General features: G+C 71.7%; 55 protein-coding genes (1 of these 55 running past the window's edge). 24 read left to right on the top strand and 31 right to left on the bottom strand.

All coding sequences use genetic code 11. The annotated features are described in order from the left end of the window. From ABEB12_RS05020 to ABEB12_RS05040, 5 genes are all read right to left on the bottom strand, one after another. The coding region (locus ABEB12_RS05020) for a hypothetical protein (protein ID WP_345702576.1) at positions 1-232 on the bottom strand (232 nt) is incomplete at its 3' end. Positions 233-267: 35 nt separating this feature from the next. After that, positions 268-1,266: a 2,3-diaminopropionate biosynthesis protein SbnA gene (gene sbnA / locus ABEB12_RS05025; protein ID WP_185062596.1), complete on the bottom strand. Its 999-nt coding sequence runs from the start codon at positions 1,264-1,266 to the stop codon at positions 268-270. A 203-nt stretch (positions 1,267-1,469) separates the two neighbouring features. Next, complete coding sequence (locus ABEB12_RS05030; RefSeq protein WP_185062597.1) at positions 1,470-1,838, bottom strand: hypothetical protein; 369 nt, start codon at positions 1,836-1,838, stop codon at positions 1,470-1,472. A gap of 29 nt (positions 1,839-1,867) precedes the next feature. Beyond that, a complete protein-coding gene (locus tag ABEB12_RS05035; protein ID WP_185062598.1) occupies positions 1,868-3,256 on the bottom strand; it encodes a wax ester/triacylglycerol synthase family O-acyltransferase in 1,389 nt (462 codons plus the stop codon). Positions 3,257-3,259: 3 nt separating this feature from the next. After that, positions 3,260-4,525: a cytochrome P450 gene (locus tag ABEB12_RS05040; protein WP_185062599.1), complete on the bottom strand. Its 1,266-nt coding sequence runs from the start codon at positions 4,523-4,525 to the stop codon at positions 3,260-3,262. A 120-nt stretch (positions 4,526-4,645) separates the two neighbouring features. Between ABEB12_RS05040 and ABEB12_RS05045 the strand changes: the two genes are divergently transcribed. After that, on the top strand, positions 4,646-5,233 hold the full coding sequence (locus ABEB12_RS05045) for a TetR family transcriptional regulator (RefSeq protein WP_185062600.1): 588 nt from the start codon (positions 4,646-4,648) through the stop codon (positions 5,231-5,233). Here ABEB12_RS05045 and ABEB12_RS05050 read toward each other — a convergent pair. The 6 genes from ABEB12_RS05050 to ABEB12_RS05075 form a co-directional block, all read right to left on the bottom strand. After that, complete coding sequence (locus ABEB12_RS05050; protein WP_185062601.1) at positions 5,196-5,552, bottom strand: hypothetical protein; 357 nt, start codon at positions 5,550-5,552, stop codon at positions 5,196-5,198. The two genes, ABEB12_RS05045 and ABEB12_RS05050, sit on opposite strands and share 38 nt — an antisense overlap. Positions 5,553-5,631: 79 nt before the next feature. Next, on the bottom strand, positions 5,632-6,780 hold the full coding sequence (locus ABEB12_RS05055) for an FAD-dependent oxidoreductase (RefSeq protein ID WP_345702577.1): 1,149 nt from the start codon (positions 6,778-6,780) through the stop codon (positions 5,632-5,634). Positions 6,781-6,788: 8 nt separating this feature from the next. Continuing rightward, on the bottom strand, positions 6,789-7,187 hold the full coding sequence (locus tag ABEB12_RS05060; protein ID WP_185062603.1) for a nuclear transport factor 2-like protein: 399 nt from the start codon (positions 7,185-7,187) through the stop codon (positions 6,789-6,791). Between the two features lie 29 nt (positions 7,188-7,216). Further along, the gene (locus tag ABEB12_RS05065; RefSeq protein WP_345702578.1) at positions 7,217-7,792 is read right to left on the bottom strand and encodes a TetR/AcrR family transcriptional regulator; all 576 of its coding nucleotides are present in this window, start codon (positions 7,790-7,792) and stop codon (positions 7,217-7,219) included. Positions 7,793-7,938: 146 nt separating this feature from the next. Further along, the gene (locus tag ABEB12_RS05070) at positions 7,939-9,585 is read right to left on the bottom strand and encodes an AMP-binding protein (protein WP_221498211.1); all 1,647 of its coding nucleotides are present in this window, start codon (positions 9,583-9,585) and stop codon (positions 7,939-7,941) included. Beyond that, entirely contained in the window at positions 9,582-11,354 is a 1,773-nt protein-coding gene (locus ABEB12_RS05075) for a DUF3556 domain-containing protein (protein ID WP_185062604.1), read from the bottom strand. The genes ABEB12_RS05070 and ABEB12_RS05075 overlap by 4 nt, the downstream gene beginning before the upstream one ends. A gap of 164 nt (positions 11,355-11,518) precedes the next feature. Between ABEB12_RS05075 and ABEB12_RS05080 the strand changes: the two genes are divergently transcribed. Then, positions 11,519-12,823: a helix-turn-helix domain-containing protein gene (locus ABEB12_RS05080; RefSeq protein WP_185062605.1), complete on the top strand. Its 1,305-nt coding sequence runs from the start codon at positions 11,519-11,521 to the stop codon at positions 12,821-12,823. A gap of 1 nt (position 12,824) precedes the next feature. On the opposite strand, the gene ABEB12_RS05085 is transcribed toward ABEB12_RS05080, so the two are convergent. The 4 genes from ABEB12_RS05085 to ABEB12_RS05100 all read right to left on the bottom strand — a co-directional run bounded on the left by ABEB12_RS05085 (position 12,825) and on the right by ABEB12_RS05100 (position 15,704). Continuing rightward, entirely contained in the window at positions 12,825-13,490 is a 666-nt protein-coding gene (locus ABEB12_RS05085) for a winged helix-turn-helix transcriptional regulator (protein ID WP_185062606.1), read from the bottom strand. Between the two features lie 248 nt (positions 13,491-13,738). Next, positions 13,739-14,731 carry an amidohydrolase family protein gene (locus tag ABEB12_RS05090; RefSeq protein WP_185062607.1) on the bottom strand — a complete coding sequence of 331 codons (993 nt, stop codon included), beginning with the start codon at positions 14,729-14,731 and terminating at the stop codon, positions 13,739-13,741. After that, positions 14,731-15,258 (bottom strand): 3-hydroxyanthranilate 3,4-dioxygenase, encoded by a 528-nt coding sequence (locus ABEB12_RS05095; protein WP_185062608.1) that lies wholly within the window; start codon positions 15,256-15,258, stop codon positions 14,731-14,733. The genes ABEB12_RS05090 and ABEB12_RS05095 overlap by 1 nt, the downstream gene beginning before the upstream one ends. 5 nt (positions 15,259-15,263) lie before the next feature. Then, positions 15,264-15,704: a Rid family hydrolase gene (locus tag ABEB12_RS05100; RefSeq protein ID WP_185062609.1), complete on the bottom strand. Its 441-nt coding sequence runs from the start codon at positions 15,702-15,704 to the stop codon at positions 15,264-15,266. Between the two features lie 76 nt (positions 15,705-15,780). Between ABEB12_RS05100 and ABEB12_RS05105 the strand changes: the two genes are divergently transcribed. Further along, complete coding sequence (locus ABEB12_RS05105; protein WP_185062610.1) at positions 15,781-16,731, top strand: LysR substrate-binding domain-containing protein; 951 nt, start codon at positions 15,781-15,783, stop codon at positions 16,729-16,731. Here the strand turns inward: ABEB12_RS05105 and ABEB12_RS05110 are convergent. Further along, positions 16,715-17,338, bottom strand: coding sequence for a TetR/AcrR family transcriptional regulator C-terminal ligand-binding domain-containing protein (locus ABEB12_RS05110; protein ID WP_185062611.1), 624 nt, complete (start codon positions 17,336-17,338; stop codon positions 16,715-16,717). The two genes, ABEB12_RS05105 and ABEB12_RS05110, sit on opposite strands and share 17 nt — an antisense overlap. Positions 17,339-17,445: 107 nt before the next feature. Here ABEB12_RS05110 and ABEB12_RS05115 point away from each other — a divergent pair, with 107 nt between their 5' ends. The 3 genes from ABEB12_RS05115 to ABEB12_RS05125 are packed head-to-tail and all read left to right on the top strand — an operon-like array spanning position 17,446 to position 19,715. Then, positions 17,446-19,038, top strand: coding sequence for a DHA2 family efflux MFS transporter permease subunit (locus tag ABEB12_RS05115; RefSeq protein WP_185062612.1), 1,593 nt, complete (start codon positions 17,446-17,448; stop codon positions 19,036-19,038). A gap of 14 nt (positions 19,039-19,052) precedes the next feature. Then, positions 19,053-19,418, top strand: coding sequence for a biotin/lipoyl attachment domain-containing protein (locus ABEB12_RS05120; protein WP_185062613.1), 366 nt, complete (start codon positions 19,053-19,055; stop codon positions 19,416-19,418). 12 nt (positions 19,419-19,430) lie between these two features. After that, positions 19,431-19,715 carry an HlyD family secretion protein gene (locus ABEB12_RS05125; protein ID WP_185063105.1) on the top strand — a complete coding sequence of 95 codons (285 nt, stop codon included), beginning with the start codon at positions 19,431-19,433 and terminating at the stop codon, positions 19,713-19,715. Here ABEB12_RS05125 and ABEB12_RS05130 read toward each other — a convergent pair. From ABEB12_RS05130 to ggt, 3 genes are all read right to left on the bottom strand, one after another. Further along, a complete protein-coding gene (locus ABEB12_RS05130; RefSeq protein WP_185062614.1) occupies positions 19,712-21,472 on the bottom strand; it encodes an acyclic terpene utilization AtuA family protein in 1,761 nt (586 codons plus the stop codon). The genes ABEB12_RS05125 and ABEB12_RS05130 overlap by 4 nt on opposite strands. Positions 21,473-21,719: 247 nt before the next feature. Next, on the bottom strand, positions 21,720-21,941 hold the full coding sequence (locus ABEB12_RS05135) for a hypothetical protein (protein ID WP_185062615.1): 222 nt from the start codon (positions 21,939-21,941) through the stop codon (positions 21,720-21,722). Next, complete coding sequence (gene ggt, locus ABEB12_RS05140; RefSeq protein ID WP_345702579.1) at positions 21,942-23,786, bottom strand: gamma-glutamyltransferase; 1,845 nt, start codon at positions 23,784-23,786, stop codon at positions 21,942-21,944. Positions 23,787-24,401: 615 nt separating this feature from the next. Here ggt and ABEB12_RS05145 point away from each other — a divergent pair. Next, positions 24,402-25,160, top strand: coding sequence for a methyltransferase domain-containing protein (locus ABEB12_RS05145; protein ID WP_185062617.1), 759 nt, complete (start codon positions 24,402-24,404; stop codon positions 25,158-25,160). A gap of 120 nt (positions 25,161-25,280) precedes the next feature. After that, positions 25,281-26,159: a hypothetical protein gene (locus ABEB12_RS05150; RefSeq protein WP_345702580.1), complete on the top strand. Its 879-nt coding sequence runs from the start codon at positions 25,281-25,283 to the stop codon at positions 26,157-26,159. A gap of 14 nt (positions 26,160-26,173) precedes the next feature. Here ABEB12_RS05150 and ABEB12_RS05155 read toward each other — a convergent pair whose 3' ends face one another. Next, positions 26,174-27,013 carry an alpha/beta fold hydrolase gene (locus ABEB12_RS05155; RefSeq protein ID WP_185062619.1) on the bottom strand — a complete coding sequence of 280 codons (840 nt, stop codon included), beginning with the start codon at positions 27,011-27,013 and terminating at the stop codon, positions 26,174-26,176. Positions 27,014-27,104: 91 nt separating this feature from the next. On the opposite strand from ABEB12_RS05155, the gene ABEB12_RS05160 reads away from it, so the two are divergent. Both ABEB12_RS05160 and ABEB12_RS05165 read left to right on the top strand, forming a co-directional pair. After that, positions 27,105-27,707: an ABATE domain-containing protein gene (locus ABEB12_RS05160; RefSeq protein WP_185062620.1), complete on the top strand. Its 603-nt coding sequence runs from the start codon at positions 27,105-27,107 to the stop codon at positions 27,705-27,707. 7 nt (positions 27,708-27,714) lie between these two features. After that, the gene (locus tag ABEB12_RS05165; RefSeq protein ID WP_185062621.1) at positions 27,715-28,764 is read left to right on the top strand and encodes an esterase-like activity of phytase family protein; all 1,050 of its coding nucleotides are present in this window, start codon (positions 27,715-27,717) and stop codon (positions 28,762-28,764) included. On the opposite strand, the gene ABEB12_RS05170 is transcribed toward ABEB12_RS05165, so the two are convergent. Then, positions 28,724-29,332, bottom strand: a complete 609-nt coding sequence (locus ABEB12_RS05170; protein ID WP_185062622.1) for a TetR family transcriptional regulator — start codon at positions 29,330-29,332, stop codon at positions 28,724-28,726. The two genes, ABEB12_RS05165 and ABEB12_RS05170, sit on opposite strands and share 41 nt — an antisense overlap. Before the next feature lies 1 nt (position 29,333). After that, complete coding sequence (locus ABEB12_RS05175; RefSeq protein WP_185062623.1) at positions 29,334-30,773, bottom strand: aldehyde dehydrogenase family protein; 1,440 nt, start codon at positions 30,771-30,773, stop codon at positions 29,334-29,336. A 329-nt stretch (positions 30,774-31,102) separates the two neighbouring features. On the opposite strand from ABEB12_RS05175, the gene ABEB12_RS05180 reads away from it, so the two are divergent. Then, positions 31,103-31,870 (top strand): maleylpyruvate isomerase N-terminal domain-containing protein, encoded by a 768-nt coding sequence (locus tag ABEB12_RS05180; protein ID WP_185062624.1) that lies wholly within the window; start codon positions 31,103-31,105, stop codon positions 31,868-31,870. 279 nt (positions 31,871-32,149) lie between these two features. Beyond that, positions 32,150-33,811: an HNH endonuclease signature motif containing protein gene (locus tag ABEB12_RS05185; protein WP_185062625.1), complete on the top strand. Its 1,662-nt coding sequence runs from the start codon at positions 32,150-32,152 to the stop codon at positions 33,809-33,811. A gap of 89 nt (positions 33,812-33,900) precedes the next feature. Here ABEB12_RS05185 and ABEB12_RS05190 read toward each other — a convergent pair whose 3' ends face one another. Then, complete coding sequence (locus ABEB12_RS05190) at positions 33,901-35,382, bottom strand: flavin-containing monooxygenase (RefSeq protein ID WP_345702581.1); 1,482 nt, start codon at positions 35,380-35,382, stop codon at positions 33,901-33,903. 93 nt (positions 35,383-35,475) lie between these two features. On the opposite strand from ABEB12_RS05190, the gene ABEB12_RS05195 reads away from it, so the two are divergent. Continuing rightward, a complete protein-coding gene (locus ABEB12_RS05195) occupies positions 35,476-36,708 on the top strand; it encodes a helix-turn-helix domain-containing protein (protein WP_221498213.1) in 1,233 nt (410 codons plus the stop codon). A 112-nt stretch (positions 36,709-36,820) separates the two neighbouring features. Here the strand turns inward: ABEB12_RS05195 and ABEB12_RS05200 are convergent, their stop codons facing one another. Then, entirely contained in the window at positions 36,821-37,600 is a 780-nt protein-coding gene (locus tag ABEB12_RS05200; protein WP_185062627.1) for a methyltransferase, read from the bottom strand. A 94-nt stretch (positions 37,601-37,694) separates the two neighbouring features. Between ABEB12_RS05200 and ABEB12_RS05205 the strand changes: the two genes are divergently transcribed. Beyond that, positions 37,695-39,635, top strand: a complete 1,941-nt coding sequence (locus ABEB12_RS05205; RefSeq protein WP_185062628.1) for an MFS transporter — start codon at positions 37,695-37,697, stop codon at positions 39,633-39,635. Here the strand turns inward: ABEB12_RS05205 and ABEB12_RS05210 are convergent. Next, positions 39,632-40,543 (bottom strand): LysR substrate-binding domain-containing protein, encoded by a 912-nt coding sequence (locus ABEB12_RS05210; protein ID WP_185062629.1) that lies wholly within the window; start codon positions 40,541-40,543, stop codon positions 39,632-39,634. The two genes, ABEB12_RS05205 and ABEB12_RS05210, sit on opposite strands and share 4 nt — an antisense overlap. Before the next feature lie 73 nt (positions 40,544-40,616). Here ABEB12_RS05210 and ABEB12_RS05215 point away from each other — a divergent pair, with 73 nt between their 5' ends. From ABEB12_RS05215 to ABEB12_RS05225, 3 genes are all read left to right on the top strand, one after another. Beyond that, a complete protein-coding gene (locus tag ABEB12_RS05215) occupies positions 40,617-41,879 on the top strand; it encodes an SRPBCC family protein (protein ID WP_185062630.1) in 1,263 nt (420 codons plus the stop codon). A gap of 76 nt (positions 41,880-41,955) precedes the next feature. After that, entirely contained in the window at positions 41,956-43,110 is a 1,155-nt protein-coding gene (locus tag ABEB12_RS05220; protein WP_185062631.1) for a peptidoglycan bridge formation glycyltransferase FemA/FemB family protein, read from the top strand. Then, complete coding sequence (locus ABEB12_RS05225; protein ID WP_185062632.1) at positions 43,107-44,303, top strand: ATP-binding protein; 1,197 nt, start codon at positions 43,107-43,109, stop codon at positions 44,301-44,303. The genes ABEB12_RS05220 and ABEB12_RS05225 overlap by 4 nt, the downstream gene beginning before the upstream one ends. Before the next feature lie 6 nt (positions 44,304-44,309). Here ABEB12_RS05225 and ABEB12_RS05230 read toward each other — a convergent pair whose 3' ends face one another. From ABEB12_RS05230 to rpe, 3 genes are all read right to left on the bottom strand, one after another. Beyond that, positions 44,310-45,308, bottom strand: a complete 999-nt coding sequence (locus ABEB12_RS05230) for a mechanosensitive ion channel domain-containing protein (RefSeq protein WP_185062633.1) — start codon at positions 45,306-45,308, stop codon at positions 44,310-44,312. Between the two features lie 160 nt (positions 45,309-45,468). Beyond that, entirely contained in the window at positions 45,469-46,413 is a 945-nt protein-coding gene (locus ABEB12_RS05235; protein ID WP_185062634.1) for a phosphoribulokinase, read from the bottom strand. Then, positions 46,413-47,087, bottom strand: coding sequence for a ribulose-phosphate 3-epimerase (rpe, locus tag ABEB12_RS05240; RefSeq protein WP_185062635.1), 675 nt, complete (start codon positions 47,085-47,087; stop codon positions 46,413-46,415). The genes ABEB12_RS05235 and rpe overlap by 1 nt, the downstream gene beginning before the upstream one ends. A gap of 125 nt (positions 47,088-47,212) precedes the next feature. Here rpe and ABEB12_RS05245 point away from each other — a divergent pair, with 125 nt between their 5' ends. Both ABEB12_RS05245 and ABEB12_RS05250 read left to right on the top strand, forming a co-directional pair. Continuing rightward, positions 47,213-47,905, top strand: coding sequence for a response regulator (locus tag ABEB12_RS05245; RefSeq protein WP_185062636.1), 693 nt, complete (start codon positions 47,213-47,215; stop codon positions 47,903-47,905). After that, positions 47,902-49,113 carry a GAF domain-containing sensor histidine kinase gene (locus ABEB12_RS05250; protein WP_345702582.1) on the top strand — a complete coding sequence of 404 codons (1,212 nt, stop codon included), beginning with the start codon at positions 47,902-47,904 and terminating at the stop codon, positions 49,111-49,113. Before ABEB12_RS05245 ends, ABEB12_RS05250 begins: the two co-directional genes overlap by 4 nt. A 73-nt stretch (positions 49,114-49,186) precedes the next feature. On the opposite strand, the gene ABEB12_RS05255 is transcribed toward ABEB12_RS05250, so the two are convergent. Then, entirely contained in the window at positions 49,187-50,182 is a 996-nt protein-coding gene (locus ABEB12_RS05255) for a class I fructose-bisphosphate aldolase (protein WP_185062637.1), read from the bottom strand. Between the two features lie 138 nt (positions 50,183-50,320). On the opposite strand from ABEB12_RS05255, the gene ABEB12_RS05260 reads away from it, so the two are divergent. The 4 genes from ABEB12_RS05260 to ABEB12_RS05275 are packed head-to-tail and all read left to right on the top strand — an operon-like array spanning position 50,321 to position 54,086. After that, positions 50,321-51,751 carry a ribulose-bisphosphate carboxylase large subunit gene (locus ABEB12_RS05260; protein WP_185062638.1) on the top strand — a complete coding sequence of 477 codons (1,431 nt, stop codon included), beginning with the start codon at positions 50,321-50,323 and terminating at the stop codon, positions 51,749-51,751. A gap of 10 nt (positions 51,752-51,761) precedes the next feature. Continuing rightward, complete coding sequence (locus ABEB12_RS05265; RefSeq protein WP_185062639.1) at positions 51,762-52,187, top strand: ribulose bisphosphate carboxylase small subunit; 426 nt, start codon at positions 51,762-51,764, stop codon at positions 52,185-52,187. A gap of 1 nt (position 52,188) precedes the next feature. Beyond that, positions 52,189-53,214 carry a CbbX protein gene (cbbX, locus tag ABEB12_RS05270; RefSeq protein WP_185062640.1) on the top strand — a complete coding sequence of 342 codons (1,026 nt, stop codon included), beginning with the start codon at positions 52,189-52,191 and terminating at the stop codon, positions 53,212-53,214. Next, entirely contained in the window at positions 53,211-54,086 is an 876-nt protein-coding gene (locus ABEB12_RS05275; protein WP_185062641.1) for a LysR substrate-binding domain-containing protein, read from the top strand. The genes cbbX and ABEB12_RS05275 overlap by 4 nt, the downstream gene beginning before the upstream one ends. Positions 54,087-54,089: 3 nt before the next feature. Here ABEB12_RS05275 and ABEB12_RS05280 read toward each other — a convergent pair whose 3' ends face one another. Further along, the gene (locus ABEB12_RS05280; RefSeq protein ID WP_185062642.1) at positions 54,090-54,629 is read right to left on the bottom strand and encodes a MarR family transcriptional regulator; all 540 of its coding nucleotides are present in this window, start codon (positions 54,627-54,629) and stop codon (positions 54,090-54,092) included. Between the two features lie 50 nt (positions 54,630-54,679). On the opposite strand from ABEB12_RS05280, the gene ABEB12_RS05285 reads away from it, so the two are divergent. Beyond that, positions 54,680-55,678 carry an EamA family transporter gene (locus ABEB12_RS05285; protein ID WP_185062643.1) on the top strand — a complete coding sequence of 333 codons (999 nt, stop codon included), beginning with the start codon at positions 54,680-54,682 and terminating at the stop codon, positions 55,676-55,678. On the opposite strand, the gene ABEB12_RS05290 is transcribed toward ABEB12_RS05285, so the two are convergent. Further along, positions 55,589-55,979 carry the 3' portion of a DUF2000 family protein gene (locus ABEB12_RS05290; RefSeq protein ID WP_185062644.1) on the bottom strand. Its footprint extends 86 nt past the window's final position, so the window shows 391 of its 477 coding nt (coding positions 87-477); its start codon lies beyond the right edge, outside the window — the gene reads right to left on this strand; its stop codon occupies positions 55,589-55,591. The genes ABEB12_RS05285 and ABEB12_RS05290 overlap by 90 nt on opposite strands.

A 55,979-nucleotide genomic window follows, 5' to 3' on the forward strand; every position in this document is an offset into this window, starting at 1 on the left:
CGCCGCGCAGCCGCAGGAAACGGGCCATCCGGTTGGCCCAGCCGTCCAACTCCTCGTAACTGAGGGACTTCTCGCCCGCGTCCACCGCGAGCTGCCCGGGCCGCCCGTACTTGCGGACCCAGTCGCAGCGCTCCTCGAACAAGTGATCAAGACGCTCGTCCTGGCGGACCCGCCAACCCTGCGCCTCGTGCTGGTCAACCACGATCAGGTCCGACAGCGACTGTGCCTGCATTGGCCGGCTTTCGATGCTCGGAGCGCTCATCGGGATCACGCGGACCAGGAACGGGTGGGCAGCTCGGCCCCGCCGTCGATGCCGTCGAGCACGTCCTCGCCGTACAGGTCGTGGATCCAGGTGCTCTGGTAGACGGTGTCCAGATACCGCTCACCGAAATCCGGGGCGATGGCCACCGAGGTGAGGTGCTGGGCGCCGCGATCGGCCAGCCACTGAGTAGCGCCGCTGACCACGGTCCCGGTAGACCCGCCGAACAAGAACCCCCGCCGGGCCAGGCGGTGGCAGGCGCGGACGGTGTCCGCTTCCTCCACATACACCACCTCGTCCACGTAGGACTCGTCCAACTGGGGCGGGCGGACGCTGGTGCCCAGCCCGGGGATCATCCGGCGCGCGGGAGGGGCGCCGAAGGTCACCGAGCCCACCGCGTCCACCGCGACGATCCGCACGCGCGGGTGGTGGCGCCGGAAGTAGCGCGCGCAGCCCATCAGCGTGCCGGTGGTGCCCGCCCCGACAAACAGCACGTCCAGGTGCGGGAACGCGGACGCGATCTCGGGCGCGGTGGTCTTGTAGTGCGCCGCCGAGTTGTTCGGGTTGGCGTACTGGTTCAACCACACATACCGGTCATCCGAGTCACACAACGACCGGACGTAATCGATCCGGGCGCCCAGGAAACCACCGGCCGCGTCCGGCTCGGTGACCGTGTGCACCTCACCACCCAGAGCCTCCATCAACCGCCGGGTGGCCAGGTTGCAGCGCGGGTCGGTCACACAGATGAACCGGTACCCCTTGCTCGCGGCGATCATGCTCAACGCCACACCCAGGTTCCCCGACGAGGACTCCACGATCACCGACCACGGCGTCAAAAGCCCATCCCGCTCGGCCGCCTCGACCATCCCAGCGGCCGCCTTCAGCTTGATCGAACCGGCGAAGTTGAAACCCTCACACTTCAAGAACAACGAGCTGCCGAAGATCGACCGCAGGTCGACGAACAGACCCTCTTCGTTGTACTCCTGCGGGAGCGAAATGACCGTCACGACAACTCCCCCTCGTTTGTTGACCTGGAGTTCGTGTTGGTCACAAGGGTGCTGTGGCGGCCGGCTCCGAACCATGGTGAGCACACCCGAACCCGAGGGGGGTGATCCCGATCGGCAGGTAGGGTTGTCCCGAAAACCGCAGGTGAAACTCGCTCAGGCGGGCGGTCATCCCTCGCCGTGGAGTGGAAGGGGCGGGCGCCGGCCTAGGCGCGTTCGGCGTTGCGCAGCGCCAGGGCGACCACCACGTCCGCCACGGTGAGGCCGAGCATCCCGTACATGCCGCCGACGGCCTCGCGCCGGCCATCCGACCGCCGGGCCTCGGCCCGGTAGATGGTCGCCGTGGCCAGGCTGAACGCGGCCCGCGCGGCCATCCACGGCCAGCGCGGACGACCGCGCAGCAGGCCCGGTACCAGGGCCAGGTCCATCACCCCGACCGTCCGGGCGACCGACCGCCGGTCGCCCAGCCCCATCGCCGAGCCGACGGGACCGGGCGCGGCCACCAGCGCAGCTCCGGCCACCAGGGTCACCAGGCCGACCATCTTCGGCGCCCGCTCCAGTGCGGAAGGTCTCATCCGGTGATCCTAAACAGCGCCCGGGTGCTTCATGAGCCGGGCCGGGCGTCCTCGAGATCGCGCAGGGCGTCTTCGAGATGGACCAGCAGCCGTTGCAGGTGCGGGACCGACCGGTGACAGCCGGTGATGCCGAACGACAGCCGGTCGCGGTAGGAGACCAGGGTGATGTTCAGCGCCTGGCCGTCGGTCACTACGGAGATCGGGTAGGCGTCGGTGAGCGCGCACCCGTTGAGGTAGAGCGGCTTGGCCACGGCGGGGACGTTGGAGATGACCAGGTTGAACGCGGGCCGGGGCGGCAGCGGGCCGGGCAGCGTGTTGGGCAGCACCCCGCCGAGCACCGCGCCGCTGAGCGCCGTGGCGGTGACCGGGTCGAGCTCGGACATCAGGCGTTTGCCGCGTCGCATGGAGCAGTGGATGCCCCGCAGCCGGGTGAGGCCGTCGGGGATGTCCGTGCCGAGGTTGCACAGCACGGCGGCCCAGGAGTTGCCGTCACGGGCCGAGGCGGACGGGTCGGTGGAGGACAGCGAGACCGGGACCATGGCCACCAGTGACGACCCGGGCAGGGCGTCCCGCTCGATCAGGTACGCGCGCAGCGCACCGGCGCACATGGTCAGCGCCACGTCGTTCAGGCTGGTGCCGGTGGCCCTGGCGACGTCGACCAGCCGCGCGATCGGCCACGAGTCGCCGGCGAAGCGGCGCGCGGAGCCGACCCGGTTGTTCAGGATGGTGTGCGGCGCACTAAACGGCAGGGTCGGCCCGCCGTCCCGCACCGAGGAGACACCGGCGCCGGCCAGCGCCTTGACGGTGCCACCCAGCTGGTCGGCCACCCGGAGCGCACCCTTCCCGATGGCGGTGACCGTGGGGCGACGGGTCGCGGCCGGGGTGGCGGGCCGGCCGGGCCGGCTCGGCGTGATCCACGGGGCGGCGCAGCCCCGCGCTCCCGGGTCGGGCGAGAGGCCGCCCAGCACGTGCCGGGCCATGTTGACCCCGTCGAAGCTGGCGTGGTGCATCTTGGTGCACAGGGCGAACCGGCCGTCGGCCAGGCCCTCGACCAGGTGGGCCTGCCACAGCGGGCGGTCCCGGGCCAGCAGCGTGGCGTGGAAGTCACCCACGTGTTCCAGCAGCTCGCGGATCCGGCCGGGGCGGGGCAGCGCGACCCGGCGCACGTGCAGCGCCAGGTCGATGTCCTCGTCGTAGGCCCAGGCGTACTGGCCGGCGGTGGCCGCCGAGCGGTAGGGCCGGCGCCGGAACGCCGGTTTGACGGCGTCCCGGTCGGTCATCGCGGCGTACATCTCGTCCAGCAGCTCGGGTCCGGCGTCCGGCGGCGGTTCGAAGATCTGCAGGGATATGACGTGCGCGGGGCTGCGCTGCGACTCGGCCCACAGGTAGAGCGAGTCGGTGGGCGGTACCAGGCGCATCGCTCAGTCCCGGGGGGTGAACGTGACCGGCAGCCGCTTGATGCCGTTGATGAAGTTTCCGGCCAGGTACTCCGGCTCCCCCACCCGCAGGTCCGGAAGCCGGAACAGCAGCTCCCGGAACAGCGCGCGGAGCTGGGTGCGGGCCAGGTGGCTGCCCAGGCAGAAGTGCGGACCGCCGCCGCCGAACCCGATGTGGTTGTTCGGCTTGCGGGCGATGTCGAAGCGCAGCGGCTGGTCGAACACCGCCTCGTCCTGGTTGCCCGAGCGGTAGAACATCACGACCTTCTCCCCGGCGGCGATCTTCTGTCCGCCGACCTCGGTGTCGGTGCGCGCGGTGCGGCGGAAGGTCATCACCGGGCTGGCCCAGCGGACGAACTCCTCCACCGCCGCGCCGATCCGCCCGTCGTAGTCCTCCAGCAGGGCGGCCCGCTGCTCGGGGAAGTCCTGGAGCGCCTTGACGGTGTGGCTGGCGGTCTGGCGGGTGGTGTCGTTGCCGGCCACGCAGAGCAGCACGAAGAACGCGGCGATCTCGGCGTCGGTGAGCCGCTCGCCGTCCAGCTCGGCCTGGGCCAGCGCGGTCATCAGGTCGTCCGCCGGCTCCTCCCGGCGCCGCGCGACCAGTTCGGACGCGCCGCCGTGCAGCGTCACCAGCGAGTTGAACAGCACGTTGATCGGCTCGCCGTCGCCGATGAAGTCCGGGTCGTTCCAGGCGACCATCGCACCGGCGGCGGCGGTGATCCGCTCCCGGTCCTCCATCGGGATCCCGATCATCTCCGAGATCGTCCACATGGGCAGCCGTGCGGCGACCTGCTCGACGAAGTCGATCTCGCCCAGCGGGGCCACCTCGTCCACGATCAGCCAGGCCTGGTTGCGGATCTGCCCCTCGATCTGGGCCACCCGCCTCGGGGTGAACACCGAGCTGATCAGCCGGCGCTGGCGGACGTGCCGGGGCGCGTCCATAGCCAGGATCGAGTGCGCCGCCTCCAGCACCTCGGCCGGCACGTCTTCCAGCATCACCCCGCCGAACTCCTGCCCGGATGCGAACACCTCGGCGTTGCGGCTGGCCTCGACGATGTCGGCGTGCCGGGTCAACGCCCAGAACCCCGGGTCGTCCGAGTTCGGCATCAGATCGGTCTCGGCCGGGCGGTGCCAGGACACCGGGCGCTCGGCCCGCAGCCGCGCGAACCGCTGGTCACGCACCGCCGGCGGCTGCGCCCAGAACGAGTGCGACGAGATGTCCAGCGGGTCGAAGGTTCGCGTGGTCTCCACGGGCCTGCCTCCTCAGCTCGGCGATGGGGTCTGATTCTGACCATAACGTAACTTATGCTATAGTCAATCGGTGCAGGTCAAAGGACCTTGTGCAGCTGCTCACAGCAAGGAGTGCCAGCGATGCCGAGGGAGCCGCGCCACCTCAAGGTCACCCAGGACCAGTACTTCGCGGCCGCACTGGGCCAGCTGGCCGCACACGGGGCCGAGGGGTTGACGATCAGCCGGCTGTGCCAGGCGCTCGGGGTGACCAGCGGGTCCTTCTACCACTACTTCGGCGGCTGGGCGGGGTTCGTCGAGGCACTGCTCGCCCACTGGGAGGACGAGCAGACGCAGCGCATCGTGCGGCTGGCCCGCGCCGAAGCCGGGGTCGAGCAGCGCCTCGGCGTGCTGCGGCGGCAGGCCCTCGCCCTGCCGCACGACGCCGAAGCGGCCATCCGCGCGTGGAGCCGCAGCGACGAGCGGGTCGAGGCAGCACAGCGGAAGGTGGACGCACAACGGCACGCGACGCTGCGGGCGATCATCGTCGACCTGGGCGTACCGGCCCGGGACGCCGACCGCCTCGCCACCACCGGGGTGGCCCTCCTGGTGGGCATGCAACAGCTGCACCGCCCGGTGGACACCGAGCTGCTCAGCACGGTGTTCGACGAGTTCGAGCGCACCATCCGGACCCTCAGTCCTGCAGCGGACGGTTGTCCGCGCGCGGGGTGAGCGCGAACGCCGGGACGAGCTGGTCCCGCCACAACAGCGTGTTCTCCCGGCCGTCGATGAAGTGCATCGTGTAGGTCACCTCGCCCAGCCACTGGCCCCGCGACCCCCGCCACCACCTGGCCAGCAGGCCCCGGGCGCGCCGGTTCAGGTCCAGCCCGTCGACCACCACCTGGCGGCGCAGCTCGGGGTCGTCGGGAAACAGCCGGTCCAGGTGTACCCACACCGCCCGAGCCCTGCTCGGACCGGCCACCCCCGGCTGCCACCACGCTTCCTTGGCCGTCACGTACGGCGGTAACGGACCCTCATCGCTAGAACGCACGTTCGACATGATGACGGTCTCCCGGGTCAAACTCAACGGCGGGGTCCCGAGCTCGGGCCGCGTCCGGCCGACCTCGGATTCAGGACCGGGCGGCCGCGAACCGCTCGACCGACAGGCCGGCAACGCTCTCGGGCACTGTGCCGGAGGTCGCGATCCCCGCGAGGACCTCGCCCATCGCGGACGCGATGCGGAAGCCGCCGCCGGAGAACCCCGCCGCGACGATGACGTTCTCCCGGCCGGGCAACGGACCGATCACGGGGGCGCCGTCGGCGGTGAATCCCTCCATGGCCACGTGAATGCGGTGCGGGTAGTCGTGCAGGCCGGTCAGGGACTCGCGCAGGCGGGCCCGGTCGGTCTCGATCACCGCGTCCTCGAGGTACTGGTCCAGCCGGTCGGTCGGGGCGACCAGGCCGTAGGTGTCCAGCTTGGCGAACTTGACCGAGCTGCCGTCGAGCGCCGGCATGCCGAAGTACTCGGCGCCGGAGCGCGCCCGCCCGGCGCTTTCCCGTACGAAGCAGGGGAACCGCTCCGGGGTGAAGAGGGCCGGGTCGTTGGCCGCCCACCAGGAGAGCGCGCAACGACGGGTGACGACGTGCGGCGCGAGTTCGGGAAGAAGCGTGCTCGTCCAGAGACCGGGAGTGACGACCGCCTTCCGCGCGCGGTAGGTCCGGCCCCCGGCCTCCAACGTCACGCCGGCCGGTCCGGATTCGATTCGCGTCACGGGGTGGCCGGTCACGAACCGCGCGCCGCGTTTCCCGGCGAGCCGCGCGGCCGCCACCACCGCCGGTTCCGACCTCAGCGCCCCGCCCTGGTTCTCGAAGACGGCGAGGTCGTCGGGCCCCACGATGTGCGCGGGATACCGCCGCCGCGTCTCGAGATGGTCGAGCACCTCGAGCCCGCGGCCGCCGCCGGCCAGATCGACCAGGGCTCGCATGCGCGCCGACGACCGCTTGCCGATCACCAGCGTGCCCGATCTGACGTAAAGGGAGTGCCCGCTTTCCTCCTCGAGCTGCTCCCAAAGTTGAATTGCCCGATCGACCAGTGGGGTTGGCCCGGTCCGCGGCTCGAGCGCGCGGAACAATGCGCGGGACTCACCGCCGGCGGCCGTCCGGCGGTCTCCGATCCCGAACTGTTCGAATGCCAGAACATCTGTCCCGGCCGCCGCCAGCTGCCATGCCGCCATCGAGCCCATCGAGCCCAGGCCGACGACCGCTACGTCCGCATCCACGACTGCTCCTAGCCGAAGAATGCGTTGGCCCGCTCGACCGTGCCGCTGTCCCGAACGTGGTTGGTCAGCGTGACCAGCCGCCCGTCGGGCGAGAAAGTGGCCCGGTCCGTGCTGGTCAGGTCCAGGGTCCGCCCGTTGTGACTACCGACGTCGCGGATCACGACCTCGAGGCTCAGCGGACCGGTGACCGTGGTGCTCAGAAATTCGGCTTTCAGTCCGAACCGCGCAATGGCCCGGCCACGCTCGACCGCCTGGTCCGGCCCGACCGTGACACCGGAGAGCAGGTTCGATCCCGGTATGGTCCAGGTGAAATCCGGAACGACCGCCGCCCGCATTTCCGACAAGTTCTGGGTTTCCATGGCACGGCCGAACCTGGTGAAAGACGCGACCATCTGCTCCAGCGTCAAGCCCGCACTCTCGCTCATTTATCCATCTCCTACAGATTTTCGGGCGGCGTGGGCAGTGGCGCGGTGGCCAGCTTCGAAGCTTCTTCGCGCGGGACACTGAGAGCGCACAGGACGAGTACGGCCGTACCCGTACCCGCCTCGCGCCAGGTCTGGTGGCCTTCGAGGACCATCCACATCGCGCTCACGACCGCACCGATCAGCAGCGACACGAAACTCAGCTTCATCTCCGGCGCGACGGCGTAGCGGCCGGCCGTCACCCCCGCCTCGAGGTCGTGCATCGGCGGGCCGATGAGGGCTTCCCGCAGCGACTCCTCGGTCAACCCGAACTGCACCAGGAACCGACCCACAGCGGGGTTCTCGTGCGCCCGGCGCACGATCATGCGGATCGCGGTGGCGAGCCGCAGTGGCGGGTCGAGGTAGCGGTGGTCGTCCATCACCCGCGCGTTGGCGTCATGAAGGTCGGCCACCAGTTGGGCACTGGCCTGCTGGAAGAGCTGTTCGATCGACCGCGCGTTCCGGTAGAGCGTCCCCCGGGCGACGTCGGCCTCCTCGGCCAGATCGCTCATGGTGACGTCCTTGCTGCCCCGCGCGGCGAACAGCCGCAACGCCGCCGCGTGGATGCGTCTCTCAGTTGTATTCACCGTTGACCTTACCCATGCCTGTCCTGTACGTGACATAAGCGTACTGAATGAGACATAGATGTTCAACCGTGAGGCTGGTCGCGCTTAGTACCGCGCGAGGGCACTGATCACTAGCGGGCGTCGCCGGAGGGGTCGGTGGTCGCGCTGGCGGCCCATCTCACCTGGGCCGCGCCGCGGTCCGCGTCCTCGGCCGCCACCGACCGGAGCTCCTTCTTGTCGATCTTGCTCAGCGTGGATCGCGGCAGCTCGCGCACCACATGCACCGCGCGGGGGACCTTGAAGTCGGCCAGCATCCGCCGGCAGGCCGCGCCGACCAGCTCCGCGATGCCGTCCGGGTCGGCGCCGGAAGCGGTGACGAAGGCGATCGGCACCTCGTCCAGCTTGTCGTCCGGGCGCGCCACGACCGCGGCCTCCACCACCCCCGGGACCTGCAGGATGACCCGCTCCACCTCGGCCGCGCTGACGTTCTCCGCGCCGACCCTGAGCATGTCCTTGTCCCGGTCGGCGAAGCTGAGGTGCCCGTCGCCGTGCCAGGTCACCAGGTCACCGGTGCGGAACCAGCCGTCCTCGGTGAAGCTCTCCGCCGTGGCCTCCGGGTTGTCCAGGTACTCGGCGAACAGCGACAGCCCCCGGATGCCGTGGACCTCGAGCTGGCCGGTCTCCTCCGGCTCCACGGGCGTGCGGTCGGCCCGCAGCACGCGCACGCCGTACTCCGGCGCCGGCCGGCCCATCGACAGCGGGCGGCTGGGCCAGTACGGGTCACCGACCACCACGGTGGCCAGCGTCTCGGTCATGCCCCACCAGCCGAGCGTCTTCACCCCGTAACGGGCGTCCGAGTCCAGGTCGCACACCGGGCCGCCGAACAGCCGGTAGCGGTGCCCGGCCGGCACCTCGCTGCCCAGGATGAAGCGCTGGGTCAGGCCCATCAGGGACAGCCAGGTACACCCGTGCCGCAGCGAGACGTCCCAGAACCGGCTGGTGGACCACTTGGGCACCAGCACCATCCGGCCCCCGGTCCACAGGGTGGCCAGCGTGGAGTAGGCCAGCGCGTTGGTGTGGAACAGCGGCAGGTAGGTGAGGTGGCAGTCCTCGGGCCGGAGCGTCTCGTGCGCGGCGTTGGTCCGCGCGGCCCACAGCGCGTTCGCGTGGGTCCACAGCACCCCCTTCGGGCGGGAGGTGGTGCCGGAGGTGTACTGCACGCTCACCGGGGCCAGCGGGTCGGACGGCGCGGCCACCAGGTCGTCCGGGTTACCGGCCAACCCGGCGAACGGGTCCTCGCCGGAGTCGGCCGGGACGCCGCTGTCGTGGTCGGTGCAGGCAATGAACCGCAGGCCGGGGGCCGCCTTGGCGACCAGCTCGGCGAACCGGGGCTGGGTGATCGCCGCGACCGCGCCGCAGTGCTCGGCGTAGTAGGCCAGCTCGTCGGGCGCCGACCGGGTGTTGGTGGTCACCGCGACCGCGCCGAGCGCGGCGCAGGCGAACCAGCTGAACAGGAACTCCGGCGAGTTCTCCAGGTGGATGAGCACCCGGTCACCGGGCCGGACACCCCGCCGGGCCAGCCCGGCGGCCACCGAGGCGGCCTCCCGCGCGAGCTCGCGGTAGGTCCAGGTCCGGGCGGGCGCGTCGAACGGCTGCCAGGTGACGAACGGCCGGTCACCCCCGACTCCGGCGCGGGTGGTCATCAGCCGCCACACGCCCATCCCGTTGAACGGGTGCGGCGAGCCGGCCTCCAGGCGGGGCGCGACCACTGCGCTCACTCCCTCTCGGTGACCGAGGCGCGCGGGTTCTCGTACCGCCGCCCCGGTCCCGTGCTGATGACCTCGACCGGGAAGCTCACGTCGTCCTCGCTCAGCCACGGCTGGCGGGTCAGCATGTCCTTCGTGTACACGTAGCCGGCCTCGATCTCGCCGGTGGCCGCGTCCACGATGCGGTAACGCTGCCGCTGGACGTGGATGGGCTGCGACTCGAGGAAGACCATCACCAGCTCGCCCGGCTCGTACCGGCAACGCTTCTGCACCGCCGCCAGCAGCTGCTCGTTGTGCAGGTGCCCGTCACCGAAGTTCCAGCCGATCAGCGTGCCGGTGATCGGTTCCCCGTCCTGCACCGTGTAGCGGTCGACGTCGTCCAGCGCGCGGGACAGCAGGCCGTTCAGCGCGCGGCCCTGCGGGTGCATGGACCGGAAGGCCCGGAACCGGAAGTTGGTCAGCTCCGAGGTGTCGGCGTCGAACAGTCGGGTGAGCTGCTCGGTCATCAACCCGGACGCCTTGGTGACGCACTCCCCCAGCCGCCGGTCGGCGCCGTCGCGGAAGCACCACAGCCCGATCGCCCAGTTCCCCGCGTAGTACCGCATCGCCGGCAGGAAGGACACCAGGTCGGGGCGCATGTTGCCGACCACCACCGGGGTGAGCAGCGCCAGCAGCACCAGCACGATCAGCGCGGGGTGCTGGACGGACGACAGTCCGAGGTCGGCGTGCGCCCAGAACAGGAACAGCGTTCCGAAGATCATGAACACGTTCCACTCGTTGGGCACGCCCACCGGGATGGTGGAGATGATGTGCAGGTGAAAGATGATCATGAGAGCGACGGCGGCCGCCGAGACCACGCCGCCGTCACCGAGCAGCAGCACCACGGGTAGGCCCAGCTCGATGACCGTGCCGGTGTGCGCGAGCACGCCGGCGGCCAGCGAAGGGCGGATGTCGTGGAGCGGGTCGCGGTACATCATCCGCTTGAACCACCTCGGCCGGAACGGCGAGTTGCTGATCATGACCGACACCACCGAGGGGAAGATGTGGGTCAGCTTCGAGACCCCGGCACCCCACCAGATGGCGACCAGGGCGAACTTCAGCCCGATCATCATGTCGGCGTAGGGGAAGAAGAAGATCAGGCAGGCGATCCAGTACATCTCCGCCCGCGCGGCCAGGTAGACGGTCTTGTCGCGCAGGCCGAGGGCGCCCAGCAGGATCACCACCGGCAGGATCACCGAGGGGGCCAGCAGGCCCACCTCGGCGCCCGGCGGGACCGGCCCGGACCCGGGTGAGAGCAACAGGTGGACCGCCGCCGCGACGAACCCGGCGTACAGCAGCACGTCGACGACCGACCGCCGGTCGCCCGAGGTGAACGGCACCCTGCCCGGCCACGGGGGCAGCCGGATGGTGCCCGGGCGGAAGAAGTGCAGGAAGGCGGTGAACGGCGGCAGGAACTTGAAGAACAGCGGGCCGGTACCGCCGCCGAAGCCGAGAACCTCGAACAGCATGGTGAACACGACCGCCTTCTGGTAGACGATCGGCTCGGTCCACCATTGCGGGAATTCGGTCACCCCGCCAAGGCCCGGTGTCGTGGCGATAATGGCGACGCCACCCCAGCAGTAAGCCACGATCTTCAGGATGTAGAAGATGTGCACCGCGCCCGGCGAGTCGGTGCCGTACTCCACCCACCGCAACACCAGCGGGCGTATCCGGCGGACGTGCGAGAGCCGTTTCCATTCGTCGACGTCGAACGGCGGCTTCGCCACTTTCAGGAGCGCCATAGCCCTTCCCACCTTTTCGGCGACACGTTGGCTCGGGACTCTAAGCGCGCGCCCCACTACCGACCATGGGCCGCTGACCAGTCATCTTGTGCGGCCGTCCAAATCGGCGCCCGACGGTGGGACACACTGGACGGCGACGGATACCGCCGGGCATCATGGCCGCCGTGACCGCGAACCCCGGGCAACCAAACCTGGCCGTCACGGCCGCGGAGCTCATCGCGCACACCGGACAGCCAATTTCCCCACAGGCCCGGGCGGCCATGGAGCCGCTGTCCCGAATCCTTTCCCGCGAGATGGCCCGGTACATCGACAACCAAATGGAGAACATCTACGCCCAGCGGCCGGAATTCTCCACCAATGAGCTATTCGTCGAGACGGTGCGCGAAATATGCCGGTACAACATCACCGCATTCGCCCGGATTATGGCCGGATCGACACCCGCCGAGGAAGCGGCGGCGATACGACCGGAGGCATTCAACAGCGGCGCGATGATGTCCAAGGCGGGCATCTCGCTGCCCGAGCTACTGGAGGTGTACCGGCGGGGCCAGGCGCTGCTGCTGCAGGACTTCCTCGGCCAGGCGTTCGGCGAGCTGGAGGCCGCGTCGCCGTTCAACGAGATCCTGCACCACTGCATGATCTGGTGGAGCGCCTACGTCGACGGCACGCTGGCCCACACGGTAGATGGCTTCGTCGAGGACTACGAACGGCTCCGGACCCACTTCCAGGCGCGGCGGCTGCGGGCCGTGGAGGCGGTCCTGCAGGGCCGGCTGACTGACGTGGCGCAAGCGTCCGCCGAGCTGTGCTACGAACTGCGCGCCGCGCACGTCGGGTTCGTCATCACCCATCCGTCCGGCGGCGCCCGGGGTGACTTCGAGTCCGCCGTCGAACGCTTCGTCGAGCACGCCGGCCAGGCCTTCGGCACCCGCCACACGCTGGTGGTCCCGTTCAACTCGGGGCAGAAGTGGGCCTGGGTGGGCGCGAGCGACCCGAGGGAAGCGCCTTCGCTGGCGCAGTGCGCGGCCGACCTGGACCTGCGGGTGGCCATGGGCGGCCCGGCCCGGGGCCTGCCGGGATTCATCACCACGAACCGCCAGGCCCACTACGCGAGCCTCACGGTGGAGGACCTCCCGGACATCCCGTCGTTCGCCGCCTACCCGGACGTCGCGGTGCTCTCGCTGATCAAGCCGGACCGGAACCGGATCCGCGCGTTCGTGCTGGACCAGCTCGGCGGGTTGGCCTCCCGGGACCCCCGGATGGCCGAGCTGCGGCAGACCGTCGCGGTGTTCCTGCACGAGGGACGCCACGCCCCGCGCACCGCCGAGGCGCTGCACACCCACAAGAACACCGTGCACTACCGGATCGCCCGCGCCGAGGAGGCCCGTCGCCGCCCGATCCAGGAGAAGGCCCTGGAGCTCGAGCTCGCCCTCCGGCTGGTGGCCGACTACGGCGACTGGACCCTGGCCGACTGAGCTAGGCAGTCGCCGGTTGCGGGGCCGGGAACAGCCGGCGCAGGGTCTCGAGCAGCTCCGGGTCGGCGTCCGTGCGGAGGTCCCCGGCGGCGACCAGCGCCGCCACCGACTGCTCGGGGCGCAGCAGCAGGGCGCGCAACGTGGCCGCGTCGGTTTCCAGGGTGGCGTCCGGGTTCTCGGGTTCGCCCCGGCCGACCGTGATCTCGCCGTGCGCGATGTACACCCCGAAGCGGTGCTCGCCCAGCCGCAGGGCCAGCCGGGCGGTGAACCCGGGGGACGCCGCCGGGTCGAACAGCGTCTTCAGCGAGAGCACGGCCGAGTCGACGCTCAACGGCGGTTCCACCGGCATCGTCGGCGACCGGACGCTCCACCGGGCCAGCGCCAGCAGGACCGGCTCCAGCTCGCGCCCCCAGTCGGTGAGCTCGTACACCCAGGACGCGGCGGGGGCGGGCAGCCGGCGGCGCCGCACCAACCCGGCCTCGGCCAGCTCCCGCAGGCGCTGGGTGAGCATGTCCGGGCTGGCCCCGGGCAGCCCCTGGTGCAGGTCGGTGAACCGTTTCGGCCCGAGCAGCAGCTCGCGCACGACCAGCAGCGCCCAGCGCTCCCCGATCAGGTCCAGCGCGTGCGCCACCGCGCACCCGTCGTCGTACTTCCTGCGCCCCGCCACCGCGTCAGCCTAACGGGTGTAGCTCCAGAAGACCACTTATCTACTTGTTTTTTCCAAGTAGCTAGTAGTAGTTTCCTACTTATGCAGGCCACAGCTATGATCGTCAAAGAAGAACCAGCCGTACAGGACTTGCCGGAGATGCCAGCGGCACCCGCTTCGGCACCGAAGCGGGTGCGCCAACGGCGGCGCAGGGAACCGTCCCTGGGCGGTCCGTGGGCCGACCCCGGCGGGCCGTGGGCGGTGCCCGACTAGGCCGGCAGGGCGAGGAAGCGCGCGGCGTTGCCGCCGAGCAGCAGGCCGCGCTCCTCCTCGGTGAGGAACTGCGCCTTGCGCACCACCTGCCCGGCCGGCCGCTCCCCCAGCGGGTACGGGTAGTCGCTGCCGAGCAGGACGTTCTCCACGCCGAGCACGTCGACCAGCAGCCGCAGCGCCGACGGGTCGAACACCACGCTGTCCACGGAGAACCGGCCGACGTAGCTGGACGGCGGCTTGGCCGAGCCACCGATCACGTCGTGTCGCTCGTACCAGGCGTTCTCCAGCCGGCCCAGCCAGAAGGCGAACGAGCCGCCGCCGTGCGCGAAGCAGATCCTGAGCGACTCGGGCACCTGGTCGAACACCCCGCCGAGGATCATCGCCAGCAGGGACAGGTGGGTCTCGGCCGGCATCCCGGTGAGCCAGCGGGACATCCAGCGGCCCAGCCGGGGCGAGTCCGGCATGTCCCAGGGGTGCACGAACACCGGCGCGCCGGCCGAGGCGCAGTGCCGCAGGAACGCCACGATGCCGGCGTCGTCCAGGTCGTGGTCGCCGACGTGGTTGCCGATCTCCACGCCGGCGTGGCCGGCGGCCAGGCACCGGTCCAGCTCCGCGCAGGCCAGGTCCGGGTCCTGCAGGGGCACCTGGCAGAACGGCAGCAGCCGCCCGCCCGAGGGCTCGCAGATCTCCAGCGCCAGGTCGTTGAAGATCTTCGCGATCCGGGCCGCCTCGGCGGGCGGGCGGTCGTAGGAGAAGAACACCGGCGTCGGCGAGACCACCTGCAGGTCTACCCCGTCCTCGGCCATCTCGCGGCGCCGCAGGTGGGCGTCCCAGCAGTTGGCCTGGATCCGGCGGAACTCGCGCGAGCCGGCCATGATCGTCGCCTCGCGCTCGCTCTCCACCCGCAGCCACGGCGCCTCGGGGTCCTCGGAGAGCCGGGGCCAGCCGCGCGGGACGAAGTGCGTGTGGACGTCGACCACCGGGGCCATCAGGCGGACCTGCCCGGGTGCACGGTGCCGCACCGCCGGCACTTGCGCGCGGCCTCGTCCGCGTAGAACCGCTCGAACACCGGCGGCAGGTCGGTCACGATGTCCCGCACCTGCAGCCGGGCCTCGTGCACCAGGGCCTGGCAGTTCCCGCAGTACCACTGGAACCGCTCCCGCGTGCCCTCCTCGCGGATGCGCTCGATGACCACGCCGATCGAGCCGGCCTCGGGGCGCTGCGGGGAGTGCGGCACGTTGCGCGGCAGCAGCCACATGTCGCCCTCGCGCACGTGCACGGTGCGCGGCCCGTCCCCGGTCATCAGGTTGACGTGCATGTTGCCCTTGACCTGGTAGAACCACTCCTCGTACGGGTCCACGTGGAAGTCGGTCCGCTGGTTCGGGCCGCCGACCACCTGCACGATGAAGTCGCCGGTGCGCTGCCACATCTGCTTGTTGTTCACCGGCGGCTTGAGCAGGTGCTGGTGCTCCTCGACCCACTTCACGAAGTTGAACACCGGGTTGATCTCGGTCATGACGGTCAGCTCCTCTCGCCCGGCACGTGGGCGACGGCCTGGATCTCGATGAGCAGGTGCGGGTGCGGCAGCTGGTGCACGGCGACGGTGGTGCGGCTGGGGCCGGTCTCGTCGAAGTAGCGGCCGTAGACCTCGTTGTAGCCGCCGAAGTCGTTCATGTTCACCAGGTAGCTGGTCACCTGGACGACGTCGGCGAGGCCCGCTCCGACCGAGGCCAGGATGTCGCCTATGTTGTCCAGCACGGCGGCGGTCTGCACGCGGATGTCCAGCGATGTCGTGCCGAGCTCGTCCACCTCCACGCCGGCGAACGTGTTGTCCGGCCGGCGGCTGCTGGTGCCGGAGACGAACACGAGGTCGCCCGCGCGCTTGAGATGGGGGAAGCGGCCGCGCGGGGTCGCCTTCCCGGCCACGGTCCTGGCCTCGTTGCCCGGGTTCATGTCAGTCATCGTCGCCACCTCTTGATATGCCTGACAAATACCAATCACTTAATTTCATATGTTCATCTGGCTATAGTGCGAACTGATGGCACCCAACCAGCTCCCCCGGCTGCTCGACGGCCGGATGAAGTTCCGGCACCTGGTGCTGCTGGACGCGATCGCGCGGCGCGGAACGATCGTCGGCGCCGCCGCCGAGCTGCACGTGACCCAGCCCGTGGCCACCCGGGGCCTGCGGGAACTCGAGGACATCCTCGAGGTGACGCTGTTCGACCGCGGCCCGCGCGGCCTCATCCCGACCGTGTACGGCGAGGCGTTCACCGAGCACGCCAGGGCGATCCTGGCGCAGGCCCGCCAGGCCGCGCGGCACGTGGTGGAGCTGGCCGGCGCCGAACGCGGCACGGCGGTCGTCGGTACCCACCTGTTCGGCTCGAACGTGCTGCTCCCGAGGGCCATCGCGGCGCTGAAGGCGGAGCGCCCGAACCTGACCGTGGCGGTGCGCGACGGGACACCGGAGTCGCTGCTGGTCGAACTGGCCGCCGGGCGGCTGGACCTGATCGTCGGCCGGCTCACCCAGATCTCCGACGAGGAGTTCACCCGCCGCAAGCTCTACGACGAGTACGTGGTGCTGGTGGTGCGGGACGACCACCCGCTGGCCGGGGCGGAGGCGGTGGACCTGGCCACCCTCGCCGGCTACCCGTGGATCCTGCCCGGCCCGGAGACCGCGTTGCGCCGCGAGCTCGAGCAGCTCTTCCACAGCAACGACGTCCCGCTGCCGGCCAACCGCGTAGAGGCGACGTCGTTCCTCACCGTGCGCCAGCTGTTGCGCGACACCGACGTGGTGGCCGCGCTGCCCCGGCTGATCACCGAGGAGGACCCGGGGATCGTGCGCCTGCCGCTTTCACTGGAGCCGATCGGGCACAGCGTCGGCCTCACCCTGCCCTCGACCCGCAAGCCCACCCCCTCGGCGTGCGCACTGATCGACAAGCTGGTGGCCGAGGCCGGCGAGGTGAACCGCCGGCTCAACCCCGGTCCGTAAGACCGGGCGCCTCCCGGTAGCCTCGCAGGAGGGGCAGCAGGACGAGATCGACGATCTCCACCACCACCGCCTCCGCGATGGGCGTGCCGTTGACCACGGCGTGCGACCTGAGCAGGTCCGGTCCGACCGAGGCGACCCGGGGCGTCAGGGCAGCCACCGGGATGTCCCCCCGGACGGCGGCCCGCCGCAGCACCTCGAGGACGGGCGGCAGGGCCGGGTCGGCCATGAGCGGGCCGACGGTCGACAACAGTTCCGGCGACCGCATCAGCTCGGCGATCAGGTGCCGCACCGCGAGCCCGGTCGGGCCACCCAGGTCGTCGGCCACCTGACGGAGCACCGCGAGCAGCTGACCGCGCAGGTCGCCGTCGTCCTCGGGGAGCTCGGTGCGCGACATCGCGGACTGCGCCGCGTCGACGACCAGCTCGATCTTGCCCGGCCAGTAGCGGTACAGCGTGGCCTTGCCGGTGCGCGCCCGGGCCGCGACCGCGTCCATGGTCAGCGCGGCGAAGCCGTTCTCCCGCAGCTCGTCGAGAACGGCGGCGTGGATCGCGGCGCGCAGCTCGTCACCCCGCTTGCGGCGCCGGACCGAAGGTGCCGCGTCGACCATCCGCACACCCTAGCCCTCGAGCGCCACAAGAAACCGTGACGGAGCTAATAAGAAACTCTCTCGTCTACTATTGCGTACGGATGGTGCCCTACTCCAGGCTTGACCGCATGGCTGACCTCGAGCTCGAACCCCGGCGGAACGAGACACGTCGCTCCCCCGGCCACCCGGCGGGGACCGCCGACCCGTTCACGCCGCATCCGGCGAAGGGCTGGGGGCTGCCGCTGGCGGTGCTGATCGCCGGCATGTTCATGTCGATCCTGGACACCAGCATCGTGAACGTGGCGATGACCTCGATCCGCAAGGACTTCGGCGCCAGCACCGAGAGCGTCCAGTGGATCAGCACCGCGTACAGCCTGACCGAGGGCGTGGTGGTGCCGGCGAGCGCCTGGCTGGGCGCCCGGTTCGGGCTCAAGCGGGTGTACATCTGGTCACTGGTGCTGTTCACCGTGGCTTCGGCGCTGTGCGCGCTGGCCGGCGGCCTGGGCAGCCTCATCTTCTTCCGGATCCTGCAGGCCATCCCGGGCGGAGTCATCCCGGTGACCTGCCAGACGATCCTCTACCGGATCGTGCCCCGGAACCGGCTCGGCGCCGCCATGGGCATGTACGGCGTCGGCGTGGTGGTCGCGCCGGCCATCGGCCCGACCCTGGGCGGCTACCTGATCGAGCACTTCGACTGGCGGGCCATCTTCTACGTCAACATGCCGATCGGCATCCTGGGCACGATCGCCGCCGTCGCGGTGCTGTCGAAGTTCCCCACCGACCGGGGCCGGCCGTTCGACCTGGCCGGGTTCGCCTGCATCGCCGGCGCCCTGTTCGCCCTGCTGCTCGCACTGGAGGAGGGCTCGAGCTGGGGGTGGACCAGCTACCCGGTGCTCATCCTGTTCGCCGTCGCGGTCAACCTGCTGGCGCTGTTCGTGGTGGTCGAGCTGCAGGTCGACCACCCGCTGCTGAACCTGCGGGTGTTCCGGCACTGGCCGTTCGTGAACTCGTTGGTGCTGGTGGCCGGGATGATGATCGGGCTGTTCGCGGTGATGTTCTACATCCCGGTGTTCCTGCAGAGCGTCCAGGGGCTGAGCGCACTGGACGCCGGCCTGGTGCTGCTGCCGCAGGGGATGGTGATGGCCGTGCTCATGCCGGTCGCGGGGCAGCTCTACGACCGGTTCGGCGCCCGCTGGCTGGCGGTCGCCGGGCTCACCCTCACCGGGACCGGGATCCTGATGCTCTCGGACATCAGCGTGGGCGTCCCCCGGGGCGAGGTGGTCCTCGGCACCGTGGTCATGGCGGCCGGGCTCGGCCTGGGCATGATGCCGGTCATGACCGGCGGGCTGTCCGCGCTGCCCAATGCGTTCACCGACGTCGGCAGCGCGATCAGCACCCTCACCCAGCGGGTCAGCTCGGCGCTCGGCCTGGCCGTGCTCACCGCGATCGTGACCGCCGACCGCGCACAGCTGTGGGCCGACCGGTCCGGTCTGCTGGCGGGCAGCGGCGCCGACATCAACCCGCGCGTCGCCCAGCTGCAACAACAGGGCGACCCGGGCCTGATCCAGCTCTGGCAGCAGCTGTCCAACCAGGTCCAGACGCAGGCCTACGGCAACGCGTTCGCCATCGCGGGGACGGTCACCCTGGCCGCCGTCGCATTCGCCTTCCTGCTCCGCTCCGGGCGCCCGGCGGCGGGCGCCGACAAGCCGATGGCCCACTGAGACGGGATCCGGACATGACCAAGCTGAAGCGGTCGACCAGGGTGGCGCTGGTGGTCATCCTGGCGGTGAGTCTGTTGGAGGCCCTCGCCTTCACCGGCACCTACCTGCTGTACTCGCGTCACTACGTGTCCACCGACAACGCCCAGGTGGACGGCGACCAGATCGCCATCAACGCCCCGATCACCGGGAACGTCACCGACTGGAAGATCGACGCCGGCGCGGCGGTCCGGCCGAACCAGGTGGTCGGCCGGATCCAGGAGACCGGCGGCGGTGCGCAGCCCAAGCGGGCCATCCGGTCACCCGGCGCCGGCACCGTCGCCGCGAACACCGTCCTGGACGGCCAGTACGTGGTCGCCGGCACCACCCTGGCCGTCGCCTAAGACCCCGGCGCCATCTTCATCACCGCCCGGGTCGAGGAGAACGAGATCAGCCACGTCCGCCCCGGCCAGCGGGTGGAGATCTCCGTCGACGCCTACCCACACGCGCACGCTCTCGGCGTGGTGACCGAGATCCAGCGGGCGACCGCCGGCCGGTTCACCATCTTCCCCAGCCCGGACAGCGACCCGACCAACCCTCAGAAGGTCGACCAGTACGTCCCGGTCAAGATCTCGATCCTGAACCCCGACGGCGCCCAGCTGCTGCCCGGCATGAACGTCGTCGCCAACATCCGCCGCTAGTCAAGCAACTCCACCGGCACCGGGAGCGGTTTGGACCGCAGGTACTCGCCGACCGCCTTGCCGATCTGGTCGACCCGGGTGTTGGAGGAGCCGCCCGTGCCCAGCAGGCCGCGCAGCACGAAGTGCACCGCCCGCAGTTTGGGCAGCTCGTGGCGGACCACGTCCAGCCCGGCCAGCTCGGGCATCAGCCGGCGCAGCTCGGCGGTGGACAGGGTGGCGCGCAGCCATTCCCAGGCCCTCGGGTCGGGCGCCCAGATGCCCACGTTGCTGTTGCCGCCCTTGTCCCCGCTGCGGGCGTAGGCCACGTCGCCCAGCGGCGCGGTTCGGGTCGCGCCGCCGGTCGGAACCGGCTCCGGTTCGGGGTGCGCGGGCTGGCCGGTCAGCGCGGTGTCCGGCGGCGCGGGCACGTCGAACGCCCGGTCGTCCAGCACCACCCGGTGGGCCAGCGCCGACTGCGGCAACAGTCCCGGCCAGTAGCCGATCACCGGGCGGGCGGTGGCCCTCGGCGGCACCGCGCCGTCCAGGAAGAACCCGGGGATGCTCTGCAGGTACAGGCTGCCCAGCCGGGTGGCCAGGCCGAACGCGTCCAGCGCCTCGCGGTCCCCGGCCGTGGCCATCACCCGCAGGCCGACGGTGGCCTCCCACTGGCTGGCCGGGTCCGGCGCGGCGGTGCCGATCGGGGTGAACTCCAGCTCGACGCCGTCCGGTAGGTCCCGGCCGATCTGCGCCCGCAGCAGCGCCACCTTGGCCGGCACGTCCGGCGCGGTCACGTAAACGGTGTGCACGGTCTGGTACCCGAGCTGGCCGAACATCGCCACCTTGGTGGTCGGCGGCGGCGGCGACCCGGTGGCGCCGGACATCCGCACCCGGTCCGGCCCCTCCTCGGTCAGCTCCACCTCGTCCAGGTGCAGGGTGACGTCGGAGTTCAGGTACACCGGCCCCTGGATCTCGTACAGCAGCTGCGCGGTGACCGTGTCCACGGTGACCGCGCCGCCGTCCGGGCCGTGCTTGGTGATCACCGCGGTGCCGTCGGCGGCAACCTCGGCGATGGGGAACCCGGGGACCAGCATGTCCGGGATCCGGGTGAACCCGGAGAAGTTGCCCCCGGTGGCGTGCGCGCCGCACTCGATGATGTGCCCGGCCAGCAGCGCGCCGGCCAGCGCGTCCCAGTCGTCGCGGCGCCACCCGTGCCACCAGGCCGCCGGCCCGACGGTCAGCGAGGCGTCGGTGACCCGGCCGCACACCACCACGTCGGCGCCTTCGGCCAGCGCGGTGGCGATCCCCCAGCCGCCCAGGTAGGCGTTCGCGGCGAGTGGCCGATGGCCCCACTCGGCCAGCGGCGCCCCGGTGTCCAGGTGGGTCAGCGGGTGGCCGTCGGCGGCGAGCTCGTCCAGCCGGGCCAGCACGTTGTCCCCCTCGACGTGCGCCACCCGCAGCGGCACCCCGTCGGCGGCGGCCATCCCGCGCAGCTCGCCGGCCAGCGCCGCCGGGTTGAACCCGCCGGCGTTGGCCACCACCTTCACCCCCCGCCGCTTCAGCGTGGCCAGGTGGGGGCGCAGCTGGTCCAGGAAGTAGTCCACGTAGCCCTTGCCGGGGTCCTGCCGGTGCCGGGCGGCCAGCGCCGCCAGGGTCACCTCCGCCAGGTAGTCCCCCACCAGCACGTCCACCGGGTCGCCGGCCATCACCTCGTCCACCGCCGAGTAGCGGTCGCCGAGATACCCGGAGAAGTTGGCAATCCTTATCGACCGTTCGCTCACGAACGCGACCGTACTTGCCGGCGACTCAGGATCCGACCGGTGCGTTTCGCGGAGCGCCGCACCCGAGCGCGCCCGGCGAGCAGGCGATGCAGGGCGACCGCTACGCTGCGTCACCAAATGTCGAGACGCGCGGGCGGACCCGGCCGACCGGCCGCGTCGAGTGCGACACCAGCCTGCTTCGATCTTGAAGAAACCAGAATGATGTCGCGCTCGACGAACAGGGCGAACCGAACCTGCCCAGCGCCGGTCACGCCCCGTAGCCGGGCCGGCGGCCGGTAGCCACAAACCGCGGCAGGGCAGCCGGCCCGCCGCCGTCCAGGCCCTCCTTCGAACCCGACCCCGCACCGAACCGGCGGCGGGCCGGCGGCGGGCCGGCGGCCCAGTCCAGCAGGTGCAGGCGCAGACGCATGTCCAGGCGGACCAGCTCGGTGCGCTGGTGCACGTCGGAGCGCCGCGGCCTCGCGGTCAATCACCAGCCGACGGCGGCACCGTCCTTGCGGTGGTCGGACGCCGCCCGGTAGATCCCGTTCACCGGACCGTTGGGCGCCGCCTGGCCCGGCCACTCGCCGGGCTGGGCGGGGGTGAAGTGGATGGCCTGGTAACCACCCGCGCTGGTGGTCTTGGGGTCCTGGAGCTTGTGGCCCATGGCGGCCAACTGGCCGCCGACCAGCTCGTGCAGCGCGGGCTCCAGCCCGACCGAGTCCTTGAACTGGTGGTGGTTGAACCGGGCGGCGTCGCCGGCGGCCTGCGGGTTCATCCCCAGGTTGATCATCTCCACCAGCTCGGTGGCCTGGGCCTGCGCCTGCACGTTGCCGCCCATGTTGCCGAAGGACAGCACCGGCCGGCCGTCCTTGGTGACGAACGCCGGGACCAGTGTGTGGAACGGCCGTTTGCGCGGCGCCACGATGTTGGTCGAGGCGGGGTCGAGCGAGAACAGCGCCCCCCGGTTGTGCAGCGGGAACCCGAAGCCGGGCACGGTCAGCCCGGAGCCGAAGGTGTCGTAGATGCTGTAGATGAAGGAGGTCATGTTCCCCCACCGGTCGGCCGTGGTGAGGTAGACCGTCCCGTGGGTGGCAGACGCCTTGACCGACGGCGGCGTCGCCTTGTTCGGGTCGATCTTGCCGCACAGGTCGGCGGCGTGTTGCTTGGACAGCAGCATGTCCAGCGGCACCTTTACGAAGCGCGGGTCGCCGTTGTACCGGTGCAGGTCGGAATAGGCGAGCTTCTTCGCCTCGATCAGCAGGTGCCAGAACTGGGGCGCGCGCGGGCCCAGCTGGGCCAGGTCGTAGCCGAGCACCGGGCCGAACTGGTCGATGACGCCCAGCATGATCAGCGTGGCGAAGCCCTGGGTGTTGGGCGGCAACTGGTGGACGTCGTAGCCCTGGTAGTTCACCTGGATCGGGTCCACCCACTCGGCCTGGAAGTCGGCCAGGTCCTCGGCCCGCAACGCGCCGCCGAGGCGCCCGTTCTTCTCCAGGATCGCCGCCGCGATCTCGCCCCGGTAGAAGACGTCGCGCCCGCCGCGCGCCAGCACCCGGTACGCGTTCGCCAGGTCGGGGTTGCGCACCAGGGAGTACAGGGCGGGGGCCTTGCCGTTGACCAGGAATGTCTTCGCCGAGTCCGGGTCCTTGGCCAGCAGCTCGGCGCCCTCCACCCAGTCGCTGTGGATGCGCTCGGTGAGGCCGAAGCCCTCCTCGGCGAGCTCGATGGCCGGCGCGAGCACGGCGTCGAACCCTCGGCTGCCGAAGCGTTTGAGCAGCTGGTCCCAGCCGTCGACCGCGCCCGGCACGGTCACCGAGTCGACGCCGGTGTAGGGCATCCCCGCGACCGGGTCGGTGTGGCCCCGGCTCCGGAAGTAGTCGGGGGTCCAGCCGCTCGGCGCCCATCCGGCGGAGTTGAGGCCGTAAAGCCGCCGGTCGGCGGCCGAGTAGTGGATGGCGAACGAGTCGCCCCCGATACCCGCGCTCTCCGGTTCGACCAGGCCGAGTATCGCGGCGGTGGCGATCGCCGCGTCCGCCGAGTTCCCGCCCTCCTGCAGGATGCGCAACCCGGCCTGCGCGGCCAGTGGATGGCTGGTCGCGACCACGCCGTTGCGGGCGAGCAGCTCCGAACGGGTTTGCTGTGGCCACCCCGAGATCCGGGAGCCGGGCACCGCGGTGATGGCCGAGCCGGGGTTGTTGTCCGGCCCGGTGGGCGCGCCGAACGGGTTCGCGCTGACCGTCGCCGGCCGTCGCGGTCCGGGTGGTGTCGCCGGCGGCGCGCCGGGGGCCGGCGCCGACGGGGCGCATGCGGATGCCGCGGCGAGGGCGGCCACGGTTCCGCCCGCCTTGAGTAAGGCCCGGCGAGACGGAGCTGAAGGCGATCCCATCCTGATGACCTCCGATTCGCCGGCGGAATCTTGATCGTATACAGGATACATACATACTGAATACTCACAACCCTAAGAAATAATCTCTCATTACCATCTGCCCCAAAGGTCGACTTCAACCACAGGAGCCTTTCTTCAGTTGGGCGGCGGTGCCGGTCTAGAGATCGGCTTGGACGGCGTGGCCGGGCGGTCTCCCGTGGCTCGGGTACGGCCCGTTGCCTTGCGCCCGCCTTTCGTGCCCTGGCTACGGACCGTGGTCGGATCGCGAACGGCCAGCGTGGCCGTCGTCATCGAGTGCAAGCTCAGTCCGGTTCCGCCCATGATCGAACCGAACTGAACCAGCACTCGGCGAGCACGGGCGGCGCGGACCCGCCCGGAAGCCGTGCCGGCCGTCACGGTGCGTAGCGAAAGGGCCGCCGATGCCCTGACCAAGCGCAACGGGCCGCACCGGGCGGCGGGAGACCGCCCGGGTGCGGCGTCCGAGCAATCTTTGGACCGGCACCCCAGAAACGGGGATTGACACACGTCGAAGCGTCCACCCACAAGCAGTAGATTCGGCGGGTGAGCTTCGACGTCGCGGCGGACGCCTACGGGCGGTTCATGGGTCGGTACTCCGAGCTGTTGGCGGCCGAGTTCGCCGAGCTGGCCGGCGCACAACGTGGTCAGCGGGCGCTGGACGTCGGCTGCGGTCCCGGTGCGCTCACCGCCCGGCTGGTCGACCGGTTGGGCGCCGAGGCGGTCACCGCGATCGACCCCTCGGAGTCGTTCGTGGCCGCGACCCGCGCGCGCCTCCCCCAGGTCGACGTGCACTCCGGCGCCGCCGAGCGACTGCCCTTCCCCGACGGCTCCTTCGACCTGGTGCTGGCCCAGCTGGTGGTGCACTTCATGGCCGACCCGGTGGCGGGGCTGGCCGAGATGGCCCGGGTCGCCCGGCCCGCCGGCCTGGTCGCGGCGTGCGTGTGGGACCACGCCGGCGGCACCGGCCCGCTGGCCATCTTCTGGCGGGCGGTCCGCGACCTCGATCCCGGCGCCCGGGACGAGTCGGAGCTGGCCGGTGCGCGGGAGGGCCACCTGGCCGAGCTGTTCACCTCGGCCGGCCTGCGGGACGTCGAGACGTCGCTGCTCACGGTCCGGGTCGGGTTCACCGGCTTCGCCGAGTGGTGGGACCCGTTCCTGCTCGGGGTCGGGCCGGCCGGCAGCTACGTCGCGGGCTTGGACGAGGGGCGGCGCGAGGCGCTCCGGGCCCGGTGCGAGCAGCTGCTCCCGCCCGCGCCGTTCGAGATCCACGCCTCCGCCTGGTGCGCGCGGGGCCGGGCGTGACCCTGCGCCGAACGGTGTAACAAGTGCGACGGCAGTGAAGAATCAGTAACAACCACTGCCCGTGGTGCGCCGGTGTGGCAGCGTGCGCTTCGCAGCGGCCAGGCGGCGGAGGGCGAAGGCATGGCCACGGGCGGACGACGGGCGAAACCGCGCGCCGCGGCGGTGATTCCGGCGCTGGTGTGCCTGCTCCTACTGCCCCTGGCGGCCTGCGCCGGAAGCGGCGGGAACCCGCCCGCTCCGGCTCCGGTCACCACGCCGACCGAGGAGCCCCAACCAACCGAGACCGTGGTTCCGGCTCCCGGCCCGACGCGACAACCGTCGGGCGACGCCCCGCACCAACCGGCGACGCGGGAAACCGCCGATGACCGGTTGAGGGCGTTCGTCGAGGCTTGCGACAAGGGCGTGGAGGACTGGCGGAGCGGGCAGTTCGACCATCCCGGCGAGATGACGCTGGAGGTCAACCAGAGCTCCACCTACGTGGCCGCGGTGGATATCCGGGAAACCCCGCAACCGGCCGAGCTGGTGCTGCCCGGCGTCGGTGCGCAGGGCGAACCGGTGGCCGTGCAGTGCGTGCTGAGCGCCCGGCTGATGCCGGTCGGGGACGGCCTGGAGGTCCAGGACGGGTCGTGGATCATGCGGCAGTTCACGCCGACCGGCGTGCTCAACTGGTCGTGGTCGGTCAAGGCGCTCCGGCCGGGCGAGAGCCAGCTGCGCCTCGAGCTGCAACCCGCGCTCAGCGCCCGGGAACCCGGGACCGGCGCGCTCATGCCGCCGGAGCATCCCTCACGGGTCACGGCCTTCGTCACCCGGGTACACGTGAACGCGAACGCCCTGCAGCGGTCCGGCCAGTGGTGGAAGGACAACTGGCCGATCCTGCTCATGATCGCCACCGGACTCGGCGCCGCGGTGCTCGGCCTCATCCGGTGGGGCGGCACGCTGGGCCAGACCATCCGCGAGGCGCGCCAGAAGTGGCGGGGCGACGGCGGCGCGGCACCCTGAGCAGTCTCGGTCGGCTACAGCAGGCCGAGCACGGTCGCCACGATGGCTTCCGGTGCGTCCTCCTGCACTAGATGGCCGGCCTCGGGAATGAGCCGGAACTCGGCGTTCGGAATTCGTTCGGCCAGTTGCCGGCCGCGGTCGTGGGGAATCCAGGCATCCTGTTCGCCCCACAGGATCGAGACCGGGCAGCGGATCTCGCCGTAGCGGTTCTCCACCTCGTCGGTGAACCGGTCGCTCATCTGCGCGACCTGGCGGTAGAACGCCGCCTGCCCCCGCTCGCCCAGCCAGGGGTCGAGGTACAGCCGCAGGTCCTCCTCGGCCAGCGGCCGGTGCGCGGCCCCCTGGATGTAGGCCCGAACCGAGGCCTCGTGGATGTACGCCGGCAGGCCGGTGAACGCCTCCTCGTGGTGCAGCGCCGCCTGCACGAACGGCGAGCCGGACGGGCCGATGGCCACCGGGTCGACCAGGGTCAGCGAGCGGTAGGCCCGGCCGTTCAACACCGAGGTACGCAGCGCGGTCGCCCCGCCGAAGTCGTGCGCCACGACGTCCGGCCGGTCCAGCCCCCAATGGTCGAGCAGCGCCGCGAACAGCCGGTTCTGCACGCCCAGCGAGACGTCCTGACCCGTGCGCATCTCCGAGCGCCCGTAGCCGAGCAGGTCGAAGTAGTACACCCGCCGGTGGTCCGCGAGGTACGGGGCGATCCGGCGCCACACCACCGAGGAGAACGGCGTCCCGTGCACCAGGACCAGCGGCGGCCCCTGCCCGATCGCGCCGAATCGGACCTGCTGGCCTTCGAAGTCGAACACCTCGGGCAACACCCAGCTCGGGGCCGCCACCTGCGCGGTTGATGCCATGCTAACCTCAATCACTATCGATTCCGGTTAGTACAGACGGTACGGCGAGCCGAGCCCCGGGCGCAAGCCCCGGCCGAGACGCGAGGTGGCGGTGACGACCTGGACGGCGAAGAACTTCGTCGGCGGGCACATCAGCCTGGACTTCGTCAACACCGCCGGTGGCCGCACGAAGGACCGGGACGCCGAGCGCCTGCCGCACTACCCGGACGCCGTCGGCTGGGCCCGGGCCGCCGGCGTGGTCGACCAGGCCGAGGCCGGGCGCCTACTCGGCTCACCCGGGCCCGGCGGGCCGGATGCCGTCGCCCGCCTGCGCGCCCAGAGGGAGGCGCTGCACGCCTACCTGCTCGCCGGGATCGACGGCGTCGAGGCACCTCCGGAGGCCCGCGCGCGGGTGGAGGCCGACCTGCGGGCCGCGCACGCGGCGGCGCGGCTGTCCCCGGACCCGGCCGGCCCCGACGTCTGGTCGATCCCGCTGACCTCGGCGGGCCTGGAAGTGATCGGACTCCGGCTCGGCCTGGCGACCAGCGCGCTGCTCATCGGGACGGACCGGCGCAACATCCGGATCTGCGGAGCCTGCTCGTGGATGTACCTCGACCCGTCGCCGAGCAAGCGGCGCCGCTGGTGCTCGATGGCCGCCTGCGGCAACCGGACGAAGGTCCGCCGCCACGCGGACCGGTCCCGCGGCACTGCATGATTGTCCGGTGAAGTCCCGTATCCCGCTCGGACTGTTGTTGCTCGGGGTCGTGGCCGGCTGCGGCACCTCGAGCCCGCCCCCGCCGGCCAGCGCCGCGCCCGCCCAACCCGGCCCCTGCTCCCCCTCGGTACGGATCGACGGGTTCTCCGACGAACTGGACCAGACCGACTTCCAGGGCCACTTCGTCGGCAACTTCTCCGGGTTGGCCACCCAGCCGGACGGCGGCATCCTCGCGCTGTCCGACCGCTCGGTGCTGTTCACCCTGGACGGCCGCACCCACCGACCCGTCGCCGCAGTGCCGCTGACGGACGAGAACGGCCAGCCGCTGGACTCCGAGGCGATCGCCAGGGACCGGGACGGCACCCTGCTGATCACTTCGGAGACCGAGCCGTCGATCCGCCGGTACACCGCCGACGGCAAGCCGCTCGACCGGCTGCCGGTGCCGGCACCGCTGCTGGTCGCCCCGGCCGGACGGGCGGTCACCAACGGGACCTTCGAGGGCATCGCGCCGCGGCCGGACGGCACGCTGGTCGCCTCGATGGAAGGCCCGCTGTCCGGCGACGACCCGATGCTGCGCCGGTTCCAGACCTGGACCCGGTCGGCGGACGGCCGCTTCACCCCGGCCGCCCAGTGGGCCTACCGGATGCACCTGCCGTCGGCGGGCGTCTCGGAGCTCGCCCCGACCGGGGACGGGCGGCTGCTCGTGCTGGAACGCGGCTTCGTGCGCGGCACGGGCAACACCGTCCAGCTCTACCTGGCCGACCCGGCCGGCGCGCCCGACGTGAGCGGCACCGACCGGCTCGACGCGGCTACCCCGTCGATCGGCAACACCCAGTTGGCCGACCTGGCCAGCTGCCCGTCCATGGGCGCCACCAGCCCGGAACCCCAGGTGAACCCGCTGCTGGACAACATCGAGGGCGCCACCGTGCTCGGCCGGGACCCGGACGGCGCGCTGCGGCTGCTGCTGGTCAGCGACGACAACCAGAGCGCGGACCAGATCACCCGGCTCTACTGGTTCACCGTTCGCCTGCCGCATCCGCCGGGCACAGGCGGGTGAGTAGCGCGAACGCCCGGTTGACCTCCGCGAGGGGGTCGGCCTCCCCCGGCGCGGCGCGCAGCCACTCGTCCAGCGCGGTACGGAAGGCAGCCACGGAGACCCGGGCCAGCAGTGCCGCCCGCATCGGGTCCAGCTCCGGCCGCCGCTCGGCCAGCAGCTCGGCCAGCGCGTCCTCCCAGCGCGCGTGTTTGAGCAGGCTGTACGGGCGGAGGCTCGGGCTGCGCTCGATCATCTCGATCACCGAGCGGATGTCCTCCGAGGAGCCGCCAATGCTCGCGCACATGGCGGCGAACGCCGCGTGCAGCGAGGTCAGCGGCTCCTCGGCGAGCGGGCGGGTGCGCAGCGCGGCGGTGAGGAGCGAGGTGGTGCCCCGCGCCCACTCCATCACGATGTCGCCCTTGCTGCCGAAGTAGCGGAACAGGGTGCGCCGGGAAACCCCGGCGGCGTCGGCGACCTCGTCCACCGTGGTCGCGTCGAATCCCCGTTCGGCGAACAGCCGCATGCCGGCCGAGACCAGCTCGGCCCGCTGCCGCCGTTGCCGCCGCTCCCGCAGCCCCAACTCGGTCATCTCAGGCGGGCGCGCCCATGACGGCCTTGACCTCGGTGAACTCCTCGAAACCGAGCTGGCCCCACTCGCGGCCGTTGCCGGACTTCTTGTAGCCGCCGAACGGTGCGGTCGGGTCCAGCGGGGCGCCGTTGAGGTGCACCATGCCGGTGCGGATCCGGGAGGCGACGCGGAAGGCGTGCTCCGGGTCGCCGGACTGCACCGCTCCGGAGAGGCCGTACTCGCTGTCGTTGGCGATCTTGATGGCCTCCTCCTCGTCGGAGTAGCGCAGCACCGAGAGCACCGGCCCGAAGATCTCCTCCTGCGCGATGCGCATGTCCGGGGTGACCCCGGCGAAGACGGTGGGGCGCACGAAGTAGCCCTTGTCCAGCCCGTCCGGCAGGCCGGTGCCGCCGGCCTCGACCGTGGCGCCCTCGTCGATGCCGGCCTGGATGAGCGACTGGACCCGGTCGAACTGGGTCTTGCTCACCAGCGGGCCGAGCACCGTGGTCTTCTCCCCCGGGTCACCCGTGGTGACCTTCTCGGCCTCGGCCTTGAGCAGCCCGACCAGCTCGTCGTACTGGTCGGCCTGCACCAGCAGCCGGGTCGGGGCGTTGCAGCTCTGCCCGGTGTTGAGGAAGCACTGGCTGATCGCGCCCTTGGCCACCGAGGCCAGGTCGGCGTCCGAGAGCACGATGTTCGCCGACTTGCCGCCCAGCTCCAAGGACACCTTCTTCACCGTCTCGGCGGCTGCCTTGGACACCTGGATGCCGGCGCGGGTGGACCCGGTGAAGGAGACCATGTCGATGTCCGGGTGCGAGGACAGCACGCTGCCCACCGTCGGGCCGTCGCCGTTGACCAGGTTGAACACCCCGGCCGGGACGCCGGCCTCGGCCAGGATCTCAGCGAAGATCACCGCGTTCAGCGGGGCCACCTCGCTGGGCTTGAGCACCATGGTGCAGCCGGTGGCCAGCGCCGGGCCGACCTTGCAGGTGATCTGGTTGAGCGGCCAGTTCCACGGCGTGATCAGCCCGCACACCCCGGCGGGCTCCCGCAGCAGCGTGGTGCCGCCCCGCTTCTCGGCGAACTCGTAGCCCTCGAGTACCTTGGCGGCCGTCATGAGGTGCCCCAGGCCGGCCGGGACCTGCGCCCGCTGCGCCAGCATCACCGGCGCACCCATCTCGGCGGTGACCGCCTCGGCCAGGTCGCCCATCCGCTTCTGGTACGCCGCGATGACCGCGTTGAGCACGTCGAGGCGCTCCTGCTTGGTCGTCCGCGACCAGGAGTCGAACGCCTTCTTCGCCGCCGCGATGGCCAGCTCCGCGTCCTTCTCCGTGCCGAGCGCAATCTGGGTGACCGGCTCCTCGGTCGCCGGGTTGATCACGTCCAGGCGCTCCGAAGAGCTGGGGGCGACCCACGCTCCGTCGATATAGAACTTGGTGGCGTTTGCGTAGAGGTCTGTCATGGGGTGGAGATTAGTGGCATCGAGTGCCACTTGTCACTGAATGCCACGAGAATGGGTCACGCTCAGCGGACCGGATCGCCGGCCTCCCAGGTGCGCGCGTGCTCCAGCAGTGCCTCCCGGAGGCGGACCAGCCGTCCGGCTCGGCGACGGTCTCCCGCGGCGCGTCGAGCCGGTGCGGCATGTCGAACAGCACCGCGTCCTCCTCGCGTTCGAAACAGGCGGAAGAAGGTGCTCGCCGAGTAGTCGGCGGTCAAGACCGAGTCGGGGCGACTGCGGTGCCCCTTTCATTTCGGCCTGGGCCGAAATGTTTCGCCGTTAGCGTGTACGCCATGACAAGATCGACCACACGGCCGACAGAAGCCGAAGAGTTCCTGACCGCGCTGCAGGACACGCCACCACACGCGCTGACCGCCTGCCCGGAATGGACCGTGCACGACACCGGCGCCCACCTCGCAGGCATCTACGAGGAAGTAATCCGCCACGTCCAAGCCTACGCCGCGGGCACACCGCTGACCACGACACGCAGCTTCGAAGAGCGTGAAGCACCATTCAGAGAACTCAGCGCACCCCAACTGCTCAACATCGTCGACCGCGAAGAACAGCGCATGCGCCAGGAGATCCACGCTGTCATAGACGAAGAACCAGACGCCACACTATGGTGGACCGGCCGATGGATGCGCGTCGACGCATTCCTTTCCCATCTGCGCAACGAATGCGCAATCCACCGATGGGACATATACGGCGACGACGAAACCAACATGAAGTTGCTACAACAATTCGACCTTTTCAAACACGCCGTAACCAACATCGGCCCCAAGCCACTGTGCGCACGCGGCATCAACAAATACGGAGCCGAACTGTCAGGCTTGTCAGCCCGGATACGAACCGAAGGCCTACCCGACCTACACATCACAATCAGCGGCACCGTACCCACAATGGAGATCGTCGACCCAACCGACGAACCCACCATCAGCGGCGACCAAGAAGCACGCCTCCTACTCCTCTGGGGACGCTCACCCACACCAGCCACCCGGCTCCAAGCCACCGGCCCCCACGACACCGTGCTCCGCCTACGACGCCTGCTCTCCGGCTACTAATGCTTCGATCCGACACTCTGCCCCGCCCGCTGGGCCATCGAGGTCACCTTCTCCGATGCCAAACACACCACCGGCGTCGGCGAAGCACGCAACCGCACCCGCGTCTACCAGGACATGCTCGTCAAGCTTCGTCGCGTGTTGATCGCCGCCCAATATCGTGCACACCAGGCAGCTGACGGCGACCCCGCTAGAAATCCAGGCTATCCGCCTGGCCTGGGCCGATGCCGCGGCATGACCACGAAACACAAGCTGTCGGTGGACCAGGTTATAATCGAACGTATGAGCGACGGCACCGTGCTCGGCGACTGGCTGGCGGGTCTCCCCGCCGGGCCAGAACTGGCTGCCGCCCTGGACTCGGCCGACCCGAGGTCGGTGCCGAACGGGTCGATCATCCAGTACCTACAGGCGTGTGACCGGCAGCTGGCGCACACCGAAGCGCTGCGCCTGGCCGCGATCGCGTCGGTGTTGGAACGGGACACGGACGCCGGGGCGGATTCGGTGGCGCGGTTACCGGAGCCGGACCGGTTCGCCCCTGACGAGGTGCGGGCCGCGCTGGCCCTGACTCCCCGACGGGCGGTGGTCGAGTCGGAGTTCGCGCACGACGTGTGCCGGGCGTTGCCGGCGGTGCATGCCGAGATGTTGGCCGGGCTGGTTGACCGGAGCCGGGCGTTGGTGTTCGCCCAGCATCTGGCCGGGCTGCCCGGCGACCTGGTGGCGAAGGTGTTGGGTGCGTTGCTGCCCGAAGCGCCGGGTTTGGCCACCGGGCAGTTGCGTGCCCGGATCTTGAAGATCATCCTCGCCGGCGACCCGGAGCGAGCGCGGGTTACCTATGAGCAGGCGCTGGCCGGGCGCGCGGTGGTCGGGTACCTGAACCCGGACGGCACCGCGACCATCACCGCTTCGGGGTTGCCCCCGGACGAGGCCGCCGCCGCGACCGAACGCATCGCCCAACTGGCCCGCGCGGCCAAACGCGCCGGGCACCCGGGTCCGGTCGACCAACTGCGCGCTGACATTTACCTGCGGCTGTTGGATGGCCGTTTCCACCACCTCACCCGCACCGAGATGATCGCGGCGCTGCTCGCCGAGGTCCCACCGGCCGACACCGCCGAGACCGAGAACTCGGCCAGCGCCCGACCCGACGGTGGCGAGCCGGAAGACGGCTGGCCGGGCGATCTTGAGCCGGCCGCGCCACCTCGGCCAGCGACCCGTGTGGGCGGGCACCCGGGGCCGGTCGCCGGGATCGAGGTCCGCGCCCGGCTCGACAGCTTGGCCGGGGTCAACGAGCTACCCGGAGAACTACCCGGGTGGGGCCCGATCCTGGCCTCGGTCACCCGTCGGGCGGTGGCCCGTCAGCATCGCGGGCAGTGGCGCTGGGTCATCACCGACCACGACGGCTACCTGATCACCGAAGGCCTCACCCGACACCGGCCGAGTACCGGCCCACCCACTCACCACGCCGACGGCGGGATCGTCGAACTCGCCATCCCCGCCACCGCACTGGCCCGGCTCACCAAAGACCCACCACCCGAGTGGGCTGCGGTGATCAACGACATCGCTACCCAGTGCGCACACACTCGAGGCGATCCGAAAGCCCGGTTGGATAACGCCCCTGAGCGGCGGTTCCCGGGAACCGCGTTACGCCGGCACGTGCAGATCCGCGACCGCACCTGCAGCGCACCGGGATGCCGGCGACCAGCCACGCAGTCCGAGCAGGACCACACCCACGGCCACCAGCACGGTGGCGCCACCACCCGCGCCAATCTGGGACCAGCTTGTCATCACGACCACCAACTCAAACACGACGGAGGCTGGAGGGTCGCCCAGCCCCGGCCGGGACGGTTCACCTGGACCAGCCCACTCGGCCGCCGCTACCACACCCGAGGAGAACGCATCACCGAACCAGAACCACCACAACCAGAACCCGAGCCACCGCCGTTTTAGGCACGGTGGTGGAATCTCGCCCGGGCCAGCACTAGTCGGGGCATCCACCTGCACGGCGGTACAGCTCACCCGGGAGCCGCCCCGAGGAGCTATCCGGTCGCGGCCAGTTCGTTCGCGGTGGCCGGGGCGAAGCGCAGCGCGGGGTCCTCGACCGGGCCGTGGCGCAGCCGGGCGGAGTCCTGCTCGTAGGCCATCGCCGCGGTCCACACGCCCCGGGTGCCGCCCCGGGGGAACAGCCCGATCCGCCGCTGCACGTAGCCGGAGCTGAGGTCGAACAGCGGCAGCCGCTCCATCTCGGGGTCGTCCAGCACCGGGACCACGGTGGCGTCGCCGGTGCGGTCCATGTGGTCCAGCAGGCGGCAGAAGTGCTCACACACCAGGTCCACCTTGAGCGTCCAGGAGATGTTGGTGTACCCGATGGCGAACGCGAAGTTCGGCACCCCGGTGAGCATCATCGACTTGTAGACGGTGGTCTCGGCCGGGTCCACGCGCCGGCCGTCCACGTGCAGGTCGATGCCGCCGAACGGGAGCATGTTCAGGCCGGTGGCGGTGACCACGATGTCCGCCTCCAGCTCGCGGCCGGACACCAGGCGGATGCCGGTCGGGGTGAACCGGTCGATCCGGTCGGTGGCCACCGAGGCGGCACCGCTGGAGATCGCCTTGAACAGGTCGCCGTCGGGCACCATGCACAGGCGCTGGTCCCACGGGTCGTAGTGCGGGCCGAAGTGGGTGTCCACGTCGTAGCCCTTGGGCAGCCGCCGGCGGACGTCGGCCATCAGCAGCCGGCGCATCAGCTTGGGCTGGTTGCGGCAGAGCCGGAACAGTGCCCGGTGCTGCGCGATGTTCTTGCGCCGGATGACCGGGTAGGCGCGGCGGTGCCCGAGCAGCCGGTTCAGCGCGTTGGCGATCGGGTCCTGGGCGGGCAGCGACAGCATGTAGCTGGGCGAGCGCTGCAGCATGGTGACGTGCCCCGCCCGGCCGGCCATCGAGGGCACCAGGGTGACGGCGGTCGCGCCGCTGCCGATGATGACCACGCGCTTGCCCGTGTAATCGAGGTCCTCGGGCCACAGCTGCGGGTGCACCACCTGGCCGGTGAACTCGTCGATTCCCTCGAAGTCCGGGGTGTGGCCGCCGGCGTGGTCGTAGTAGCCGGTGCCGGAGAACAGGAAGCGCGCGCTGAACCGGGCCAGCTCGCCGTCCTCGGTGCGCGCGGTGACCGTCCAGCGGCCGGTGGACGAGGAGAACTCGGCGGTCAGCACCCGGTGCCCGAAGTGGATGTGCCGGTCGATGCCGTACTCCGCGACGGTCTCCCGCAGGTAGGCCAGGATCGCGTCGGCCGGGGCGATGGAGCGCTCGTTGGTCCACGGCTTGAAGCCGAAGCCGAAGGTGGGCATGTCCGAGTCGGAGCGGATGCCCGGGTAGCGGAACAGGTCCCAGGTCCCGCCGATGGCCTGGCGCCCCTCGAGGATGGCGAACGTCCGGCCCGGCGCACCGGTCTTCAGGTGGTAGGCGGCGCCGATGCCGGAGATGCCGGCGCCGACGATCAACACGTCCACATGCCTGGTGCTCACGGTCGTCTCCTCCGCGTCGAGGGTTCGTTGCCTGCCTTCGACACTATGGGCGACGGGTCGCCTCGGACATGTACGACCGCTCATAATTGATGCATGGACATGGGCGAGCGCACAGTCCAGCTGCTCGGCGACGTGGCCGAGCTGCTGCTGGCGGACCTCGAGGAGATCGGCGAAGAGATGGACGCCGCCGAGATAGACCTGACCCCGGCGCTGGGCGCGGACACGGCGATCGCCATGGACATGTCCGCGAGCAACCGGGCCAACGTCCGGCGCATCCTCAGCGCGCTGGCCCGCCGGGACGGCCGGCCGCCGCCGGCCGGCGTGCCGCCCGAGGCGCTGGACGTGGCGCGCACCCTGGTCCGCCGGGGCGTCGACCTGGACGTGCTGTTCCAGGCCTACCGCCGGGGACAGAACGTGGTGTGGAACCGCTGGATGGACTGCGCGGCGCGGGTCGTGCCGCCCGGCCCCGAACTGGTGGAGCTGCTCACCAGCTCGTCGAAGTACGTGTTCGAGTACGTCGACCAGGTGCTGGGGCGGGTGATCGCCGAGGCGCAGCGCGAGCGCGAGGAGGTGCTCGGCGGCGCGCTGGCCCGGCGCACCGAGGCGGTCCGGCTGATCCTGGACGGCGCCCCCATGGACCGGCAGCAGGCCAGCGAGCGGCTCGGCTACCAACTGGCGCGCCGGCACACCGCGCTGGTGCTCTGGGCCGAGCCGGCCGGCGAGGTGCAGGGCGCACTGGAGGCCGCGGCGACCCTGCTGGCCCGGGCGGCCGGGGCGCACCGCCCGCTCACCTTCCCGGCCGGCACCTCCACGCTGTGGGCCTGGCTGGGCAGCCACGGCGAGCCGGCCACCGGCGCGCTGCGCGAGGCCATGACCCGGGCGCGGCCGAACGTGCGGGTCGCGGTCGGCCCCACGCTGGCCGGCATCACCGGGTTCCGCCGGTCGCACGCGTCCGCGCTGGCCATCCAGCGCCTGCTCGCCGGGCACCGGGACGGGGACCGGCTGGCCTTCCACCAGGACCTGGAGGTCACCGCGCTGGCCGCGCAGGACCAGACCCGCGCCGCCGAGTTCGTGGCGGGCACCCTCGGGCCGCTCGCCGCCGACACCCCGTCCGCCACCCGGCTGCGAGAGACCCTGCGGGTGTTCCTGGACGAGGCGGAGAACGCGCCGCGGGCCGCCGCCCGCCTGCACACCCACCGCAACACGGTGCTGCAACGCGTCGCCCGGGTCACCGAGCTGCTCGGCCACCCACCGGGCGAGCGTCGGCTCGCGCTGGAGCTGGCCCTGGAGCTCGCCCACCAGATCGGCCCCCGGGTGCTCCGCTGACGCCTCGGCCGAGGACCGACCGGGCCTCGGTGCAGATGCCCCCGCCGACCGACCTCGGTGCTGACGCCCCGGCCGGCGGACCGACCGACCTCGGTGCCGGGACTGAGCGGCGTCAGCCTTTGCGGCCCAACAGGTGGAAGACCCGGCTGAGCTGGCGGTACGGGTCGCGCCGGCCGGCTTCGAGCTCGACGGCGGCCACCCGCTCGGCATCGGCCGGGTCCAGCTCGGCCCCGCCGAACTCCAGCCAGTCGACGAACAGCCACACGCCGTACCACCGCTGTGGCTCCACACCACGCTCGCGCAGCTGCTCGCCCAGCTCCTCCACCGTGTCGGCCCGGGTGGGCAGGCCCAGCACACCGATCTCGCTCCGGGCGTCGAACGCGGCCAGCGCGTCCTCCCACCGCCGCTCCATCGCCGGGCGCACCGCGCCCGCCCTGGCGTTCCCGGCCATGATCGAGACGACGCCACCGGACTCGGCCGACCGGCACAGCTGGTCGAGCACCGGCTCCGGGTGGTCGAGGTACCCGAGCACGCCGTGGCACAGCACGCCGGCGAAACGCCGGCCGCTCACCGCCTCGACGGCGTTCTCCCCGCCGGCGTGCACCAGCTTCACCCGCCGCCGGACCTCCTCCGGCAGCCGCTCGAGGCGCTGCCCGGCCTTCTCCAGCATCGCCGGCGAGGGGTCCAGCAGCGTCACCTCGTATTCGGCCTGGGCCAGCGGGAACGACTGGTGGCCCGCGCCGCCTCCGACGTCGAGCACGGGTGCCGGCGGCGCCGGGAGATGCTCCAGCAGCTGCCGGTGCAGCACGTAGGTGCGCACGCGGCCCTTCACGGTGGCGTAAGCCCCGTCGGCAAATTGGTCGGCCAAGCCGGCCCAGGTGTCGTCAACCACGGCACCACCGTACAAGTAAGTAGTTAGTAACTAGTAATTAAATCTGGGAGCGGGACTGCTTGCGGTGGAGCCGCCGGAGGGATGTAATCCCGCCGTGGCTGCTCCTCAGGATGTCGTCGACGACGTCGTTGCGCGGCGCCGCGGACTGGCTCGGCTGGTCCCGGCGGCCGGCTTCGGCGCCTGCCCCTCGCACCCCGACCTGCGCGCCGAACCCCGGCCACCCGGCGAGACCACCGAGGGCGCCCGGCGCTGCCAGCGGTGGACCCTGGCCGTGGTCTGCCTGGCCTCGTCGCTGCTGCTGTTCAACGTCACCGCGCCGAACGTGGCCCTGCCCGCGATCGCCGACGAGCTGGGCGCCGGGTTCAGCGCCCAGCAGTGGGTGCTGTCCGCGTACGCGCTGGTGCTGGCGTCGTTCCTGCTCTGCGGCGGGGTGCTGGGCGACCGGTACGGCCGGCGGCGGACGTTCCTGCTCGGGCTGGTTGTGTTCGGCGCCGGCTCGCTGGCCTGCACGCTGGCCCCGACGGCCCCGCTGCTGGTCGCCGGCCGGGTGTTGCAGGGGTTCGGCGCCGCGACGCTGTTCCCCAGCGGCCTGGCCCTGATCGCCGCCGAGTTCTCCGGGGCGGCCCGCGCGCGGGCGATCGGGGTGTGGGGCGCGAGCGTGGCCGGGGCGATCGCCCTCGGCCCGCTGGTGGGCGGCGCGCTGGTGCAGACCAGCGGGTGGCGCGGCCAGTTCGCCCTCGCGGTGGTCCTGGTGCTGCCCACGGCCGCCGTGGGGCTGCGCCACCTGCGGGAGAGCCGCGACCCGTCCACCGCCCGGCTGGACTGGCTGGGCGTGGGCCTGCTGACCGCGTCGCTGGTGCTGCTCATCGTGCTCATCCAGCGGGGCAACGCGGTGGGTTGGCTCGGCCCGGTGACGCTGGGCATGGCCGGTGCCTCGCTGCTGCTGTTCGTCGCGTTCGTGGTGGTCGAGTTCCGGGTGGGGAACCCGCTCATCTCGCCCACCCTGATGCGCAACTCCACGTTCATCGGCGCAACCATCGTCGCGGTGGTGTTCGCCGCCGCCGGCTTCGCGCCGCTGGTGTACCTCACCCTGTTCCTGATGCGGGTGACCGGGTCCGGGCCGACGCTGGCCGGGCTGCAGGTCGCCCCGTTCGCCGTTGCCTCGCTGGTGGTCTCGCTGCTCGCGGCACGGATCGTCAGCCGGCTGGGCGTGCGCTGGACGCTGGTGCTGGGGCTCGCGCTGGGTGGGGCGGGGCTGGCCCTGATGCTCGGCCTCGACCAGGGCTCGGGAGCGCTGCGGCTGCTGCCCGGGCTGCTGCTGTTCGGCATCGGCGGCGGACTGGTCAACCCGACCATGACGGTGGCCGCGCTGAGCACGGTGGACGCCGCGCACAGCGGCATGGCCTCCGGGGTGAACAACACCGCCCGCCAGATCGGCATCGCCGCCGGCATCGCCGGGCTGGGCGCCGTGCTCGAGTCCCGGCTGTCCCATGGCATCAGCACCGCGCTGGCCAGCGGCGGCGTACCCGCACCGACCGCGAACATCGCCGCCCACCTGGCCGCCTCCGGAGACACCTCGACCGCCGCCCGGACGCTCGGACCGGGTGGCGGCGCACTGCCGCTCGCCTACACCTCCTCGTTCGGCGACGCCCTGACCCTGGTGTTCCTGCTCGCCATCGGCATCACCCTGCTGGGCAGCCTGATCACCCTGGTGCTGATCCGCGCGCGGCGCGCACCGGCCGCCGGCCCGGGCTACCAGGTCGTGGGCGACGCCTCCTGCGCCCACCTGGAGCAGATCGCCGACATCCCTCCGGACACCCCGGACGGCTGCGAGGAGTGCCTGCGCGACGGCACCCGGTGGGTACACCTGCGCAAATGCCTGCACTGCGGCCACGTCGGCTGCTGTGACGACTCGCCCCAGCGGCATGCCACCGCCCACTGGGAGCAGACCGAACACCCCGTGGTCCGGTCCTACCAGCCCGGCGAGACCTGGGCCTGGTGCTACCCCGACGAAGCCCTGCTCGAACCCACCTAAACCCCGAGGGGCAGGGACGCACGGACCTGGCGCAGCGCGTCCAGGCCGGCGGCGACGGTGGGCTGCTCCCCCGAGCCGGCGCGCACCGCGGTGATCACGCGGCGGGCCGGAGCGGCGCCGACCGGGATGCGCCGGGTCGCGTGGCCGGGCGGCAGCCCGGCCAGGCGGGGCACCATGGCGACCCCGAAGCCCCGGGCGACCAGTGCCGCGCCGGTGTCCCACTCGTCGGCGTAGTGGGCGATGTCGGGCGCGAACCCGGCGCCGGCGCAGGCCAGCACGACCAGCTGGTGGTAGGCGCTGCCGGGGCTGCCGCAGATCCAGGGTTCGGCCGCGAGATCGCTCAGCGCGACGCCGTCGCGGCCGGCCAGCGGGTGCTCCGGTCCGACCAGGATGTCCAGCGGCTCGTCGTACAGCGGGCTCTGGTCGAACGCCGCCTCGGACGCCGGCGGGATGTCCGGCGTGGCGACCACGACCACGATGTCGCTGTGGCCGGCGGCGAGCAGGTCGAAGGCCAGCGCCGGTTCGGCCTCGCGCAGGTGCAGGCGCAGCGCCGGATGCGCCGACCGCAGGCGTTGCAGGGCCGGCGGGACGACGGCCGCCGCCGCGGTGGAGAAGCCGCAGAACCGCAGCTCGCCGCCCACGTCACCGGCCCGGTGGGCGGCGAGGTCGGCCCTGGCCCGCTCCCACTGGGCGCCGAGGACCTCCCCGTGGGCGAGCAGGATGCGCGCGGCCGGGGTGAGTCGCACCCCGCGACCCTCGGGCTCGAGCAGGACGACGTCGAGCTCGCGGGCCAGGGCCTGCATCTGGTGCGAGGCGGCGGACGGGGTCATCCGGCAGACCCGCGCGGCGGCGGTCACCGTGCCGTGCCGCTCGATCGCCCTGAGGACCCGTAGACGCCGGTCAATCATGTACGAAATGTACAAGATCAGCTGTTCAACTCTTCAATGGACGCGGACAGTCGCCGGTGCCGATACTTCCGGGATGACGCACGCCGAGCTTCCCGCGCGCCCGCTCGGACCGGCCCGGTTCACCGAGGAGGCCACCTACCGCCACACCCGCCGGCCGGTGGAGCTGGCTTCCACGCTGATCCCCGACGCGTACACGTCGCCGGAGTTCTTCGCCCTCGAGCGGGAGAGGGTGTTCGCCACCAGCTGGGTGGCGGTCGGGTTCACCGCCGACCTGGACCGCCCCGGGTCCTGCGTGGTGGTCGAGGTGGCCGGCCGGTCGATCATCGTCACCCGCGACCGGCACGGGCGGCCGCGCGGGTTCCACAACGTCTGCCGCCACCGCGCCACCCGGCTGCTGGACGCCGGCGCCCGCGAGGTCGGCCGGGGCGGGCGCATCCGCTGCCCCTACCACGGCTGGGCCTACGACACCGACGGAACCTGCGTGGGCACCCCACTGTTCGAGGGCGTCCCCGCCGCGGCACGGGCCGCGTTCGACACCTCGGCGGCCGAAGGCTTCGACCGCGCCGACTACGGCCTGCTCGAGGTCGCCGTGGACACTTGGGGCTGCTTGCTGTTCGTCAACCTGGCCGCGGATCCGGCGCCGCTGGCCGCGCAACTGGGCGACCTCGCCGAGCGCCTCGCCGGCCACCGGCTCGACCGGTGGCTGCCGCAACGCCGCCGAACCTACGACGTCGCCGCGAACCACAAGCTCATCGGCGAGAACTTCATGGAGTACTACCACCTCCCCTGGGTCCACCCGGAGCTGAACAAGGTCTCCCGGTTCGCCGACCACTACCGCTGGCAGGGACCGGGCATGTACACCGGCATGTGCACCACACCGGTTTCCCGCAACACCGACACCGGCGGCTGGGACGGGCTCCGGCCACTGGGCTCGCTGCGGGGCGAGGACGCGGAGAGCGGGCGGTTCGTCTGGCTGTTCCCCAGTACCGCGCTGGTCGTGCTGCCCAACCACGCCTTCGTGCTGCTCAACCAGCCGGTGGCGGCCGACCGCACGGTGGAGACCGCCGTACTGCTCACCCACCCCGAGGCCCTGGGCGACCCGGCCGCCGAGGAGGGCCTGGATCAGCTGGAGAAGTTCTGGGACCTGGTCAACCGCCAGGACCTGGAGATCGTCGAACGGGTGCAGCAGGGCATCCGGAACCCGGCCTACCGGGGCGGGCGGATGTGCTTCCGCTTCGAGGAGCCGCTGCACCGCTTCCAGAACATGGTGGTCGACAAGATGCTCGGCATCGACCGGGTGCCAGACGAAGAGCCACGATTCGACGCGGACGGCTAGCACCCCTATTGTCCCGGGAGCCAGCAGAAAGATCTCTTGCAGCCTCCCCGTTACCAATTTGTTAAGGTGTTGGACAATGTCCCGGGCGTATACCGACTTTCCGCGAGCCCTCGAGGACCCTGCCGTTTCCGTAGTCCTCCAATCTGAGCTGGATCCCGGGCTCGTCCGTGAGTGGGACCAGTGCGTCATCGACCATCCCGGCGCCGACATCACCCAGCACGTCGGCTGGGGCCGGCTGCGCAGCAGCGTCGGCTTCGAGCCCAGCTTCCTGCTGGCCTTCCGGGGTGCCCGGCTGGTCGGCGGGGCGCAGCTGCTGCGCCGGCAGGTCCGGCTGGCCGGCGGCATCGGGTACCTCCCGTACGGACCACTGATCTTCGCCGAGGACGGGCGGGCCGAGGTGCGGGACGCGCTGTGCACGGCGCTGCGCGACCTGTCCTGGCTCGGGCTGTCCGCACTGTTCATCCAGCCGCCCGACGGCGCGCACGACATCACCAACGAGCTGTACGACCTCGGCTTCCGGCCCTCGGAGGCCGGGATCGCGCCGCGCGCGTCCACCCGCATCGACCTGACCCAGCCCGAGCAGGAGCTGAAAGCCGGGCTGGGCCGGAAGCTGCGGCGCTGGACGAACCGGTGGGAGCAGCGGGGCGTGCGGGTGCGCCAGGGCGGCGAGGGCGACCTCCCGCTACTCGCCGAGCTGCTGGAACAGACGGCCGAGCGGCACGGGTTCAAGCCGCTGTCACTCTCCTACCTGCGGCGGCTGTACCGGGAGCTCGCGCCGGGCGGGCGGGCCAAGCTGTTCGTCGGCGAGATCGACGGCGACCCGGTGGCCGCGTCGCTGATGACCGCGTGCGGCGGTGTGTTGAAGACCCGGGTGAGCGGCTTCGAACGCTCCCGGTCCACCCTCGAGCTGCGGGCCCCGGCGGCGGTGCGCTGGAGTGCCATCCGGTGGGCCAAGGCCAACGGCTTCGACTACTTCGACTTCGGCGGGATCTCCGAACGGTCCACCGACGCGCTGCTGTCCGGCGAGCGGGTGGACACCGCCGCGCTGCCCGGACCCGACCAGTTCAAGATCAGTTTCGGCGGCTCGGCGTACCGGTACCCGACGCCGGTCGAGCTGATCGGCTCCCCCGCGCTGCGCCACGCCTACCACCTGTCCAAGCACGTGCCGGGCGCCGACCGCGTGCAGTCGGTGCTGCGGGCGGCGTTCCGCGGCGGCCTCGCCGCGCGGTGACCGACGGTCGGAGGCAGCCGGCGGTGGTGGTCGGCGGCCGCACCCAGGCGCTGGCGGTGATCCGTTCACTGGGCGCCGAGGGCGTGCCGGTGATCGTGCTCCGCTACCACGACCAGGACATGGGGCACGGCTCCCGCTGGGTGCGGGAGGTGATCGACTGCCCGCACCCGGAGCGTGACCCGGACGGCTTCGACCGCGTCCTGGACCGGGTCGCCGCGCGGTTCCCCGGCTCGTTGCTGGTCCCGCCATCGGACATCGCGGTGGCCGCCGTCTCGGCCCGGAAGCGGCGGCTGGGCGAGCTGGGTTTCGTCGTGGCGGCGCCGGAGTGGGACGTGGTGAGCACCTGCCTGGACAAGGCGGCCACCTGGGACTTCGCCCGCCGCCACGGGGTGGACGCGCCGGCCACGGTGGCCGTCCGGGAGGCCGGGGACCTGGAGCGGTTCGCCGACGAGGTCGGCTTCCCCGGCGTGCTCAAACCCACCGTCAGCCACCGCTACAAGGCCGTCTTCGGCCGCAAGTGGACCAGGGTGGACAACCTCGAGGAAGCCACCCGGCACCACCTCGAGGCCCGCGCCGCCGGCCTCGAGGTCGTGGCCCAGGAGCTGGTCCCGGGCGACGAGCTGTGCGGCGCGAACTACAACGCCTACGTCTGGGGAGACGACGGCGAGGTGGTCGAGATGACCGCCGCGAAGATCCGCAACTCGCCGTCCGAGACCGGGTCGCCGTGCGTCGCGGTGAGCCGGCGGATCCCGGAGGTGGCCGAGGCCGGGCGGCACCTGCTGCGCGCGCTGGGCTACCGGGGGTTCGCCAACGTGGAGTTCAAGCGCGACGCCCGGGACGGGACCTACAAGCTCATCGAGGTCAACGCCCGGCACAACCTCTCCTCGGCGCTGGCCATCCGGTGCGGGATCAACTTCCCCTGGCTGGAGTACCGCCACCGGATGCTCGGCCGGCCTCCCGTCCAGCCGGACTACGAGGAGGGCGTGTACTGGATCGACGTCACCCGGGACCTCCAGGCGAGCCTGTCCTACCTGCGCCGGGGCGACTACTCGGTCGGCCGGTTCGCCCGGCCCTACCTGTCCGGGCCGGTGTTCGCGGTGGCCTCCGCCCGGGACCCGCGACCGGCACTGATCCGGGCCGGGCGGACGGCCACCCAGGTCCGGCGGAAGCTGGTCGCGCGCATCCGCCGGTGACCGTCGTCAGGTGTGGGCGAGGGTGGGGATGCTGTTGCTCGGCGGCGGGATCTGGGCCTTGATGAACGCGATGGCGACGGCCTCGTGGATCGCCCGGCGGACCACGACCTGCTTGCCCGGCCGGGTGCGGACGGTGAGCCGGAGGGTGACCCCGTCCACCGTCACCGCCTGGACCCCCAGCATGGTGACCTCGCCGAGCAGGTGTTCGGCCATGGGCGACTCGGCCACCGCTGCCTCGGCGGCCTGCGTAGCGGTCTCGGTGGCCAGCGCGATGTTCGCGCCGTGGCCGATGGGCACGTCGACCAGGGCGACCGAGAAGTGCTGGCTGAAGTTGCCGACCCGGGAGATCGTGCCGTTGCGGACGTACCAGAGGGTGCCCTCCACGTCGCGCACCGTGCAGACCCGCAGGCCGATGCTCTCCACCGTGCCGGTGGCCTCGCCCAGGTCGACCACGTCGCCGACGCCGTACTGGTCCTCCAGCATCATGAAGATCCCGGAGACGAAGTCCTTGACCAGGTTCTGCGCGCCGAAGCCGACGGCAACGCCGATCACCCCGGCCGAGGCGATGATGGGCGCGAGGTTGACGCCGAAACCGCCCAGGATCAGCACGAACGCGGTCCCGTAGATAACGAATGTGGTGATCGAGCGCAGCAGCGAGCCGATGGTGGCGGCGCGCTGGCGGCGGCGGGCGAGCAGGAGCGAGCCCGAGCCCTGCCGGGGACGCGAGCTCGTGCGCTCCCGCAACGGGCGCAGCAGCGACGGGGCGCGGCCCTCGCCGATGCCCCGGGTGAGCTGGTGGATCGCCCGGTGGCACACGGCCCGCAGCGCGACCGCGATGACCACGATGAGCAGCAGCTTCAGCGTGCCGTCGACGACGAGGCCCGCGGTGCGGGACAGCCAGCCCTGCCCGGTGAGGTCGAGGGCGATCTGGCACCAGGGGCTCTGGCTGCCACCGCATCCCGGGTCCGGGTTCGGTGGTAGGGCGGGGACGGACGAGAACGGCATGGTCTTGCGACACCTCCGAGGAGTCGGCTGTCGGGGTACCGACTGGCCGGCGGGGAGCGACCAGCGGGCTCGCCGGCTGAGGTGATGGGCGAGCCGTCCCTCGAGGGTGCGCGTTCACCCGGGCGTGTCGCAAGGGCCGGGTGAGGTATTCCCTGAGCCGCTACTCGGCGTCCAGCAGGTGGTGCAGAAGCAGCAGTTGGGCGATGGCCAGCGGTTCGCTGCGCGCGCCGGGGCCGAGTTCGCCCAGGCAGTCCGGGGTACCGCTCTCAGGCTCGCCGATGGACGCCCAGATCGCCTTCTGCACCGCCAGGCTCTCCTCGGTCGGCACGTAGCCGTGGATGTGCAGCGTGTCCACGGGCCGGCCGTCGCTGTCCCGGGTGAGCTTGAGGTGCATGGCGCGGTTCAGCCCGGCCTGCAGCACCTCGCTCAGGTCCGGGTGCCGGATCGTGGGGCGCAACAGCAGCTCGGCCGACAGCGGGGTGCCCGGCGGCTCGTCCCGCCCCTCGATCGGGGCGAACCGGACCACGATGTCGGCGTGGTGGCGCTGCGGCCGGATGTACGCCTCGGACTCCGGCTCCCGCACCGCCAGCTCGGCGAGCACCTGCTCCGGGGCGTACCCGCGCTTGCGGGTGTCCCGCTGGACCTTCCACTCGCGGCGGATGTCCTCGTGCGGGTCGAGGAACACGGTGACGTCGAAGCACGCCCTGGCCAGCTTGCTGTACAGCGGGAACAGGCCCTCGACGATGATGAAGCTGTTCGGCTCCACCAGCTCGGGCCGGGTCAGCTCCCCGGTGGAGTGGTCGTAGACCGGCTTGAGGATCGGTTGCCCGCTGGCCAGCAGCCGCAGGTGCTGCTCCATGATCTCCATGTAGTTGCAGTCCGGGTGCAGCGCGGTGAACGGCAGCGAACGGCGCTCGGCCCGGTCGTAGCGGTGGTAGTCGTCGGTGCACAGCGAGACGCACCGCTCCCGGCCCAGCGCCTCGACCAACCCCGCCGTGAGAGTGGTCTTGCCGGATGCGCTGTCCCCGGCGATGGCCAGCATCACCGGCCGGCGGCCGGAGTCGCGCAGCCCGGCCCGGTCGATCCGGAGGGTCTTGTCGGGCATCACGGGTTCCTCCGTTCGTCGGTGGCCTCGGCACGCAGGGCCGCCACCCGCCCGGGCAGGCCGGACGGCCCGTCGGCGAACAGCGCGGAGCCGACGCAGAACACGGTCGCCCCGGCCTTCGCGGCGTGGCCGATCGTGCCGGGGCCGATGCCGCCGTCCACCTCCAGCTCCACGGCCAGCCCCCGCCGGTCGATCAGCGCCCGGGCATGGGCGATCTTGGTCGCCATGCCGTCCAGGTAGCGCTGCCCGCCGAATCCGGGGTTCACCGTCATCACCAGCAACAGGTCGGCCAGGTCCAGCACGTGCTCCACCGAGGCCAGCGGGGTCGCCGGGTTGAGCGCGACGCCGGCGCGGGCGCCCAGCTGCCGGATCCGGCCCAGCGTGCGGTGCAGGTGCCTGGTCGCCTCGGCGTGCACGATCACCAGCTCACAGCCGGCATCCACCCAGCGGGGCAGCATGGGGTCGGGGTCCTCGACCATCAGATGCGCCTCGAAGCCCAGCATGACGCGGTCCCGGCAGGAGGCGATGACGTCGGGGCCGAAGGTCAGGTTGGGCACGAACCGGCCGTCCATCACGTCCCACTGGATGCGGTCCACGCCGGCTTTCTCCAGCAGCTGCACCTGGTGGCCGAGCTCGGCGAAGTCCGCCGGCAGCACCGAAGCGACGAGCGTCATCGCGCCTCCCTGGGGATCGAGGCTGTGACAGTAGGTGCTCGGCGGGCGGCGGCGTCTCCCCCGCGTTGGGGGTCTGGTGGGGCAACCTGGGCAAATCGGGCGGTCTCGGCCTTACAGTCCATGACATGACTCTGTCTTCGGCCACGCCTTCGGGCGGCGCTGCGACCGGGCCGTTACGCATCGTGCTGGTCGACGACCACGAGATGGTGATCGCGGGGCTGAAGGCCATGCTGGCCCCGTTCCAGGGCCGGGTGCGGGTGGTCGGCTCGGCCATCGGCGCCGAGCAGGCCCTGCCGGTCGTCGCCAGCCTCACCCCGGACATCGTGCTGTGCGACGTGCGGATGCAGGGCGCCAGCGGCCTGGACCTGTGCCGTGAGCTGCGCGAGCGGCGGCCCGACCAGAAGGTCGTGCTGCTGTCGGTATACGACGACGAGCAGTACCTGTTCCAGGCGCTGCGCGCCGGCGCGTCGGGATACCTGCTCAAGAAGATCACCGGCGACGAGCTGGTCCGCCAGCTGGAGCTGGCCAACAGCGGCGTCACGGTGATCGACACCGCGCTGGCCGGGCGGGCGGTGGACACGGCGGCGCGGTTGCAGAGCAACGAGTTCTGGCCGGGGGCCCGGCACGGCCTCACCCACCGGGAGAGCGAGGTCCTCTCGCTGATCGTGACCGGGCTGTCCAACCGGGGAATCGCGGCCCGCCTGGTGGTGAGCGACGAGACGATCAAGAGCCACGTGCGGTCGATCTACCGCAAGCTGGGGGTCGGCGACCGGGCCGGCGCGGTCGCCGCCGCCCTGCGCGAGGGGATCTTCAAGTGAGCGAGGGCCCGCTGCTCGGCCCGACCGAGGCGCTGCCCTCGCTCGGACTGACCGATCCGCGCCGGGCCAACGCCCTGCTGCTGGCCATCATCGAGGCGACCTCGGGCGGGCCGGGCGTGGAGCCGCTGGCCGCCGCGGTGGCCCGCCTGATCACCGAGGCGACCTCGACCGACGTGTGTTTCGTGCACGTGCTCGACGACACCGAGCGGTCACTCAGCCTGGCCGGCGCCACCCCGCCGTTCGACCGCCAGGTCGGCCGCATCCGCCTGCCCCTGGGGTCCGGGGTGACCGGTTGGGTGGCCAGCCACCACGAACCGGCCGTGATCGTCGAGCACAAGGAGGAGGACCCGCGCTACCTGCCGATCCCCGCGCTGCGCGGCACCGAGTTCATCTCGATGGCCTCGGTGCCCATGGCGACCGGGCCGGCCGGGCTGGTCGGCGTGCTGAACGTGCACACGGTGACCCGGCGCCAGTTCACCGACCGGGACATCCAGCTGCTGCTGGTGATCGGGCGGCTGGTCGCGGGTGCGCTGCACTCGGCGCGGATGCACCGGCGGCTGGCCGCCCGGGAGCGCGCGCACGAGCGGTTCACCGAGCAGGTCATCGCCGCCCAGGAGATCGAACGGCGGCGGCTCGCGGCGGACATCCACGACGGGATCTCCCAGCGCCTGGTCACCCTCTCCTACCACCTGGACGCGGCCGGGCATGCGCTGCGGGCCACCCCCGACGTGGCCGCCGACCAGCTCGGGCGGGCCCGGGAGCTGGTGGACCTCACGCTGGACGAGGCCCGCGCGGCGATCGGCGGGCTCCGGCCCCCGGTGCTCGACGACCTGGGCCTCGCCGGCGGCCTGGCCAGCCTGGCCCGTTCGGTGCCCGAGGTGAAGGTGACCACGGAGCTGGCCGACGACCGGCTGCCCGAGCACGTCGAGATCGCGCTCTACCGGATTGCCCAGGAGTGCCTGCAGAACGTCATCAAGCACGCTCACGCGAGCACCGCGCTGCTGCGCTTCGAGCTGGTCGGCAGCGCCGCGCGGCTGGAGGTGACCGACGACGGCGACGGGTTCGACGCCACCACCGCCGCCGAGTCGGGCTACGGCATGCGCTCGATGGCCGAACGGGTCGAGCTGGTCGGTGGCTCACTGCGGATAAGCTCCCGCCCCGGCTCGGGCACCACCGTCACCGCCTCGGTGCCGGTGAGCGTGCGCTGAGGCGCCGGGCCCGAGGCCCCGGATGCCCCGAAGCAGCACCCATGCCCTGTTGATCAGCGTCCACGTGATCAGCTCAGACGCGGGCGGGCTCGCCCAGACCACGCAGGGCGGCCCAGTTCGCCGCGACGCGGGCGGCCAGGGCCGCGCGGCCGGCCGGGACCCGGCGGGGGGCACCCCGCCAGGCCGCCAGGGCCGGGTCCACCAGCGCTCGGCCGAAGGAGAAGGTGAGCGGCCATGGCGTGGTGTGGCGCTGCATCGCGGCCAGGTTGGCGGTGGCCCGCTCCGGGGGCTGCCCGCCGGAGAGGAAGGCCACCCCGGCCAGCTCCTCCGGCTGTGCCCGCAGCACGTCCACCGTCGCCTCGGCCACCTGCTCGGGGGTGGCGCGGCGGGGGTGGCGGTTGCCCTCGACGACCATGTTGGGTTTGAGCACCATGCCCGCCTGGTCGACCCGGAACGCGACCAGCTCCTCGGCGACGGCGGCGTGCACGCGGGCGGTGATCTCGGCGCAGCGCTCCAGCGAGTGCTCCCCCTCCGTCAGCACCTCGGGCTCGACGATCGGCACCAGGCCGGCCTCCTGCGCCGCGGCGGCGTAGCGGGCCAGGGCCTGCGCGTTGGCCCACAGCGCCACGCCACTGGGCAGGTCATCGGCGATCACGAACACCGCCCGCCACTTGGCGAACCGGGCACCCAGCGCGGCGTACTCGGCCATCCGCGCGGGCAGCCCGTCCAGGCCCTCGGTGACCAGCTCGCCCAGCCCGGGGCAGGCGTAGGCCCCGGTGTCCACCTTGATGCCGGGCAGCATGCCCAGCTGGTGCACGGCCTCCGGGAACGTCCGCCCGTCGGCGAACCGCTGGCGCAGGGTCTCGTCGCAGAAGATGATCCCGGCCACCCCCTCGGCCAGACCCGGGGTGCCGGCGAGCAGCTCCCGGTAGGCGCGCCGGTTCTGTTCCGTCGCGGGCACGCCGGCGGCGTAGAGACGTCGGTTCATCGTGGCGATGCTCTCGTCGGCGGCGAGGATGCCCCGGCCCGACCGAACCAGTTGCGTGGCCAGCTGCCTACATACGGTCATGGTGCATGACGGTAGGAAATCCGCAGGTCGCGCGCCTCCCCCCTGCGGTGGATAGGCAAGGGTATTAGACAATCACCTAATGGTCACCGGTAAACACTTGATGGACAGGCTTAGTGTTATCCGCGCACCATTGCCGCCATGACGGACCGCTGGAGCGCCGGAGTCATTCCCTACGCGGACATGGGCTACTGGCAGCCTGACTACATCCCCAAGGACACCGACCTGCTGTGCGCGTTCCGGATCACGCCGCAGGACGGGGTGCCCTCCGAAGAGGCCGGTGCCGCCGTCGCCGGCGAGTCCAGCACGGCGACCTGGACGGTGGTGTGGACCGATCGGCTCACCACCTTCGAGCACTACCAGGCCAAGTGCTACCGGATCGAGGCGGTGCCGGGCAGCCCGGGCCAGTGGATCGCCTACATCGCCTACGACCTCGACCTTTTCGAAGAGGGCTCGATCGCCAACCTGACCAGTTCGATCATCGGCAACGTGTTCGGGTTCAAGCCGCTGAAGGCGCTGCGCCTGGAGGACATGCGCATCCCGACGCAGTACGTGAAGACGTTCCAGGGACCGGCGCACGGGATCGTCATGGAACGCGAGCACCTGGGCAAGTTCGGGCGGCCGCTGCTCGGCGCCACCACCAAACCCAAGCTCGGGCTGTCGGCGCGCAACTACGGCCGGGTGGTGTACGAGGCGCTAAGGGGCGGGCTGGACTTCACCAAGGACGACGAGAACATCAACTCCCAGCCGTTCATGCGCTGGCGGGACCGCTCCCTGTTCTGCATGGAGGCGGTGAACCGGGCGCAGGCGGCGACCGGCGAGGTCAAGGGCCACTACCTGAACGTGACCGCCGGGACCATGGAGCAGATGTATGAGCGCGCCGACTTCGCCAAGGAGCTGGGCAGCGTCGTCGTGATGATCGACCTCACCGTCGGCTACACCGCGATCCAGTCGATGGCCACCTGGGCCCGGCGCAACGGCGTACTGCTGCACCTGCACCGCGCGGGGCACAGCACCTACACCCGGCAGAAGACGCACGGCGTGAACTTCCGGGTGATCGCCAAGTGGATGCGCCTGGCCGGGGTCGACCACATCCACGCCGGCACGGTGGTGGGCAAGCTGGAGGGCGACCCCAACTCGGTGCGCGGCTACTACGACACGCTGCGCCTGGACTCGGTGGCCGCCGACCCGGCCAAGGGGCTCTACTTCGACCAGGAGTGGGCGTCCATGCCCGGCGTGATGCCGGTGGCCTCGGGCGGCATCCACGCCGGCCAGATGCACCAGCTGATCCACTACCTGGGCGAGGACGTGATCCTCCAGTTTGGCGGGGGAACCATCGGGCACCCGATGGGCATCGCGGCCGGCGCGGAGGCCAACCGGGTCGCCCTGGAGGCGATGATCAAGGCCCGCAACGAGGGCGTCGACTACCTGGCCGAGGGCGAACAGATCCTGCGCCGGGCCGCCGGGCGCAACCGGCCGCTGGACACCGCGCTGGCCACCTGGGGCGACGTCACCTTCAACTACGAGTCCACCGACACCCCCGACGTCGTGCCCACCCCCACCCCTGTCTGAGGAGCCGCACATGCGCATCACCCAGGGCACCTTCTCCTTCCTGCCCGACCTCACCGACGAGGAGATCACCGCCCAGATCCGCTACGCGCTGGACAACGAGTGGCCGCTGTCGGTCGAGTTCACCGACGACCCGCACCCGCGCAACACGTACTGGGAGATGTGGGGGCTGCCGATGTTCGACCTGCGCGACCCGGCCGGGGTGCTGATGGAGGTGAACGCCTGCCGCACGGCCAACCCGCACGCCTACATCCGGCTCAACGCCTACGACGCCCGGCACGGCCGGCAGACCACCGCGCTGTCGTTCATCGTCCAACGCCCGAGTGACGAGCCCGGTTTCCGGCTGGACCGCCACGAGCTGTCCGACCGGCGGATCGGCTACCGCACCCACTCCTACGCGACCGAGCACCCCACCGGCGCCCGGTACCCCGGGAGCTGACGTGCGCCAACCGTTCGGCGCGCCGGTCGAGGAACCCGGGCCGGCGCCCCCGCTGCCGCCGGACGCGGCGGTCGACCTGGCCGCCGCCCGGCGGGAGTCCGGCGTGGACGAGGTGCTCGGCGCTCTCGAGCGGGAGCTGGTCGGCCTGGCCCCGGTGAAGACCCGGGTCGCCGAGATCGCCGCACTGCTCCTGGTCGACCGGGCCCGGCAGCGCTTCGGCGTCTCCGCCACCCGCCCGACGCTGCACATGTGCTTCACCGGCAACCCGGGCACCGGCAAGACCACGGTGGCCCAGCGGATGGGCCAGCTGCTGCACCGGCTGGGCTACCTGCGCATCGGGCACCTGGTCACGGTGACCCGGGACGACCTGGTCGGACAGTACGTCGGCCACACCGCGCCCAAGACCAAGGAGGTGGTCAAGCGGGCCATGGGCGGGGTGCTGTTCATCGACGAGGCCTACTACCTGCACAAGGCGGAGAACGACCGGGACTACGGCGGCGAGGTCATCGAGATCCTGCTGCAGGTGATGGAGACCCACCGCGACGACCTGGTGGTGGTGCTGGCCGGCTACCAGGACCGGATGGACGGCCTGTTCTCGGCCAACCCGGGCATGCAGAGCCGCATCGCCCACCACGTCGCCTTCCCCGACTACACCCTGGACGAGCTGGAGAGCATCGGGGCGCTGATGGCCGGGGAGCTGGGCTACCGGTTCTCCCCGGACGCGCGTCAGGTGCTGCGCCGCTACCTGCGGCTGCGCATCGACCAACCGTGGTTCGCCAACGCGCGCAGCGTGCGCAACGCGGTGGAGCGGGCCCGGCTGCGGCAGGCCCGGCGCCTCCTGGAACGGCCGGACCCCCGGGTCGGACTGGCCGAGCTGACCACGCTCGAGCCCGACGACCTGCTGGCCAGCCGGGTGTTCGCCGGCGGCATGAACAGCACCGGCGGCACCGACGGCGCTGTCGGCACCAACGGCACCGACGGCCGGGTGCGGACGCCGCCGGCCGGGTCGGACATGCTGGTGCGGTGACCACCCAGGCCCGGCTGCGCGCACTGGTCGAGCTGGCCGACACCGGCTCGGTGCGCGCCGCCGCGCGCCGGCTGGTGGTCACCGAGGCGACCGTGTCGGCCGCCGTCACCGCGCTGGCCGCCGAGGTCGGCGTCCCGCTGGTGGACCGGGACGGGCGGGGCATCCGGTTGACCCCGGCCGGCGCGCGCTACGCCGACTACGCGCGCCGGATACTCGGCCTGCACGCCGAGGCGCTCGCCGCCGCGCGCGGCGAGGCCGACCCGGAGCGGGGCACGATCCGGCTGGCGGCGGTGACCACGGCCGGGGAGCATCTGCTGCCCGGCCTGCTCGCGTCGTTCCGCGCGGCGCACCCCTCGGTCACGCTCAGCCTGGAGGTGGCGCCCCGGGGCGTGGTCTGGCCGATGCTGGCCAACCACGAGGTGGACCTGGTGGTCGCCGGGCGGCCGCCTTCCGGTGCGCCGTCCCTGGTCCGGGCGGTCAGCCCGAACACGCTGGTCGTCGTCGGTCGTCCCGCGCCGGACTTCAACCCGGCCACCGCCACCTGGCTGCTGCGCGAGCGGGGCTCCGGGGTGCGCGCGACCACCCGGAACCTGCTGCACGGGCTGGACATCGCCCCGCCGGAGCTGGCCCTGGGCTCGCACGGGGCGGTGGTCGCGGCCGCCGTGGCCGGGCTGGGCGTCGCACTGGTGTCGCGCCAGGCGGTGCGGCGGCACCTCGAGTCCGGCACGCTGGTCGAGCTGCCGGTGCCCGGCACTCCCCTGGACCGGCCGTGGCACGTGGTCAGCCACCCCACGGCGACGGCCGCCACCGAGCTGCTGGTCGGACACGTCCTGTCGCACCCCGAGCTGGGTTGGCACCCGCCGGCGGGCTGAGCCTCAAACGACCGGGCCCTCGCCGCGCCCCGCCAGCCCGGCGTCCACCGGGCACGGGCCGGCGGTCTCGCACACCGGCACGTCGCAGAGGCGACAGAGGTGGCCACCGGCCGGTTCGTCCGGCGCGGCCGCCCGGAGCAGCTTGTCCAGCAGGTGCCCGAGGGTCTGGGCCTCCTCGCCGGTCAGCCCCGTGAGCACCCCGGCGAGCGCGTCCCGGCGCGCCTTCGTGACCCGCTGGACGGTGGCGCGGCCCGCCTCGGTCAGCACGGGCACCACGGTGCGCCGGTCCGGCCCGGGTTCCCGGGTGACCAGGCCGTCCTGGCTCAGCCGGTCCACCAGCCGCACCGTGGCCGGGTGCGAGAGGTGCAGCTCTCCGCGCAGGTGCTCGATCGGCCGCCGGCGGTCGCGGGACAGCGAGCTGAGGGCGGCGGGCGCCATGGCGCCGCGTCCCGCCGCCGCCTCGGTGGCCTCGGCGATCAGGTCGGTGACGTGCAGGGCCAGCGCGCCCAGCCGGTTGACCAGTATCTCCCGGTCGACGTCCATCGCTTCCCTCCAATACATGCACCTTGCACATAAATGCTAATGTATGCATCATGCACAGAAACAGCGTAACGGGTGCTGTGGCGGTTCTGGTGCTCGGCCAGATGGCCTACGGACTGGCGTTCGTGGTGCCGGAGGTGCTCGACGAGGTCTCCCCGCTGGAGCTCAGCCTGGGCCGCTACCTGGTGTACGGCGGGCTGTCCGTCGCGGTGCTGGCCATGCTGGCCCCGGCGCGGCGCCGGACCCTGAACGGCCGGGCCTGGCGGGCGGCCTCGGTGCTCGGCCTGGCCGGCAACACCGGCTACTACCTGCTGGTCGTCCTGGGCGTGCGGTACGCCGGCGCACCGGTCACCACGCTGATCGTCGGCGCACTGCCGGTGACGCTGGCCATCGCCGGCAGCCGCGCGGGCGGTATCCGGCCCCGGTCGCTGGTGCTCCCGCTGTCGATGACGGTCACGGGTCTGATCCTGGTCAACGCCGACGCCCTGCTGTCCGCCCCCGACACCGGGGGCTCGGTCGCCATCGGCATCGCGGCGGCGGTCGCGGCACTCGCCGCCTGGACCGGGTTCGGGCTCGCCAACGCCCGGTTCCTCGCGCGCCACCCGGATCTCGACCTCACGGCGTGGACCAGCGCGCTCGGCGTGACCAGCATGGCCTGGGCGCTGCCCGCCCTGGCCTTCGTCGGCCGGTCGAGCACCGCGCTGGAGCAACCCGTTGCGTTCCTCGCCGGCGCCCTCGCGCTGGGGGCCGTGTCCTCCTGGGCGGCCACCGCCGCCTGGAACCGCGCCGCTTCGCGGATACCGGTGTCCCTGGCCGGCCAGCTGGTCGTCATCGAGACGGTCTCCGGCATCACCTACAGCTACCTGCACCGCGCCACGACGCCGAGCACCGCCGTCCTGGCCGGTGGCGCGCTGCTCGTCGCCGGCGCCCTCGTCGCGGTGCGCTCCTCGACCTCCGGCCGCTCAGCCGAGCAGGGGCAGCCCCCGGGTCATCGCCGAGACGCGGTCGCGGGGGCCGACGATGCCGATCGCGGCGTAGCGCAGGTCGGTTGACCGGGCGACGGCGTTGAGGTAGTCGTCGTACACCCGCACCCGCTGGGCGGCCTCCGGCATGTCCGCGACCAGGCAGCCCTCGGTCACCGCCGCCTCAGCCCGCAGCCGGGACAGCTCACCGGCGGGCGCCCGCAGCACCACGCAGCCCAGCCACGGCAGGCCCGGGTGCACGGAGCCGCCGCCGTCCTTCGCGGCCTCGCCGAGCAGCCCCGCCACCAGCGGCGAGGTGGCGGCGCCCACGCAGACGGCGGCGTTGGCCGCCCGACCAGGCGTAAGGGCCTCGTCGACGACCAGGACCCAC

Origin of the sequence: Actinospineispora eucalypti, assembly GCF_039543365.1 — a bacterium.
Classification (GTDB): domain Bacteria; phylum Actinomycetota; class Actinomycetes; order Mycobacteriales; family Pseudonocardiaceae; genus Pseudonocardia; species Pseudonocardia eucalypti.

Coding starts and splice junctions, on each gene's coding strand:
- ABEB12_RS05030 (WP_185062597.1), bottom strand. CDS start 1,838: ATGAGACCTTCCGCACTGGAGCGGGCGCCGAAGATGGTCGGCCTGGTG.
- ABEB12_RS05035 (WP_185062598.1), bottom strand. CDS start 3,256: ATGCGCCTGGTACCGCCCACCGACTCGCTCTACCTGTGGGCCGAGTCG.
- ABEB12_RS05045 (WP_185062600.1), top strand. CDS start 4,646: ATGCCGAGGGAGCCGCGCCACCTCAAGGTCACCCAGGACCAGTACTTC.
- ABEB12_RS05075 (WP_185062604.1), bottom strand. CDS start 11,354: ATGGCGCTCCTGAAAGTGGCGAAGCCGCCGTTCGACGTCGACGAATGG.
- ABEB12_RS05090 (WP_185062607.1), bottom strand. CDS start 14,731: ATGGCCCCGGTGGTCGACGTCCACACGCACTTCGTCCCGCGCGGCTGG.
- ABEB12_RS05095 (WP_185062608.1), bottom strand. CDS start 15,258: ATGACCGAGATCAACCCGGTGTTCAACTTCGTGAAGTGGGTCGAGGAG.
- ABEB12_RS05100 (WP_185062609.1), bottom strand. CDS start 15,704: ATGACTGACATGAACCCGGGCAACGAGGCCAGGACCGTGGCCGGGAAG.
- ABEB12_RS05105 (WP_185062610.1), top strand. CDS start 15,781: ATGGCACCCAACCAGCTCCCCCGGCTGCTCGACGGCCGGATGAAGTTC.
- ABEB12_RS05110 (WP_185062611.1), bottom strand. CDS start 17,338: ATGGTCGACGCGGCACCTTCGGTCCGGCGCCGCAAGCGGGGTGACGAG.
- ABEB12_RS05115 (WP_185062612.1), top strand. CDS start 17,446: ATGGCTGACCTCGAGCTCGAACCCCGGCGGAACGAGACACGTCGCTCC.
- ABEB12_RS05120 (WP_185062613.1), top strand. CDS start 19,053: ATGACCAAGCTGAAGCGGTCGACCAGGGTGGCGCTGGTGGTCATCCTG.
- ABEB12_RS05150 (WP_345702580.1), top strand. CDS start 25,281: ATGGCCACGGGCGGACGACGGGCGAAACCGCGCGCCGCGGCGGTGATT.
- ABEB12_RS05155 (WP_185062619.1), bottom strand. CDS start 27,013: ATGGCATCAACCGCGCAGGTGGCGGCCCCGAGCTGGGTGTTGCCCGAG.
- ABEB12_RS05170 (WP_185062622.1), bottom strand. CDS start 29,332: ATGACCGAGTTGGGGCTGCGGGAGCGGCGGCAACGGCGGCAGCGGGCC.
- ABEB12_RS05175 (WP_185062623.1), bottom strand. CDS start 30,773: ATGACAGACCTCTACGCAAACGCCACCAAGTTCTATATCGACGGAGCG.
- ABEB12_RS05180 (WP_185062624.1), top strand. CDS start 31,103: ATGACAAGATCGACCACACGGCCGACAGAAGCCGAAGAGTTCCTGACC.
- ABEB12_RS05185 (WP_185062625.1), top strand. CDS start 32,150: ATGAGCGACGGCACCGTGCTCGGCGACTGGCTGGCGGGTCTCCCCGCC.
- ABEB12_RS05195 (WP_221498213.1), top strand. CDS start 35,476: ATGGACATGGGCGAGCGCACAGTCCAGCTGCTCGGCGACGTGGCCGAG.
- ABEB12_RS05210 (WP_185062629.1), bottom strand. CDS start 40,543: ATGATTGACCGGCGTCTACGGGTCCTCAGGGCGATCGAGCGGCACGGC.
- ABEB12_RS05215 (WP_185062630.1), top strand. CDS start 40,617: ATGACGCACGCCGAGCTTCCCGCGCGCCCGCTCGGACCGGCCCGGTTC.
- ABEB12_RS05220 (WP_185062631.1), top strand. CDS start 41,956: ATGTCCCGGGCGTATACCGACTTTCCGCGAGCCCTCGAGGACCCTGCC.
- ABEB12_RS05230 (WP_185062633.1), bottom strand. CDS start 45,308: ATGCCGTTCTCGTCCGTCCCCGCCCTACCACCGAACCCGGACCCGGGA.
- ABEB12_RS05235 (WP_185062634.1), bottom strand. CDS start 46,413: ATGCCCGACAAGACCCTCCGGATCGACCGGGCCGGGCTGCGCGACTCC.
- rpe (WP_185062635.1), bottom strand. CDS start 47,087: ATGACGCTCGTCGCTTCGGTGCTGCCGGCGGACTTCGCCGAGCTCGGC.
- ABEB12_RS05245 (WP_185062636.1), top strand. CDS start 47,213: ATGACTCTGTCTTCGGCCACGCCTTCGGGCGGCGCTGCGACCGGGCCG.
- ABEB12_RS05255 (WP_185062637.1), bottom strand. CDS start 50,182: ATGACCGTATGTAGGCAGCTGGCCACGCAACTGGTTCGGTCGGGCCGG.
- ABEB12_RS05260 (WP_185062638.1), top strand. CDS start 50,321: ATGACGGACCGCTGGAGCGCCGGAGTCATTCCCTACGCGGACATGGGC.
- ABEB12_RS05265 (WP_185062639.1), top strand. CDS start 51,762: ATGCGCATCACCCAGGGCACCTTCTCCTTCCTGCCCGACCTCACCGAC.
- ABEB12_RS05280 (WP_185062642.1), bottom strand. CDS start 54,629: ATGGACGTCGACCGGGAGATACTGGTCAACCGGCTGGGCGCGCTGGCC.
- ABEB12_RS05285 (WP_185062643.1), top strand. CDS start 54,680: ATGCACAGAAACAGCGTAACGGGTGCTGTGGCGGTTCTGGTGCTCGGC.